At 70.2% G+C, this 57,289-nt stretch carries 53 protein-coding genes and 4 pseudogenes (2 of these 57 cut by a window edge); 20 read left to right on the top strand and 37 right to left on the bottom strand.

Annotation, left to right across the window (positions count from 1 at the left end; genetic code table 11):
• From OG928_RS44375 to OG928_RS44360, 4 genes and pseudogenes are all read right to left on the bottom strand, one after another.
• On the bottom strand, positions 1–578 hold the 5' portion of the coding sequence (locus OG928_RS44375; protein WP_331767697.1) for a YihY/virulence factor BrkB family protein. Its footprint begins 496 nt before the window's first position; only the first 578 of its 1,074 coding nucleotides appear in the window; it begins with the start codon at positions 576–578; its stop codon lies off the left edge, out of view.
• Between the two features lie 138 nt (positions 579–716).
• Positions 717–1,040, bottom strand: coding sequence for a plasmid stabilization protein (locus tag OG928_RS44370; protein WP_331767696.1), 324 nt, complete (start codon positions 1,038–1,040; stop codon positions 717–719).
• A gap of 219 nt (positions 1,041–1,259) precedes the next feature.
• Complete coding sequence (locus OG928_RS44365; RefSeq protein WP_331768361.1) at positions 1,260–1,433, bottom strand: hypothetical protein; 174 nt, start codon at positions 1,431–1,433, stop codon at positions 1,260–1,262.
• A gap of 229 nt (positions 1,434–1,662) precedes the next feature.
• Positions 1,663–1,830: pseudogene (locus OG928_RS44360) on the bottom strand (AsnC family protein); the annotation flags it as partial.
• A gap of 150 nt (positions 1,831–1,980) precedes the next feature.
• Here OG928_RS44360 and OG928_RS44355 point away from each other — a divergent pair.
• The 3 genes from OG928_RS44355 to OG928_RS44345 all read left to right on the top strand — a co-directional run bounded on the left by OG928_RS44355 (position 1,981) and on the right by OG928_RS44345 (position 6,355).
• Positions 1,981–3,150 (top strand): aminotransferase class I/II-fold pyridoxal phosphate-dependent enzyme, encoded by a 1,170-nt coding sequence (locus OG928_RS44355; protein WP_331767695.1) that lies wholly within the window; start codon positions 1,981–1,983, stop codon positions 3,148–3,150.
• A gap of 990 nt (positions 3,151–4,140) precedes the next feature.
• On the top strand, positions 4,141–4,887 hold the full coding sequence (locus OG928_RS44350; protein ID WP_331767694.1) for an IPT/TIG domain-containing protein: 747 nt from the start codon (positions 4,141–4,143) through the stop codon (positions 4,885–4,887).
• 166 nt (positions 4,888–5,053) lie between these two features.
• The gene (locus OG928_RS44345) at positions 5,054–6,355 is read left to right on the top strand and encodes an IPT/TIG domain-containing protein (protein ID WP_331767693.1); all 1,302 of its coding nucleotides are present in this window, start codon (positions 5,054–5,056) and stop codon (positions 6,353–6,355) included.
• 448 nt (positions 6,356–6,803) lie between these two features.
• Here the strand turns inward: OG928_RS44345 and OG928_RS44340 are convergent, their stop codons facing one another.
• From OG928_RS44340 to OG928_RS44330, 3 genes are all read right to left on the bottom strand, one after another.
• A complete protein-coding gene (locus OG928_RS44340) occupies positions 6,804–8,120 on the bottom strand; it encodes an ice-binding family protein (protein ID WP_331767692.1) in 1,317 nt (438 codons plus the stop codon).
• 481 nt (positions 8,121–8,601) lie between these two features.
• Entirely contained in the window at positions 8,602–8,979 is a 378-nt protein-coding gene (locus OG928_RS44335) for a TIGR03618 family F420-dependent PPOX class oxidoreductase (RefSeq protein WP_331767691.1), read from the bottom strand.
• Complete coding sequence (locus OG928_RS44330) at positions 8,976–9,698, bottom strand: NAD(P)H-binding protein (RefSeq protein ID WP_331767690.1); 723 nt, start codon at positions 9,696–9,698, stop codon at positions 8,976–8,978. The genes OG928_RS44335 and OG928_RS44330 overlap by 4 nt, the downstream gene beginning before the upstream one ends.
• A gap of 86 nt (positions 9,699–9,784) precedes the next feature.
• On the opposite strand from OG928_RS44330, the gene OG928_RS44325 reads away from it, so the two are divergent.
• Positions 9,785–10,381 carry a TetR family transcriptional regulator gene (locus tag OG928_RS44325; RefSeq protein WP_331767689.1) on the top strand — a complete coding sequence of 199 codons (597 nt, stop codon included), beginning with the start codon at positions 9,785–9,787 and terminating at the stop codon, positions 10,379–10,381.
• A gap of 78 nt (positions 10,382–10,459) precedes the next feature.
• Here OG928_RS44325 and OG928_RS44320 read toward each other — a convergent pair whose 3' ends face one another.
• Positions 10,460–11,311: an alpha/beta fold hydrolase gene (locus tag OG928_RS44320; RefSeq protein WP_331767688.1), complete on the bottom strand. Its 852-nt coding sequence runs from the start codon at positions 11,309–11,311 to the stop codon at positions 10,460–10,462.
• A gap of 497 nt (positions 11,312–11,808) precedes the next feature.
• Between OG928_RS44320 and OG928_RS44315 the strand changes: the two are divergent.
• Positions 11,809–12,035, top strand: a pseudogene (locus OG928_RS44315) (ABC transporter ATP-binding protein); the annotation flags it as partial.
• A gap of 199 nt (positions 12,036–12,234) precedes the next feature.
• Here the strand turns inward: OG928_RS44315 and OG928_RS44310 are convergent.
• The 10 genes and pseudogenes from OG928_RS44310 to OG928_RS44265 form a co-directional block, all read right to left on the bottom strand.
• Positions 12,235–13,113 carry an ABC transporter six-transmembrane domain-containing protein gene (locus tag OG928_RS44310; protein WP_331767687.1) on the bottom strand — a complete coding sequence of 293 codons (879 nt, stop codon included), beginning with the start codon at positions 13,111–13,113 and terminating at the stop codon, positions 12,235–12,237.
• Positions 13,110–13,727, bottom strand: a complete 618-nt coding sequence (locus OG928_RS44305; RefSeq protein WP_331767686.1) for a TetR/AcrR family transcriptional regulator — start codon at positions 13,725–13,727, stop codon at positions 13,110–13,112. The genes OG928_RS44310 and OG928_RS44305 overlap by 4 nt, the downstream gene beginning before the upstream one ends.
• A gap of 219 nt (positions 13,728–13,946) precedes the next feature.
• Positions 13,947–15,188, bottom strand: a complete 1,242-nt coding sequence (locus OG928_RS44300; RefSeq protein ID WP_331768333.1) for an SLC13 family permease — start codon at positions 15,186–15,188, stop codon at positions 13,947–13,949.
• A 334-nt stretch (positions 15,189–15,522) separates the two neighbouring features.
• Complete coding sequence (locus OG928_RS44295) at positions 15,523–16,974, bottom strand: cytosine permease (RefSeq protein ID WP_331767685.1); 1,452 nt, start codon at positions 16,972–16,974, stop codon at positions 15,523–15,525.
• Between the two features lie 239 nt (positions 16,975–17,213).
• The gene (locus OG928_RS44290) at positions 17,214–18,059 is read right to left on the bottom strand and encodes a hypothetical protein (protein WP_331767684.1); all 846 of its coding nucleotides are present in this window, start codon (positions 18,057–18,059) and stop codon (positions 17,214–17,216) included.
• 75 nt (positions 18,060–18,134) lie between these two features.
• A pseudogene (locus OG928_RS44285) lies at positions 18,135–19,138 on the bottom strand (IS5 family transposase).
• A 72-nt stretch (positions 19,139–19,210) separates the two neighbouring features.
• Positions 19,211–21,985 carry a hypothetical protein gene (locus OG928_RS44280; protein ID WP_331767683.1) on the bottom strand — a complete coding sequence of 925 codons (2,775 nt, stop codon included), beginning with the start codon at positions 21,983–21,985 and terminating at the stop codon, positions 19,211–19,213.
• Positions 21,982–22,194, bottom strand: a complete 213-nt coding sequence (locus tag OG928_RS44275) for a hypothetical protein (RefSeq protein WP_331767682.1) — start codon at positions 22,192–22,194, stop codon at positions 21,982–21,984. Before OG928_RS44275 ends, OG928_RS44280 begins: the two co-directional genes overlap by 4 nt.
• Positions 22,195–22,258: 64 nt before the next feature.
• The gene (locus tag OG928_RS44270; protein ID WP_331767681.1) at positions 22,259–22,636 is read right to left on the bottom strand and encodes a DUF4132 domain-containing protein; all 378 of its coding nucleotides are present in this window, start codon (positions 22,634–22,636) and stop codon (positions 22,259–22,261) included.
• Between the two features lie 381 nt (positions 22,637–23,017).
• A complete protein-coding gene (locus tag OG928_RS44265) occupies positions 23,018–23,503 on the bottom strand; it encodes a carboxymuconolactone decarboxylase family protein (protein WP_331767680.1) in 486 nt (161 codons plus the stop codon).
• Between the two features lie 200 nt (positions 23,504–23,703).
• Between OG928_RS44265 and OG928_RS44260 the strand changes: the two genes are divergently transcribed.
• Both OG928_RS44260 and OG928_RS44255 read left to right on the top strand, forming a co-directional pair.
• Positions 23,704–24,666, top strand: a complete 963-nt coding sequence (locus OG928_RS44260) for an RNA polymerase sigma-70 factor (protein WP_406291856.1) — start codon at positions 23,704–23,706, stop codon at positions 24,664–24,666.
• A 181-nt stretch (positions 24,667–24,847) separates the two neighbouring features.
• A pseudogene (locus OG928_RS44255) lies at positions 24,848–24,967 on the top strand (DUF4259 domain-containing protein); the annotation flags it as partial.
• A gap of 325 nt (positions 24,968–25,292) precedes the next feature.
• Here the strand turns inward: OG928_RS44255 and OG928_RS44250 are convergent.
• Positions 25,293–26,252, bottom strand: coding sequence for a nitronate monooxygenase (locus OG928_RS44250; protein ID WP_331767678.1), 960 nt, complete (start codon positions 26,250–26,252; stop codon positions 25,293–25,295).
• A 190-nt stretch (positions 26,253–26,442) separates the two neighbouring features.
• On the opposite strand from OG928_RS44250, the gene OG928_RS44245 reads away from it, so the two are divergent.
• Positions 26,443–26,565, top strand: a complete 123-nt coding sequence (locus OG928_RS44245; RefSeq protein ID WP_331767677.1) for a hypothetical protein — start codon at positions 26,443–26,445, stop codon at positions 26,563–26,565.
• Complete coding sequence (locus OG928_RS44240) at positions 26,562–27,692, top strand: protein-L-isoaspartate(D-aspartate) O-methyltransferase (RefSeq protein ID WP_331767676.1); 1,131 nt, start codon at positions 26,562–26,564, stop codon at positions 27,690–27,692. The genes OG928_RS44245 and OG928_RS44240 overlap by 4 nt, the downstream gene beginning before the upstream one ends.
• A gap of 260 nt (positions 27,693–27,952) precedes the next feature.
• On the opposite strand, the gene OG928_RS44235 is transcribed toward OG928_RS44240, so the two are convergent.
• From OG928_RS44235 to OG928_RS44225, 3 genes are all read right to left on the bottom strand, one after another.
• The gene (locus OG928_RS44235; RefSeq protein ID WP_331768332.1) at positions 27,953–28,459 is read right to left on the bottom strand and encodes an MFS transporter; all 507 of its coding nucleotides are present in this window, start codon (positions 28,457–28,459) and stop codon (positions 27,953–27,955) included.
• A 171-nt stretch (positions 28,460–28,630) separates the two neighbouring features.
• A complete protein-coding gene (locus OG928_RS44230; protein WP_331767675.1) occupies positions 28,631–29,851 on the bottom strand; it encodes an acyl-CoA dehydrogenase family protein in 1,221 nt (406 codons plus the stop codon).
• A gap of 38 nt (positions 29,852–29,889) precedes the next feature.
• A complete protein-coding gene (locus tag OG928_RS44225) occupies positions 29,890–31,446 on the bottom strand; it encodes a long-chain fatty acid--CoA ligase (RefSeq protein WP_331767674.1) in 1,557 nt (518 codons plus the stop codon).
• 174 nt (positions 31,447–31,620) lie between these two features.
• Between OG928_RS44225 and OG928_RS44220 the strand changes: the two genes are divergently transcribed.
• Positions 31,621–32,268 carry a TetR/AcrR family transcriptional regulator gene (locus OG928_RS44220; protein WP_331767673.1) on the top strand — a complete coding sequence of 216 codons (648 nt, stop codon included), beginning with the start codon at positions 31,621–31,623 and terminating at the stop codon, positions 32,266–32,268.
• Positions 32,269–32,358: 90 nt separating this feature from the next.
• Positions 32,359–32,964: a serine hydrolase gene (locus OG928_RS44215; protein WP_331768331.1), complete on the top strand. Its 606-nt coding sequence runs from the start codon at positions 32,359–32,361 to the stop codon at positions 32,962–32,964.
• A gap of 124 nt (positions 32,965–33,088) precedes the next feature.
• Here OG928_RS44215 and OG928_RS44210 read toward each other — a convergent pair whose 3' ends face one another.
• Together OG928_RS44210 and OG928_RS44205 are read right to left on the bottom strand one after the other, a co-directional pair.
• Positions 33,089–33,454, bottom strand: a complete 366-nt coding sequence (locus OG928_RS44210; RefSeq protein ID WP_331767672.1) for a hypothetical protein — start codon at positions 33,452–33,454, stop codon at positions 33,089–33,091.
• Between the two features lie 370 nt (positions 33,455–33,824).
• The gene (locus tag OG928_RS44205; protein WP_406291852.1) at positions 33,825–34,460 is read right to left on the bottom strand and encodes a TetR/AcrR family transcriptional regulator; all 636 of its coding nucleotides are present in this window, start codon (positions 34,458–34,460) and stop codon (positions 33,825–33,827) included.
• On the opposite strand from OG928_RS44205, the gene OG928_RS44200 reads away from it, so the two are divergent.
• Positions 34,461–34,688 carry a hypothetical protein gene (locus OG928_RS44200; RefSeq protein WP_331767670.1) on the top strand — a complete coding sequence of 76 codons (228 nt, stop codon included), beginning with the start codon at positions 34,461–34,463 and terminating at the stop codon, positions 34,686–34,688.
• 67 nt (positions 34,689–34,755) lie between these two features.
• The gene (locus OG928_RS44195; RefSeq protein ID WP_331767669.1) at positions 34,756–35,520 is read left to right on the top strand and encodes a LuxR family transcriptional regulator; all 765 of its coding nucleotides are present in this window, start codon (positions 34,756–34,758) and stop codon (positions 35,518–35,520) included.
• Positions 35,521–35,886: 366 nt separating this feature from the next.
• Here the strand turns inward: OG928_RS44195 and OG928_RS44190 are convergent, their stop codons facing one another.
• The 3 genes from OG928_RS44190 to OG928_RS44180 form a co-directional block, all read right to left on the bottom strand.
• Entirely contained in the window at positions 35,887–36,675 is a 789-nt protein-coding gene (locus tag OG928_RS44190) for a hypothetical protein (RefSeq protein WP_331767668.1), read from the bottom strand.
• Positions 36,676–37,164: 489 nt separating this feature from the next.
• The gene (locus OG928_RS44185) at positions 37,165–37,809 is read right to left on the bottom strand and encodes a response regulator transcription factor (RefSeq protein WP_331768330.1); all 645 of its coding nucleotides are present in this window, start codon (positions 37,807–37,809) and stop codon (positions 37,165–37,167) included.
• A 53-nt stretch (positions 37,810–37,862) separates the two neighbouring features.
• Positions 37,863–39,122 (bottom strand): sensor domain-containing protein, encoded by a 1,260-nt coding sequence (locus tag OG928_RS44180; RefSeq protein WP_406291849.1) that lies wholly within the window; start codon positions 39,120–39,122, stop codon positions 37,863–37,865.
• A gap of 439 nt (positions 39,123–39,561) precedes the next feature.
• Here OG928_RS44180 and OG928_RS44175 point away from each other — a divergent pair, with 439 nt between their 5' ends.
• Together OG928_RS44175 and OG928_RS44170 are read left to right on the top strand one after the other, a co-directional pair.
• A complete protein-coding gene (locus tag OG928_RS44175; RefSeq protein ID WP_331768329.1) occupies positions 39,562–39,969 on the top strand; it encodes a YciI family protein in 408 nt (135 codons plus the stop codon).
• Positions 39,970–39,974: 5 nt separating this feature from the next.
• Positions 39,975–41,150, top strand: a complete 1,176-nt coding sequence (locus tag OG928_RS44170; protein ID WP_331767666.1) for a DUF6596 domain-containing protein — start codon at positions 39,975–39,977, stop codon at positions 41,148–41,150.
• A 203-nt stretch (positions 41,151–41,353) separates the two neighbouring features.
• On the opposite strand, the gene OG928_RS44165 is transcribed toward OG928_RS44170, so the two are convergent.
• The 5 genes from OG928_RS44165 to OG928_RS44145 all read right to left on the bottom strand — a co-directional run bounded on the left by OG928_RS44165 (position 41,354) and on the right by OG928_RS44145 (position 45,616).
• Positions 41,354–41,830, bottom strand: a complete 477-nt coding sequence (locus OG928_RS44165; protein WP_331767665.1) for a hypothetical protein — start codon at positions 41,828–41,830, stop codon at positions 41,354–41,356.
• Positions 41,831–41,956: 126 nt separating this feature from the next.
• Positions 41,957–43,165, bottom strand: coding sequence for an ABC transporter permease (locus OG928_RS44160; RefSeq protein ID WP_331767664.1), 1,209 nt, complete (start codon positions 43,163–43,165; stop codon positions 41,957–41,959).
• Positions 43,162–43,890, bottom strand: a complete 729-nt coding sequence (locus OG928_RS44155) for an ABC transporter ATP-binding protein (RefSeq protein WP_331767663.1) — start codon at positions 43,888–43,890, stop codon at positions 43,162–43,164. Before OG928_RS44155 ends, OG928_RS44160 begins: the two co-directional genes overlap by 4 nt.
• Positions 43,887–45,047: an efflux RND transporter periplasmic adaptor subunit gene (locus OG928_RS44150; protein WP_331767662.1), complete on the bottom strand. Its 1,161-nt coding sequence runs from the start codon at positions 45,045–45,047 to the stop codon at positions 43,887–43,889. The genes OG928_RS44155 and OG928_RS44150 overlap by 4 nt, the downstream gene beginning before the upstream one ends.
• Positions 45,044–45,616 (bottom strand): hypothetical protein, encoded by a 573-nt coding sequence (locus OG928_RS44145; RefSeq protein ID WP_331767661.1) that lies wholly within the window; start codon positions 45,614–45,616, stop codon positions 45,044–45,046. The genes OG928_RS44150 and OG928_RS44145 overlap by 4 nt, the downstream gene beginning before the upstream one ends.
• A gap of 200 nt (positions 45,617–45,816) precedes the next feature.
• Between OG928_RS44145 and OG928_RS44140 the strand changes: the two genes are divergently transcribed.
• From OG928_RS44140 to OG928_RS44130, 3 genes are all read left to right on the top strand, one after another.
• Positions 45,817–46,476 (top strand): response regulator transcription factor, encoded by a 660-nt coding sequence (locus tag OG928_RS44140; protein WP_331767660.1) that lies wholly within the window; start codon positions 45,817–45,819, stop codon positions 46,474–46,476.
• Entirely contained in the window at positions 46,473–47,795 is a 1,323-nt protein-coding gene (locus OG928_RS44135; RefSeq protein WP_331767659.1) for an ATP-binding protein, read from the top strand. The genes OG928_RS44140 and OG928_RS44135 overlap by 4 nt, the downstream gene beginning before the upstream one ends.
• Positions 47,796–48,026: 231 nt before the next feature.
• Positions 48,027–48,617 (top strand): SMI1/KNR4 family protein, encoded by a 591-nt coding sequence (locus OG928_RS44130; protein ID WP_331767658.1) that lies wholly within the window; start codon positions 48,027–48,029, stop codon positions 48,615–48,617.
• 226 nt (positions 48,618–48,843) lie between these two features.
• Here OG928_RS44130 and OG928_RS44125 read toward each other — a convergent pair whose 3' ends face one another.
• The 3 genes from OG928_RS44125 to OG928_RS44115 all read right to left on the bottom strand — a co-directional run bounded on the left by OG928_RS44125 (position 48,844) and on the right by OG928_RS44115 (position 51,972).
• On the bottom strand, positions 48,844–49,254 hold the full coding sequence (locus OG928_RS44125; protein WP_406291845.1) for a hypothetical protein: 411 nt from the start codon (positions 49,252–49,254) through the stop codon (positions 48,844–48,846).
• Positions 49,255–49,459: 205 nt separating this feature from the next.
• Positions 49,460–51,094, bottom strand: a complete 1,635-nt coding sequence (locus tag OG928_RS44120) for an alpha/beta hydrolase (protein ID WP_331767656.1) — start codon at positions 51,092–51,094, stop codon at positions 49,460–49,462.
• Between the two features lie 158 nt (positions 51,095–51,252).
• The gene (locus tag OG928_RS44115) at positions 51,253–51,972 is read right to left on the bottom strand and encodes an NAD(P)H-binding protein (RefSeq protein WP_331767655.1); all 720 of its coding nucleotides are present in this window, start codon (positions 51,970–51,972) and stop codon (positions 51,253–51,255) included.
• A gap of 94 nt (positions 51,973–52,066) precedes the next feature.
• Here OG928_RS44115 and OG928_RS44110 point away from each other — a divergent pair, with 94 nt between their 5' ends.
• Complete coding sequence (locus tag OG928_RS44110) at positions 52,067–52,753, top strand: TetR/AcrR family transcriptional regulator (protein WP_331767654.1); 687 nt, start codon at positions 52,067–52,069, stop codon at positions 52,751–52,753.
• A 328-nt stretch (positions 52,754–53,081) separates the two neighbouring features.
• On the opposite strand, the gene OG928_RS44105 is transcribed toward OG928_RS44110, so the two are convergent.
• Entirely contained in the window at positions 53,082–53,861 is a 780-nt protein-coding gene (locus tag OG928_RS44105) for a class I SAM-dependent methyltransferase (RefSeq protein WP_331767653.1), read from the bottom strand.
• A gap of 105 nt (positions 53,862–53,966) precedes the next feature.
• Here OG928_RS44105 and OG928_RS44100 point away from each other — a divergent pair, with 105 nt between their 5' ends.
• Positions 53,967–56,114 (top strand): hypothetical protein, encoded by a 2,148-nt coding sequence (locus OG928_RS44100; RefSeq protein ID WP_331767652.1) that lies wholly within the window; start codon positions 53,967–53,969, stop codon positions 56,112–56,114.
• 88 nt (positions 56,115–56,202) lie between these two features.
• Here OG928_RS44100 and hypE read toward each other — a convergent pair whose 3' ends face one another.
• On the bottom strand, positions 56,203–57,289 hold the 3' portion of the coding sequence (hypE, locus tag OG928_RS44095; protein ID WP_406291841.1) for a hydrogenase expression/formation protein HypE. It continues 17 nt past the right edge of the window; only the last 1,087 of its 1,104 coding nucleotides appear in the window; its start codon lies off the right edge, out of view — the gene reads right to left on this strand; its stop codon occupies positions 56,203–56,205.

The raw sequence follows: 57,289 nt of genomic DNA, 5'->3' as shown, positions 1-57,289 counted from the left end.
CCTCCGGTGAACACGACGATCAGGGCGCTCGCGCAGGCCAGCACCATCAGCACCAGCGTCAGGGCCAGCCGCAGCGGCGTGGTCTTCCACACCGGTCGGCCCTCGGCGATGTCGTACACGATGTTGGACGCGCGGATGAACGCCGCGACGTACCCCGACGCCGACCACACCGCCGCCAGCAGACCGACGATGGCCAGCCACGACCCGGTCCCACCACTGGACTGCAACTCCCGTACCGCGTTGGTGATCACGTCACGCGCGGCGCCGGGGGCGAGCTGCTGAAGGTTGTCCAGGATCTCCCGGGTGGCCGACTCGCCGGCGATCCCGAGCAGCGAGACCAGCACCAGCAGGGCCGGGAACAGCGACAGCACCCCGTAATAGGTCAGCGCCGCGGCGCGGTCGGTGAGTTCGTCGTCCTTGAACTCGGTGACCGTCCGCTTCAGCACCGCCCACCACGACCGCCTCGACAGATCCGACGGCTCGTCCGGGACACTCGGCCCCGCGTCGGCGCCGGCACCGGAGTCGGGTCCGGCGTGGGCGGATCCGTCCGCTTGTCGCCTTTTCCACATCCGTGCCATGGTCAGCCTTCTCGCCTGATATCGGCCTCTCGTGCCCGCGAGAAACCGGGCCTCCCCGGGTCCTGTCCGCCCGGACGGTGTGTCCGGAAACGTTTCTTCACCGCCGCGTTCCGGGCTCGGCCGTCGCGGCGCGGGCGGTCAGTGGCTCAGGGCCTGCTGGAGCTGTTTCTTGTTCATCGAGGAGCGGCCCTTGACGCCGCGGCGCTGGGCATCCGCGTACAGCTGGTCGTAGGTGGGACCCTTCGCACCGCTGTGCGAACGTTCACCGCCCCGCTGCGTCGCCGGCTTGTCCTTGATCGACGTTCGGCTCGCGGTCCTGGACTCGCCGGCCTGCGCCCGCTCCTTGTTGACGGTGCGCGCCGCGATCTCCTCGGCGCGCACCGTGCTCTCGCCGCGCTTCTTGGCGCTCTCCTTGATGTGCTCGTACTGGCGTTCCCGCTTGGGGCTCGATCCGCGTGGCATGGCTCTCACCTCGATCATCACGAAGATCATCACGAACCTCGACCTCGGAGACCACTACCCGGCATATGGGTGGGCATGCGCGGTGCCACCGGACTCGCCGCGAAGACACGAGCCGCTCGTACACGCCGTCCCGGCCGTCGCGGAGACCGCCCGGCGACAGCTCCGTGCACGGGCGGCCACGCAAGGTGATCCTTCCGCGCGGATCCGTAACCTCGGAATCTACGAATGGCCCGAGGCACCCGGGTGCCCGGAGCCGGGGAGCGGAAGCTTGAGCCCCGGCTTGACCTCCTCGTAGGTCAGGAGGGTTTCGTACCTGCGCACCGTTTTGTCCTCGATGAAGAGCTTCCGGGACACCTCTCGGTACGCCGTGAGGTCGGCGGTGACCAGCACCACGACGTAGTCCCTGGCCGAGGACGGAGTGGCACTGCTGCGCCGTCGGCTCCGCCCGTAGCCGTGCGCAGAAGGCCGTGTGCTGTGCGTCGTCGTTTTCCACCAACTCCACGAGCGCCACCGTCGTCAGACCCAGTCCCACCGCCTGCCGGTCGAGGACGGCGACCTCGGCACGGATCACGCCCGTGCGGCGCAACCGGGTCAGCCTGCGCTGTACGGCACTCGGGGACAGGCCCACCTTCTCACCCAGTTCGTGCAGAGGCTGGGTCGCGTCGGTCTGCACAAGGTCGAGCAGCAGGTGATCTGTCTCGTCGAGAGAAGGAATCGAGGGCACGCAATAAAGTTGCACGAAGCCGCGAAAATCGTCAATCGCGTGGACCGGTGTTCGTCCTACGATCATCGACGCAAGCGCATTCCGCACCCGAGGACGGCCGGCGCGCGTCCACCGCCGCGATGCCCGCGGCCGACGACCTCGGATGCCCTTCATGGACGGGCGGCCGAGCGGCCGACGCCCGGTCTGCGGCTACCTTCAATGGATCGGAGCCCCTGCGTGTTCGACGATGTCTCCCTCGATTCCCTGCGGCAGCGGTCCGGTGTCAAGTGGGGCACGGTCAAGCCCGATGTCCTGCCCGCGTGGATCGCGGATCAGGACTTCCCCGTCGCGCCTCCGGTGCGTGACGCGCTCCTGCGCAATCTCGACGCCGACCTCGGCTACCCGGCCTGGGACGACCACCCCGAAGCAAACCCGCTCAACCAGGCCTTCGCCGAACGGATGAGACACCACCACGACTTCGTGCTCGACCCCCGACACGTGCGCCTGTTCACGGAGTTGATTCAGGCGCTCCAAGTCGTGCTCCATGTCGCGACCCGTCCCGGGGACACCATCGCGATGCACGTGCCGGCCTACCCGCCGTTCCTGCGGACCCTGACCGACATGAATCGTCGACTTCTGCCGATCCCCATGGTCGACGACGGCGACGGCTGGTCCTTCGACACGAAGCGACTGGCCGAGGACGTACGCCGCCACGGCTGCCGGGCACTCCTGCTGGTCAACCCGCACAACCCCACCGGCCGGGTCATGAACCGCCGGGAGCTCTCCGAGTTGGCGGAGATCGCCGCCCGTCACGATCTCCTGATCATCTCGGACGAGATCCATGCCGACCTCACCCACGCGCCGAACCGGCACATCCCGATCGGCTCCCTGAACCCTGAGACCGCCGACCGGACGATCACCCTGACCTCGGCCGGCAAGGCCTTCAACCTGGCCGGCCTGCGCTGTTCGGTCGCACATATCGGAGACCGCCGCGTCCGCAGGGCCCTGGAGAGTCAACCGCCCCTGCTGTTCGGTGAGGTCAGCTCGCTCAGTGTGCTGGCCACTCTGGCGGCGTGGCAGGAGGGCGACGCCTGGTTGGCCGAGGCGCGGGCGACACTCGCACGCAACCGCCGCATGGTCGCCGAATCCTTGCCCTCCGGAATTCGCCACCACCTTCCCGAGGCGACCTACCTGGCCTGGCTGGACTGCCGCGCACTCGGACTCGACGCCGATCCGACCGCGTTCTTTCTCGACCACGCCGGGGTCCGGCTCAGCCCCGGCCCCGATTTCGGACCCGGCGGAGACGGCTTCACCCGGCTCAATTTCGCCACCACCCGAGGAGTCCTCGAAGAGATCCTCGATCGCATGCGTACCGCCGTCGAACGACACGCACCCGGCCCGACGTAGACCCCGACACGCCCTCGGCCCGGGGGCGGTGCGCGGGCCCGCGACGTATCTCACCGACACGACACACCCGCGGGCTACTCGGCCGACAGGGCCGCCCGCATCGCCTTGTCGAAGGGAGTCGGGTCGTAGCCCTCGGGGACCGACGAGGAAGACGTTACGAGGGAACGCGGGCAGCGGAATCAGTCACGTATCGGTAGTCGGGCGCCACCGCCGGGCGCGCGGATCCGTAGTCGGCGATGCAGCGCGCTGCGCGAACTGCGGTACCTGCGACGGGAATCGTTGCCCCGGGATGCGGCGAGACGGTCCCGGCGCGTTGGATGTGGTGGTGAGCACCGGCCCGGTGGGCTCCATGTCCCGATGCGCGGGTGTCGGGTCGCGGTCGCCGCGACGCGGACGCTGTCGAGCGGCGGCGCAGCTGCCGCTCCGACGGTTCCTCCGGGGCGGAAAGGGGCGGCGGGCAGCGCGCGAAAAGCGTGGGAGCGGATCGCGAACCGCGAGATCGTGCGCCGACGCACCCCTGCTGCGCCCCGCCATCAGAGTGAGCGGATGGCGGAACCCTTGTGGCTGGATTCACACGTATGGGTTACTGGAAACATCCAACCGGTGGGCGCCCATCCTCTCGGGGGACACGGCATTCAGCGCAGCGCCGACACCCCTGAACCAAGGGTTGAGCGGCTTCCACGCCAGGTGCGGTGATGGGCACCCCTGTTGGGATCTTGGATAGGCCGGTCGGTGTCGAAGACTCGGCGCCGACCGGCCCGGTGACCCGTTTCAGGCCAGTAGAGACCGGCCGGGACACACCGTGATTCGTCTCTTTCTCCTTCAGCCCTTGCCCGGGGCGTCATCCAGGTCGCCGATTCCGGCGACCCGGTCGGGATCCGCTCGTGCCCGAAACCGTCGGTGCACGAGACCACCCCCAAGGATCGGCGCAACCGTTCGGACCAGCGCACAACCCAGTTCCGGATCGAGCAAGTCAACAAGGAGGAAATCGTGCCCATCTCACCGAACCAAGGATCCACCGGGGGCGGAACCCTGGTGACCGTAACCGGCACAAACCTCACCGGCACCACCGCGGTGAAGTTCGGAACCAAGCCGGCCACCAGTGTCACCAACGTGTCCCCCACAACGGTCACCGCCGTTTCCCCGTCCGGCAGCGGCACGGTCGGCGTGACCATCACCACCCCGGGCGGGACCAGCAACCCGATCCCGTTCTTCTACGTCGGCGCGCCGTTCAAGGCCTCGCTGAGCGCCACCTCCGGAGCCACCGCGGGCGGCGAGAGCGTCACCATCAACGGCACCGGGCTGTCGACCGCCACCAGCGTTTCGTTCGGCGCGAACAGTGCGGCCCCCACGGTCGTGTCCGACAGCGTGATCACCGTCATCGTGCCGGCCGGCGCGGCGGCCGGCCCGGTGGGCGTCACCGTCACCACCGCAGGAGGGACCAACAACGGTCTGACGTACACCTACATCGACGCCCCCACCGTCACCCTCGTCACCCCCGCCGAGGGCCCCACGTCCGGCGGTACGGCGGTGACCATCACCGGCACCAACCTGGGGAGCACCGAACAGGTCACGTTCGACGGCACGGTGGCGCCGTTCTCGGTCATCTCGAGCACCTCGGTATCCGCCGTCTCCCCGGTGGGCGCCGCAGGACCCGCCGACGTCGCCGTCACCAACCCGGCCGGAACCGCCACCGACACGGGTGCCTTCACCTACGTCGCCGGCCCCGGCATCTGATGCGCCCCCGGCGGTGGCCCGCCGCCGGGATCGCTCGGAACGTCCGATCGGACATCGCTTCGTCGTCCGTGTCCGACGAGGAACACCGGACACCCGCACCGAGCCACGGCGGACGGCCCGCTCTCGGCCGTGGCTCACCCTTGCGCGAGACAGAGGACTGAAGGCTGTGAATCATCCCGAGTTTCAACAAACCGTCGGCCAGGAAGCCGTACTCGCCGCGCCTGTCATTTCGGTGCTTTCCCCGGCGCAGGGGTCGGCTGCGGGCGGCAACACGGCGACGCTGAGCGGGAGCGGTTTCACCGGCACTACCGCGGTGAAGTTCGGTACCACGTCGGCGACATCGTTCACCGTGGTCTCCGCCACCCAGATCACCGCCGTCGTTCCCGCCGGAACTCCCGGCCCGGTCTCCGTAACCGTCACCACCCCAAGCGGCACGAGCAACGGCATCACCTACACCTACGTCCCGTTCGTTTCGGCGGTGTCCCCGGCGCAGGGGCCGGCCTCGGGCGGCAACACGGTCACGCTGAGCGGCACTGGTTTCACCGGCACCAGCGCGGTGAAGTTCGGCACCACGTCGGCGACATCGTTCACCGTGGTCTCCGCCGTACAAATCACCGCCGTCGTTCCGGCCGGAGCCCTCGGCCCGGTCGCCGTAACCGTCACCACCCCGAACGGCACCAGCAACGGCATCACCTACACCTATGCCGGCGCGCCTGTCGTCACGGTGCTTGCCCCGGCGCAGGGGCCGGCCTCGGGCGGCAACACGGTCACGCTGACCGGGACCGGGTTCGCCGGCACCAGCGCGGTGAAGTTCGGGACCACGTCGGCGACATCGTTCACCGTGGTCTCCGGCACCCAGATCACCGCCGTCGTCCCCGCCGGAACCCCCGGTCCGGTCGCCGTAACCGTCACCACCCTGAGTGGCACCAGCGCTCCGAACATTTTCTACTTCTATGTCTCCGCGCCGGTGGTCATCGGGGTCGACCCGGCTCAGGGGCCGATCTCGGGCGGCAACACGGTCACGCTGAGCGGGACCGGTTTCACCGGCACCAGCGCGGTGAAGTTCGGCACCACGTCGGCGACATCGTTCACCGTGGTCTCCGCCACCCAGATCACCGCCGTCGTCCCCGCCGGAACCGGCACGGTTCAAGTCACGGTCACCACGCCGGGCGGCACCGGCAACGACTTCCCGTACGTCTACGTTCTCGTGCCTGTGCTCTCAGCACTTTCCCCGGCCCAAGGACCGACCTCCGCCGGCAACATCGTCACCGTGACGGGTGCCAACCTCACTCTCGCCGGGGCGGTGCGTTTCGGCGTCACCCTCGCCGCCTTCACCGTCGTCTCCGACACCGGACTCGTCGCGATCGCTCCGGCGGGGCCGGCGGGATCGGTCAACGTCACCGTCGAGACACCCGGTGGAACCAGCACTGGCCAGACGTACACAAGAGTTCTGCCACCGAGTGTGTGAGATGCCCAACGCGTGTGAGACCCGCCCGACGGCAGTCGAGCCGCCGTAGTCCGTTCGCGGTCTCGCGACGAGCTCGACCACTGCTCGCGCGCCATCGCCTCGCGGATCCCAACGGCCGCCCGGGGGCGGCGATTTCGGGCTTGGCAGCGCCGGCGCCAAATGCCGACGAACCGTTCGGGGTCGTCCCTTCCACTGAGGGGACGACCCCGAACGGCGCGTCCGCACGAGAAGTCGGGCCCGGTGTTCTCGTCGCGGATCACGCTGCGCAGGCCGGTGCGGGTCGCGGTGCTCCCGGGGCCGGGTTGAACATCCAGCCTTCGGGCTCGGTTCGAGGCGGTCGTTCCGCGCGTCTTGGGCTTCACAGGGCCCGGTGCGGCGAAGACGCCTCGGCGCTTCCGGTGAGGCCGCGGGGCGTGGTTGTCGCGTCATCCGCAGCGTGTGGGTTTCTTCACCACGGTCGGGTGACGCTGTTGTTGTCCAGCGTCACGGAGCCGTCGCGGGCCAGCACTTGGCCGTTGACCGTCGTGCCGGCGTTCAGCGTGATCGATGTCTGCGCCAGAACCCTGCCGGCCAGGGCGGTGTCGGTGCCCAGAGTGGCCGAACTTCCGATCAGCCAGATGACGTTGCGGGCCGTGGCGCCGTTGGTGAGGAGCACACCGCTTGCGGTTGCCGTCGTCAGGGTCGATCCGATTTGAAAGATCCAGTCGGCGTTGCGGTCGCCCTCGGCGTCCAGCGTGAGCGTGCCGGTGAGCCCGATGGAAGACACGGCGTTGTAGACGCCGGGAGTCAGCGTCAGGCCGCCGAGGTCTCCGGAGATGCTTGCGTCCGGGATCCGGCCGACGGCGTCGTCGTACGTCGCGACCAGATCGGCGTGGGCCTGAACGGCGTCCGCATCCGAGATGTGGATGGTTCCGTTCACCTGGCCGGGCGGGAATCCGGTCACGGACACTCCCGGGCTCACGCCGAGGTCTCCGGTGACGGTGGTGAGGCCGGTGTTGGTGACCGACTGTCCGCCCAGTACCGCGAAGCGTCCCAGATAGGTATAGGCGTCCGAGGCGGATGTGGTGCCACCGAGGGTGGTGACGGAGACATCGGCCGAGCCGAGCGCCCCCGCTGGTACCACGGCGTCGATCTCCGTGTCGGATGCGATCCGGTAGGAGAGAGCGGGTATGCCCCCAAAGGTGACGCTGGTGGCGTACGAGAACGCGGTCCCGGTGATGACGACCAGATTGCCGCCGTCGACCGGACCCGAGTCGAGGGTGACGACGGTGATCGACGGCGAGTCGAGGTACGTGTACGCGACTCCGCCGCCGATGCCACCCCTGGTGCGCACGGTGACCGCAACCGGGCCCGCGGCTGCCGCCGCGGGGACCGTCACGGTGAGTCGGCCGTCGGAGTCGACGGTGAATTCGGCGACCTGCGTGCCGAATCGAACCTCGCTCGTCGTGTAGAGGCCGAGGCCGGTGAGAGTCACCGTATTGCCACCGGCCAGGGGGCCCGCGGGAGGCGGGGTGAGGCGAAAGGAGGGCGGCGGCAGGTAGTAGAAGGTGCCGACGATCCCCGTCCCTCCGGCGGTTGTCACGGAGACCGGAACAGGGCCTTGGCCGGAGGGGGTGACGGTGGCGGTGGTGGTGTCGCTGACGACCGTGAAGCTCGCGGCCTGGCGGGAGCCGTAGCGCACGCCGATGGTGCCGGTGAAGTGGCTGCCGGTGAGGGTCACCGCGTCGCCTCCGCCAGTGGATCCCTGGTCTGGTGAGACCGGCATAAGGTCGCTCCCTGAATCCATCGGTCGACGGACGGGACGTCTCTCGAGCCGACCCGCCCGTCGACGACCGCAACGGTTCCACTTCGTCACTCAAGTAGCCCACCGGCGAAGTGCCGCGGCAATGCCGAGAACCTCATGTCACCCGAAAGGCGGGGCGTGCTCGGTACTTCGCGTCGAGCGGCCGTCTCCAACGCACCACCGCCGCACCACCCATGCACCCCCCGCGAGCAACACAGCGTCCGAGTAGCCCGATCGACCACGTCACTTCCGAACACGTCACCTGGCGAGAGCCGCCATGTAGCGCGCTCAGTCACACCACCGTTGTCCTGTGCCGTCGAAGGTGACGAAGGGTTGTGAGGCAAGTCGGCCACGTCAGCCTCGGAACCGTGTCCGGCCATGCCGAAGTCCGGTCCGTCGGCGAGTGGTTGGCCGCCCGGCCGACCGCACCCGCCGCCGGGGTCGGCCCTCGCGCGTGCGGTCCTCAGTGGAGCCCCAACACGCGGTCCACCGCGATCTCGATGACCACGCGCCCCGGCGGATCGGGCGGCGGCGATCCGTACCGGTCGGCGTAGCGGCGGACACCTTCGTCGACTCGCCGCGGATCGGCGGACAGCGTCGCGGGGCCTTCCAAGGTGATCCACCGGAAGCCCTCCGGCTGGCAGATCGCGGCCCGGCTTCGCGGAGCGGCCAGCACGTTCCGTGCCTTGCGCGTCGTGTCGATCGTCAGAACGCGGACCAGTCCCGACGCGCCGTCCCAGGTGAAGCGGACGGTTACCACGTGCGGCGAGCCGTCGGGACGAAGTGTCGTCAGCGTCCCGACACTCGGCGACGCCAGCAGGGTTTCGGCGGACGGCTTCACTTGTCCGCCTTCTTCTGTGCCTTGGCCTTCTTCTCCGCCTTGACCTGGCGCCAGATCATCCTGGGGATGCTCATCGGGACGTCCCGGGTCGCCACTCCCATGGCCTTTCCGACGAACCGACCGTCTTCCAGTTGGCTCAACATGCCGGCGGCGAGATCGGTCCGCGCGGTGTAGAGCCCGTCGACGCTGTCCTCGCCGATTTCGTAGTTCGTCACCTCGTGGTGCTCGAACAGCCCGCCCGGACGCACGATCGTCCAGTCCAGATCGCTTGCCCGCATCAGGGCTTCCATACGGCGCATGTCGTCGTGTGCCGTCTTCGCCACCTTGCGATTGACCAGCGGATCCATGACGAGGTTGAAGAAGTGCTCGCCGGTCGGTCGCCAGGCGGGGTCTGTCACGCTGGAGCTGACCGCCAACAGGCGCTTCACGCCGTGGTGTTCCATGCCCGCGAGGATGTTCCGTACGCCGCCCGAGTAGACCGTGACCAGGTCCCGGGTCGGCGGCACTCCCAGCGCTGAGACCACCGCGTCGCTGCCCGCGACGACCGAGGCGACGGCATCCGCGTCGGCCACGTCCACACCGGCGACGGTGAGGCCCGCGCGGGGAGCCAGGGCGTCTGCTCGTCGGGAGACGGCGGTGACGAGGTGGCCGGCGGCAAGGGCCTGGTCGGTGAGCTGACGGCCGGTCGGTCCGGTGGCGCCGAAGACGGTGATGCGCATGTGTTCGCTCCTTGTTCCCGCCCCCGCTGTCCGGGGGCTCGACAGGCGTTGACTCTGCCGGGGCGAAGGCGTGGTATTCAAAGACGATGAATAAATCCCGGGGCCGTCCGCGGGGCAACCCGCCGACCAGAGCGCTCATCGCCGAAGCCGCACGTGGCCTGTTCCTCGAGCACGGATACCGTCGCACGACCCTGCGAGCCATCGCCGCGGCGGCCGGCGTCGACCAAGCGCTCATCAAGTACCACTTCGGGTCGAAGCAACGGCTGTTCGGCGAGGTCACGGAGCTGCACTGCGCCGAGTCGCTGGGGCTCGCCGAGGCGCTGCGCGGTGACCCGGCGGGCGTCGCCGACAGGATCCTGGAGGCTGTCACGGACCTGTGGGACGCCACGGTGGTCAACCGCGACGCACTCCAGGACGAGGACGTGATGGCAGTCCTGCGGGAGTACCTCGATGGCGAGGTACTCCCGCAGATTGCTGAATATCTCGGCGGGACGGACGCGACCGAGCGCGCGACCGCCGTCGTCACGGTGATCGGCGGTTTGATCTTCACGCGGTACCTGCAACCGCTGCCGGCCGCGGAGCGGTTGTCCCCGGCCGACGTGCGGCGGGTGCTGGGGCCGACGCTTCGGGCGGCGCTTCAGGGCGGACGGGTGCGAAGCGGGGCGCGCCGCATCGCGGCCTGACCGCTGCGGGCCGGCGACATCAACCACCCGCCTGCACGACTGGCTTGACGCGCCCTGGACCGGATCGGATCGTGCCGGTCAGGTGGTCGGGGCCACGTGGGTGGTGAGGAACTCGCCCGCGGGTGGCGCCAGCAGCCGGACGTTCGGGTTGTGGCTGAGCTTCGGGATCTCGGTGTGCCGGGCGTCGGGCAGCGCCGCGGTGGCGGCGCGGGCGGCGGTGCGCAGCAGGGCGTCGCTGCGACCGCCGGAGAGCACCAGCACCGGCACCTGTACGCCGGCCCAGTCGGCCGGGTCGAGTGGCTCCCCGCGCATGTGCTCGGCCATCACCGCCCAGTCGTGCGGGGTGGAGCCGGCCACCGCGGTGAGCTTGGACCACATCGGGGTGATCCGCATCAGGCTCACGAACGGAGCGGGAATGCCTATCGCCTTGGTCATGAAGTACCGCACGGTCTGGCTGCGCCGGTCGGCGGCGACCAAGCCGTGCAGCGTCGCGGCCAGGTCCGACGGCGGTACGTGGCGGGTGCGGTCGACGACGAAGGGCGGCTCGAAGGCCACCACCCGGCTGATCCCGGGGACCTGTCCGGAGCCGGCGGCGCGCAGCGCCAGCACCGCGCCGGAGGACCAGCCGAACAGCGCCGCCGAACCGCCCTCGGCGGCGACCAGTGCGGCCAGGTCGTCGACCTCCTGCGCGGGGTTGTATCGGCCCGGGGTGTCGCCGCTGTCGCCGCGGCCGCGGCGGTCGTAGTTGACGACGGTCAGCCCATACGAGCCGGCGAGCATCTCCGCCAGTTCCACCATCTTCGGGAACTTCCGGTAGCTGAAGGCGCCGCCGACGAGGACCACCGTCCCGCGGCTGTCGCCCGTCGGGGCGTGCCGGTCGTACGCAATCGTGGTGCCGTCGGCGGACGTGACCGTGTGCGTGATGCTCATGAAGACTCCTGTGTCCTTGTTCCGGTGGTGCCCGTTGCTGTCGTGCCGGCCTCAACGGCTTTGCTTTGTCAGACCCCATCCGGCGCGCGAACTCATCGCCCTGCCGGCGTCTTTCTTCCGCGGCGATCGGCCCGGCGGCGTGGGCGGCGTGGGTCGTCGAACACCGGGCCTGACCGACCGCCACGGCCTCGTTTCGTGCGCCTGTGGCGGGTTGCCCGTTTTGCCCTGTCGACAGCTTCACAGGTTTAACTTAGGCTCACCTAAGTTCCAGGCGGGCCGCCCCGTCGACGTGCCCACCTCTCGTATTTCCCCACGCCTGGCAGGCGACTGCCCTCGCACGATGGGAGTGGCATGTCACGGGTTCTTCCTGATCACGCAGCAGCTGTCCTCGACCGCACCGGCAGAGGACGCCTTCCGCGAGAAGGTCACCGCCGTGTCGTGGCGGGTGCGCGAACTCGGCGTCGAGGTGTTGGACGAGGCCGGGGCGCGGGCCCTGGCCGCCGATAGCGACCCCGGGGGTGGGGCGCCCGGCCGCAGGCGGCGACCTCGAGGTCGACTGCGTCCGATACGAGTCTCTGCGCAAGCTGAAGTTCCTGGTGCCGCTGGTGAGTTCGTGGCAATCGCCGCCTACCAGCCGCGCGCGGCGGCCGACCTCGCGTCGATCCTGGCCGTGAACGTCCCGCCCCACGCGTACGAGGGCGCGGTACGGGTCGGCGGCCAGGACTGCCTGGCCGTGGCCCGGTGACCTGCCGAGCGCATGTGCCGAACCGCCGCGCGCCGTTGGCCGAGCATCGGCGGGCCCGGGCGGCTTCGACCGGTTGAAGCGCATCGCGAGTCCGGCCGCGCGGGCCCCGGCGCCCTCGGTGACCTTCGTCGCTCCACCCGGGAGTGGTGCACAGGGGTGGAGCGCGCGTTCCGAGAACTCACAGGGCTTTGCGCGGTTGGGGCTGGTCGTCCTCGGAGCTCAGTCGGGCGGCGATGTCGTATGCCTGGATGGTGCGTTCGACCGCGTTGGGAACCGCGTCGAGTCCGTAGATGAAGGCGAAGAGGTAGGTCATGGCCGCGAAGATGTGACCGGGGCTGGTGGGTGTCGGTGTGGTGAGCAGGAACAGTGCGCCGATCGCGGTGGCGACCGAGAACAGTTCGGTGATGCCCCAGGTGCGGGCCTCGGCGTCGGACAGTCGCACCCTGAGTCGGGCGAGGTGCCGGAAGTGTTCGACGACGGCGGGGCGATGACCGGACGCGATGATGTCGACCTCTTCCTCGGCGGCGTCGTTGATCGCCTCGTTGAGGACGACGGCTCGTCGGCTGTAGTGCCAGTTGAGGAGGGCGACCGGGACGAGCATCAGCAGCGCGACCCCGCCGGCGCGCGCGTCGTAGGCGGTCAGCAGGGCCAACGACCCCACACAGCCCAGGATCGCCGTGAGCAGGGCGGGCACGTCCCGCTCGAAGAAGTCGACGAGCTCGCGGGCCAATGCGGAGCGACCCGCCAACACGGCGGTCGAGGTGCCCGAGCGGCCCTGGCGGTCGATCATCTCGGTGACCGCCTCGGCGTAGAGGCGGGTGAACAGCCGCGTGTCGTACGCCTGGCGAGCCACACCGACCGCCGCGTGGAGCACCCAGATCGCGACCAGCGGCACCATGGCGCGGGGGCGGTCGGCGAGCAGCCCGTCGATGGCCACGCCCACGGCCCAGGGGTAGGAGGTTTCACAGGCCAGTTCGACCACGGCCAAGGCGTAGGTCGCCGCGATGCGTCGGCGGGATCGCACGATCACCGCGGGCCAGTGGGCGGACGCGGTCATCGGATGCCGGGCCCGGTCTCGCGGGACCGTGCGATGGTGTCCTCGATGGCGGCCAGGATGCTCTCGCGGGCCTGGTCCGCATCGATCATCCCGAGGACCCACCAGCTGTGGAAGCCCTCGACCGCTGCGATCAGCCGCATGCCGGCGGGACGGAGCGTCTCGGCCGGGCGCCGCACGCAATCGGCGAGGAGACCCGTGATCTCGTCGATCCAAGCCAGGTTCACGTCGTGCAGCCGCCGACGAAGTCCGTCGTCGAACAACGACTCGGCATACAGTTCGCTCCACACGCGCGCGAGTCGTATCGCGTCGGGTTCGTCCGCGATTTCGTCGGTCAGTGCGAGCGTCAACGCCGTTTCCGGGGAGTCTTGTCCGCAGTCGTCGGGTTCGAGCGCCTCCTTGCGCCGATACCTCGCGTCACCGGACGCGACGTACGACAGCACGCCGACCAGTAATTCGGCACGACCCGCGAAGTACCGATAGGGCAAGCCGACCGACACCCCCGCCTCGCGCGCCAGATCCTCCATCCGCAAGCGCCGGACCCCGCTGCGGGCGATCAGCCGACACGCCGCGTCCAGCAGCTGTACCTGCCGTGATCCCACTTCATGAATGAACATTCATTCACTCTATCGAACGGCGTGGTGCTCGGCGACGACATTTCCGTGCCGCCGCCCGGCACTCCGCGACGCAGGCGATCACGAGCCGGGGCGGCTGTCGACGGCCTGCCGGGAGTGCGCTGATCCCGATTGTCCTCCCCCGCCGAGACAACACCGGGTGTCACGGGGATCACTGTACGGATACGGGCACGGGAGAGTCGGAGCATGAGCCTTTTGAGGCTAGAGCACGGCCCACAGGGCCGTCGTCGACGCGAGCAGGCCCAGTGGGACGGTCAGCAACCCGAGTCGGGTGAACACGGCCAGGTTCGCGTCGGCGTCGTGCTCGCGCAGCACGCGACGCCACAGCAGGGTCGCGAGCGAGCCGACGTAGGTGAGGTTCGGGCCCAGGTTCACGCCGATCAGCACGGCGAGGACCGGGCCCGGACCGCCGCTCACGGTCAGCGGGAGCAGCGCGAGGACCGCGGGCAGATTGTTGATCAGGTTCGCCAGCGCCGCGGCCACCGCGGCGGTCGCCAGCAGCGCGGGCCACGACGACCCGGCCGGCAGTACCCGCGCCAGCGCGGACCCGAGTCCGTTGTCGACCACGGCGGTCACCACGACCCCGAGCGCGAGCACGAACAGGCAAAACAGCGGATCGGTCGCGCCGAGCAGGCCGCGCACGCTCGCTCGCCCGCGATACAGCGCCCGCGCGCCGAGCACCAGCACGCCCGCGAGCGCGGCCCACACCGGCTCGACGCCGGCGAACGAGGTCACCGCGAACCCGGCGAGCGTGCCGCCCAACACGACCAGGACGAACACCGGCACCTCGACCGGCAGCGCCTCCTCGACCGGTTCGAGCGGCGCGGCCAGATCGGCCCGGAAGAACCACCGGAAGACCCCGTACTCGACCGCCATCGCCGCCACCCACGGCAACGCCATCAGCGCCGCGAACCGCCCGAACGACAGCCCACTCACCGTGAACGCGAGCAGGTTGGTCAGATTCGACACCGGCAGCAGCAACGACGCCGAATTGGCCAGATGCGCGCACGCGTACGCGTGCGGCCGGGTCCGCGCCCCCACCCGCGCCGCCGTCGCGAAGACCACCGGCGTCAGCAGTACGACCGTCGCGTCCAGGCTCAGCACGGCCGTCACCACCGCGGCGACCGCGAACACCCCCGGCAACAACCGCCCCGGCCGCTTGCCACACCATCGCGCCACCGCCTGCCCGGCGGCGACGAACAGCCCCTCGTCCGCGCACAGTTTGGCCAACACCAGCACGGCCGCCAGGAACGCGACCACCGGCGACAGCGTTCGCACCTGCGCCCAGGCGTCGTCGAACGGCACCGCCCCGAGCGCGATCACCAGCCCCGCCGCGGGGACCGCCGCCACCGCCTCCGGCAACCCGCGCGGTCGCCCGACCGCGAACGCGAGCACGGCCACCAGCAGGGCGACCGACAACGACTCGGCGACGGCGGTGCTCAAGGTGTTCTCCCCCGCAGATGTCGAACGGCGCCGACCCGAAACCGGATGCGCGTACGGAGTTCGTACGCGGTCGCCCAGAATGCCGGCCACCGCGCGGGCGACCGGCTCCGGGGTGCGCCCGGGGATCAGTTCGTCCGCGACCGCTCGGCGAACTCCGGCGCCGCTCACAGGAAATCGGCCGTCGCCGAGCCCTCCGCCTTTGACCAGCTCGGCCGAAGTGCCCTCGAACACAACCGTGCCGCCTCCGTGCGGTCCCGGTGCGAGGGACCGCTCGGAGGCGGCGTGTTCTTGTGCGGCGGCAGGAGATCGACCCGTCTGTGCGGGGTCTGCGGCGTCAGCCGACCGGCGCCTCGGTGCGGGTGTCGTCGGCCTGCGGCTCGGCGGGGCGGATGGTCTCGGCGGGCGGGTTCGCGGTACGGCGCGCCCACAGGTAGTAGAGCGCCGACGTGACCACGAGGCCGACGATCCAGGAGATGTCCGCGCCTTCCAGCTTCTTGGTGATCGCGCCGGTGTACAGCTTGGTGGCCAGGAACGGGATCTGCACCACCACGCCGACGACGTAGCAGGTCAGGGCGGTGACGTTCCAGCGGCCGTAACGGCCGTTCGGGTCGTACAGCGCGGGGATGTCGACGCGCTCGCGCGAGATGAGGTAGTAGTCGACGAGGTTGATCGCGCTCCACGGCGTGAAGACCATCAGGAGCAGCAGCACGAAGTTCTTGAAGTTGGTCAGGAAGTCCGCGCTGGCCGCCATCGCGATGACCACCGAGACCGCGGTGAACCCGATGATGTACGCGGCGCGGGCGACCTGCGAGATCCGCGAACGCCCGTCGAACGCCGTCACGATCGTCAGGATCGACATGAAGCCGCCGTACGCGTTCAGGCAGTTGACGGTCAGCTTGCCGACCACGATCACCAGGTAGATGAGGAACGCCAGGAACGCGGGGCCCGCCAGATCGCCGAGGAAGCCGACCTGGTCCGGCAGGAACGCCTTGCCCGCGACGGCCGCGGTGAGCGCGCCCAGCGTCATGGCGATCTGCGATCCGACCACCGAGCCTGCGAACGTCGACCAGAACGTCGCGCTCTGGCTGGTGTGTCGCGGCAGGTAGCGCGAGTAGTCGGCGACGTAGGGGCCGAAGGTGAGCTGCCACCCGGCGCCGAGGCCGACGGCGAGCAGGAACGTCGCGACGTCGAAGCCCTTTTCGCCCACGTGCGCGCCGACGTCGTACTGCGTGAAGAGGCGAATCATCAGGTAGCCGAGGCCGAGCACGCCGACGACGGTCGCGATGCGGCCGGCGAGGTGGATCAGCCGGTAGCCGGTGACCGCCACCACCGCGGTCAGCGCGCCGAAGATCAGGATGCCGACCTTGGCGTTGTCGATGTGCAGCATCTCACAGACCGCCTGGCCGGCCAGGACGGTGCCGGTCGCGGCGAAGCCGAGGTACATCAGGATCACCAGCAGCAGCGGCAGGACCGCACCGAAGACGCCGAACTGCGCCCGGCTGGAGATCATCTGCGGGACCCCGAGCCGCGGCCCCTGCGCCGAGTGCAGCGCCATCACGGCGCCGCCCAGCACGTTGCCGATGAGCAGGGCGAATATCGCCCAGAGCGCGTCGGCGCCGAAGACCACCGCCAAGGCGCCGTCGACTATCGCGGTGATCTGCATGTTGGCGCCGAACCACAGGGTGAACTGGCTGAGCGGCGTACCGTGCCGCTCCGCGTCGGGGATCACCTCGATGGTGCGGCGTTCCATCGCGAGGCCCCCGTCGGAGGTTTGCTCGATCGGCATGTGCGTGACTCCCAAGGCGTAGCGGCGATCACGCCGAACTGTGTCTGTCCCGCCGAATCTGGCATGGAGATGAACAGAGTTCAAGATCCTGAATGAATAATTTCATGCGCTGGACGCCGCACGACACCACCATCCTCGCGCGCGCCACCCGCTTCACCGAGCTGCCGATCCAGGTGGAGGGAGCCACCGACCTCATATAATTCGAACATATGTTCGCCAAGCATCGAGATCCGCCTGGGTCAGAACCCGGCCCCCGCACCCTTCCACGCCGCCGCCAGCCGCTCCGCCATCGCGGCCTGGTCCCACAACTCGGCCGGGTCGTCGGGCATGGCGGCGTCGTACAGCTCCAGACGGGCAATCTCCGGTATGCGCCGGAGCCTGTCGCGGGCGGTCCGGGCGTCCGTCACCTTCAGGCCCAGGGCCTTACGGGTCTCCGGCGGCAGGAAGTTGTGCTCGGGGTCCGTGATGTGCGGTAGACCTGCCATCAGCAGGGCCGCCGCGGCGCGGTCGAGGTCGGTGGCTTCGGCGAGCCGGGCGGCCGCGGCGGGGTCGAAGGGGACCGGTCCGCCGCGCTCCAGTTCGTCGACCAGTCGGTGCAGCCGCTCGGGCGTGGCCCAGCCTTCGGGCACCGCTTGGATGTCGAGGAGACCAGCGGGGCGGGGCACGGTCCCCCGTTGCAGAAACGCCGCGATGTTCCGGGTGGCACCGGAATGGGACCGGCCCCAGTCGCCATGAAGCATGGTGATGTCCAACGGCATCAGTGTGCCGTTCTCGTCGGCCGGCGCGGCCCGCTCCTCGCTGTCCAACAGACCTCGCTGCAAACCCGGTTCGGCCGGCGGCGAGAGGCTCCAGAACCTCAGCAGTCGAGCCGGCGCCCGGCGGTGCGCGGTACTGGTGACGGCGCTGACCGCACGGACCGCAAGACCCCCGATCCGTCCGGGAAATTCGGTCCAGTCGAAGGCGCTGCCGTTGTCCAGCCATCGTTCCATCGCGGTCTCTGCGTCGATCGTGCCGGCGAAGAAAGCCGAGGTGAGCTCGATCTGGATCGCCGTGCCGCCGTAACCGCTGGTGTATTTGCTGACCAACCCCTCCAGCGCGCCGCCCAGGTTCCTCCTCCGACACCTTGATCCGCGCCCGCTAGAGCCTGTTCTGGGTTCGGATCATGTGGTGGGTCGGAGGCTGCGGAGCCAGAGGATTGCGCCGCGGAGGTGGAGTCCGGCGAGGTAGCTGTCGGGCGTCTTGTCGTATCGGGTGGCCAGGCCTCGCCATGCCTTGATCTTGTGGATGCAGCGCTCGACGGTGTTGCGGTCCTTGTAGAGCGTGGCGTCGTGGCCGATCGGTCGACCTCCGCGTGAGCCCTTCTTCTTGCGGTTGGCGGCCTGGTCGACCTTCTCGGGGATGACCGCCTTGATCCGGCGTCTGCGCAGGTAGAGGCGGGTGGCGCGACTGGAGTAGGCCTTGTCGGCGGCGACGGCGCCGGGTCGGGTGCGAGGTCGGCCGACGGGGCCCCGGACCCGGATCCCCTCGACGACGGCGACGAAGCGCGGGTTGTCGGCGGCTTGTCCGGGAGTGACCACGAAGGACAGCGGCCGGCAGCGGCGGTCGGCCGACAGGTGGATCTTCGCGGAGAGTCCGCCGCGCGAACGGCCCAATGCGGCCGTCCTCAGCCTGGCCCGGTGTCGGCGCCGCACCCGCCGACGCTCCGCGCGCGCCGCCTCGTCCCCCGCTGCGGGCACCCCCTCCGTCACCGGCCCCTTTTGCCCCTTTCGAGAATCCCCTTTTCCTCGTCGACGGCCTTCTCCACCTCCCGCAGGAGTTCGGCGTCGACGACCATCCCGGCCGCGTCCTGATGCGCACGAACGACGGTGGAGTCCACGCTCACCAGGCCGAGTTCGACCTGCCCGCGGGCGGCGGCCTCGGCGATCATCGCCTCCATCAGGGCCCGGAACGTCCCCGCCAGGGCCCACGCGTGGAACCGCTGGTAGACGGTCTGCCAGGGCCCGTACCGCTCGGGAACGTCCCGCCACGGACTGCCCGTGCGAAAACGCCACATCACCCCGTCGAAGCAGTCCCGCAACCGCCCCGGATACGGGCCGCGCTCCCCGATCGGGAGGAACGGCTCGACCAACTCCCACTCGCCATCGGCCAGATCACCACGCGTCATCCCGACCTTGTATCAAGCAACCGCCCTCCCGCGCAGGAAAACCAGTCCGAAGATTGGAACCCAGAACAGGCTCTAGGGCCGCTTCAGCCGGGTCAGGATCCGGTCCCGGTGGGACATCATCGCGGTGGCGGCCTGGACGCACCCGACGACGCCCCGTGCGAGCAGCGGATGGCCGACCTCGGGCAGCAGCTTCCCGACGGCGGTCCGCAGCGCTTCCTCAGAGGTGGCCGCGGCCTTCAGCAGACACCGCACGGTGTCCTCGGTGATCTCCCGCAGGGCCCGCGATCCGGCAGGGTCGCGCGGCGTGAGGAAGTGCCAGAAGGCGGGCGGCGGTATGAGCCGGGTCCCGGCGGCCACCGGGTCGGGCTCGTTGTCCACCCAGCCGTCGTTCTTCAGTTCCGCCTGCCAGTAGAGGTCACCCGTTTCGGCGTCACGGGCGAGCACCGGGCTGTAGAGGCCCACACCGCCGCTGAGCACCAGCCGCTTCTCGGCGCCCGGTAGGTCGAGCAGACCCCAAATGGCGGTGATTCCCGCCCCGTCGAGCGCGCCGTGGACCCCGTCGACGCGGTGATAACGGACCTGTCCGGTCGCCCTGTCCTCGGCGACCCGCAAGCCCACATGCGTGCCATCGCTGCCCAGCGGTGACCCCTTGACGCCGTACGGCAGTGGCGCCAGGGACGAGGATTCCAAGTCCCATCGCTCGTCCTCGCCGAGCAGGGACGGGTCGAAGAACTCCGGCAGGCCGGCCTCGGCGAGCTCGCCGGTCGCCGGGTCGACGCGGTGCACCTGCGATTCCCGACCGTCCCCGGTGTGCCACCAGAAGTCCCGGCCGTCATGGAACATATGGCCGTTCGGGCCGACCCGCTCCTCGCGGGGGCCGAGGACCCGGTGGCCCATGAACCGCCGGCCGCTCGGCGCCATGAAGGTGTATCCGGGCCGATCCGGTTCGTAGTGGAGCGAATCCCACATCCGGGGCCGCACGCCGAAGACCTCGTCCGGTGCGTCCGACCAGTAGTGCCGCTGCCTGCCGTTGACGTAGTGCAGGACAAGGAACTGCCCGTCGGAGAAGTAGACCTCGGGCCTGTAGTGGAATCGGGCGGCTTCGCTCGGCACCCGCAGCCGGTGCTCCGCGATGCGACCGCCGGGCCCTATCGCGATGGCCTTCCTGCGGTCGTGGACGGTCAGGACGGGCCAGCTCGCCCGGCCCCAGAAGTTTTCGCCCGTGAGCTCGGCGGCGGCCTCGTCCAGGGCGGGCCAGCCCAGCTCGTCCAGGATGCCCGCGCGCAGCGTGCGGGTCAGCGGCGTCACCATGTCGAGCCGCGCGATCCGGGCAGGCAGGTCGAGCGTCTGGTTCAGCATGTCCCCGCGGACGTTGTCCTCCATCCAGCGGAGCGCGAAGGTCGCGTCCGCCAGGCCGCCCGATCGTGCGCACCGGACCTTGGTGTCGACGATCGCGCGCAGGACGGGCCGGAGGGCCTTCTTCCCCCACAGCCCACGGAATTCGCCCCCGTCATGAGGAACGGACCGAACCAGCACCGGCCCGAACCGTTCGTCATCGATCAGCGCCGGCAGATCGACATCGGCCCCCTGCCAGTTCCTCAACGACGCCCCCGGGCCCGGATCCACCACCGGGATCCCCGCGTCCAGGCAGCGGACCAGCGCGACGGCGTCGATGCTGCAGTAGTCCTCGGGCGCGCCGGAGCCGAACCGTACCGGCGTCCCCACCTTCCGGATGCGGTCCGCCAGCAGGGGCGGCAGCCGCAGCAACCCGTCGGGAACCGAGGGCGATGAGGCCCCGACGTACCGGCCGAGCATCGCGGACAGCCACTCCCCCGCGTCACCGGCGAGTTCGTCCAGCGCCCCGGTCTCTTCGATCAGGCTGCACCACCAGGTGTCCATCTCAGAGGGCGGCACCTCGGTCAGCCGCCACAGCAGCCGCTTCCTCAACGCTACGGAGGCGGCGACCGCGGGCACCAGCAGCTTGCGCTGCGCCGTCCAGAACCCGTCCGCCGACCGCCACAGAGCCGGGGTATCCACCAGGCGCTCCAGCAGCAGCCGGTGCGCGGTGACGACGTCCAGCCCCGCGGCCTTGGCTAGTTCGCCGATCTGCTTGAGCATCGCGGGCCATGGCGCGAGCCCGCCCGTCGTCCGCCGTACGGCCAGCTCCCGCAGCTCGCGGTACGCCGCTACCGGGTCGGGCCCTTGGGACAGCTCGCCGACGTACGCCTTGATGTCCTTGGCCGACAGGGCTCCGGCCAGCGCGAACTCCAGGAACACCGCGCGCCGCCGGGCCGGATCGACGCCCATGGTGGCGTGCCGGTCGGCGGCCCGCGCCCTGCCGAACATCATCGCGCCCTGTTTGTCCCGCCCGGCAGCGATGAACATCCGGCCGACCTCCTCCCAGAACACCGGCAGGTGGTCGTCGGGAAGCGTCGCCGCGATCCGCTGGAACTCCTCCAACGCGGGACCCGGCCGGGGGCCGACCAGCCGCCCGGCCCGCGCCATCTCGACGCCCGCGGACAGCGCGACCTCGGCGTGTGCGAGGTCGTGGACCATCGCCCAGGCCGGATAACGGAGTTCCGGGTGGTGCCCGGCCGCCACGGGCTCCACCGCGACCGGCGCGGAGTACCCGACGTCGGCCAGGATCCGGTCCTCGACGGGCGCGACCGTCTGCCCCGTCAGCCGGACCATGGGCCGCGCGCCCAGCAACGGGTGGCTGTAGCGTCGGGCGGTGATGTCCTCCCCGCCCGACCTCCCGGCCGGTGCCAGCCCCGCCGTCAGCGCCGACGCCGTATCGGCAGCCGCCGCGGCGTCCGCGCCGAGGCTCGTATGCGGGTCATGTGTCATCGGTCTTCGGACCCCCGTGAATCGGTTTCGCCGTAAATCAGTTCCGCCATCCGCCGGCCTTCGGTCCAGGCCACCGGCCCCAACTCGCCGAGCGGGACCGCCCGTTCCGCTTCATCGACCCACTGGAGCCGCCCGGCCTCTCCGGACGATCCGGACTCGTCGCTCCCCAGCCGGCAGCGCGCCTCCACCGTAACGCCGCGCTCGGTCATCGCCAGAACAGCGAATCCGCCCCGCACAGCAAAGCCGTTCGCGATGGCGCGCAGCCGGGCGAAATCAATCTCCTCGGCGTACCCTTCCCCCTCTACCCCGTGCCTCGGGATCCCCCTCCCGCCGACGATGAACCCGACGATTCAACTGCTCGACCCTCTGGGTGGCCCCATGCTCCTCCAGAAGCCGCCGCCACGGCCCGAGATCGTCCAGCAGGACGGGGTGCACCAGCGTCACAGGCGACCCGATCGGCGGCCCACACAGCGCGCCGTCCGCCTCCCGTATGTGCACCCGCTCGTCCTCGGACACCTTCTCCAACAGCCCGACCCGCCCGTCGACGGACACCACCAGATGCCGCAGGCTGGTCCGCCAGACGGGATCCGGCCACACCCGTGCGAGGAGCTGGGCGGGGATCGGGATCCCGGCCGGCAACCACGACTCCACGGTGGCCCGGGCACTCCTTCTCGTGCCGAGCCAACTGCTCCTGCAGCGCCGCGAACTGCCTGCCGACCGGATGTCTCCGTACGGCACTTGGGATGGATTTCAAGACCTGGCCATCGGTCTTCCGGCATCTCAGGTCCGTCCCGTCCAACGCCGGCTCGTGGCCGGGAATCACGGGCACCCGCGCGAGGGGAGTCGTCATGCCGTCGACCGTGACAGCACCCACCGACAACCGACCGGGCCGCCCGATGGCGGGTCGGCCCGGAGGGCGGGCGCGGTCCGCGCCGAGCCCGCCGCGGTCGCGGTCGCGGTCGCCGCGAACGTTCATGTGCGGGCCCGGCCCGGATCGGATGATCCCGGGCCGGGCCGCGATTCGCGTGCCGGTCAGCTCTCGAGACCGGTGAACTTGCCGGGCTCGTAGGAACCCCCCGGGTTGCGCACGATCACGCCGAGCCGGTTGGCCGCGTTGATCATGGCGACCAGGTAGACCAGTGCGGCGGTCTGGTCGTCGTCGTAGTGCTTGCGCACCTGGGCCCAGGTCTCGTCGGACACACCGCGGTGGGCGTCGGCGAGCCGGGTGCCCTCATCGGCGAGCGCCAGCGCGGCCTGCTCGGCCTCGGTGAACACGGTGGACTCGCGCCAGGCGGCGACCAGGTGGAGCCGGGTCGAGGATTCCCCGGCGGCCGCGGCGTCCTTGGTGTGGTAATCGATGCAGAAACCGCAGCCGTTGATCTGGCTGGCGCGCAGCATCACCAGCTCCTGGGTGGCCTGGGGCAGCGGCGACTGCTGGATCGCCAGGCTGACGTTGTAGAAACGCTTGGCGATCTTGGCGCCGAGCTCGTTGGCCATCAAGTCGAAACGGGGTCCCATGACTTCGTCCTCACTCGGGGAGTTGCGTGCCGCGCGGATCGTTCGCGCGGCGTCCTGACGAACACGAGATGCCGGCGACCCGGTCCTTGTGACAGCGCGGGTGATGTGACGTGCGCCACCGGTCGTGGGTGTCACAAACCGGCCGGGGCCGGCGTCTTGTGCGTATGGCGCAGACGAGAGCGAACAGGCGGGAGCCGGCGATGAGCGAGCGCAGCGAGCGAGCAATGGCCCGGGCAGGGGACCGGGTAGGGGACCGGGCAAGGGACGCAGCCGAGCCGCTTGCTCGTGGCCGCCGCATGGATTCCGCCACCGAGGCGTTCGTCGCCCACCGCAGCCTGCTGTTCACCGTCGCCTACCAGATGCTCGGCTCGGGCGCCGACGCCGAAGACGTCCTGCAGGAGACCTGGCTGCGGTGGGTGGGCGTCGATCTCGATGAGGTGAGGGAGCCGCGTGCGTACCTGGTCCAAATCACCACTCGCCAGGCGCTGAGCCGGCTGCGTACGCTCGCCCGGCGCAAGGAGTCCTACGTCGGCCCCTGGCTGCCCGAGCCGCTGCTGACCGCGCCCGATGTGGCCGAGGACATCGAGTTGGCCGACAGCGTCTCGATGGCGATGCTGCTGGTGATGGAGACGCTCGCGCCGACCGAGCGGGCGGTGTTCGTGCTGCGCGAGGTGTTCGACCTGGGCTACGACGAGATTGCGGAAGCCGTCGACAAGAGCCCGGCCGCGGTCCGCCAGATTGCCCACCGGGCACGGGCCCACGTCGCCGCGCGCCGACCACGCGGGATTGTTTCCCCGGCCGAGACCCACAACGCTCTCGAGGCGTTCCAACGGGCGATCGAAACGGGCGATCTGCAACGCCTGCTCGACATCCTCGCGCCGGACGTCGTCGCCTTGACCGACGGTGGCGGAGTCGTACAGGCCGCGTCGGCGCCCGTCGTGGGGGCCGACCAGGTGGCCCACGTGCTGGGCAGAATCTCCGCCGCGGCATCGCTGCAGCCGGCGCAGGTCAACGGCTACCCGGCGCTGATTCTCCGGCTCGACGGCGAGATCGACACCGTCATGGCGGTGCGCATCGACGACGGCCTCATCACCGGGCTCTACGCCGTGCGCAATCCCGCGAAGCTGTCACATATGGAGCGGGAGACCCCCTTGCACCGCTGAGCCCGGGAACGCCTCCGTCGTGTCATCGCAAGCGCTGCTTGCCGCGGGCAACAGCCGCCGCGCGATCGAGAGAGAACCGCGGGGTTCCAACTCCTCAGGAAACGCGTCCTCCTCGCTTCGTGACCACCCCTGTCGGGAGCAACTGCGAGGATCCTCCCGCCGGAACGACGCGAGGAGACACGTGGGGACCTGGGATACGGGCCCGTTCGACAACGACACGGCCGCGGACTTCTCCAACACACTGGACGATGCCGGGCCCGAAGAGCGCGAGACCCTGATTCGAGGCGTCCTCCAGCGCACCACCTTATCGGTGGCGGCCTGATGTACCGGGGACTCGAGACCCTGCTTCGGATACGGCTGACCAAAGAAGCCGCGAACGTGTCGGCGGTTGTCACAACCGTGGCAGCCCTGGCGGCGTACGCGGCGTACGTAACGTAGGAGTCCCCTACCGGCGCGAACGCCGGCCGACCACGACCCCCGACCGCCATCCCCCGCGCAGCGAAACTGGAAGACTGCCGCATCGACCGCAAGGTTCCTGGGGCTCTTGGTCAGCCGGCCTGGGCTTCGGCTCGGGCACGGTTTTGACGTCTCGGCCGGGACCTACCGCTCCTGGCAGACCGCTTCGGTCAGCGTCTGCCCGCTTGGGCCAGTGCGTCCTCGGCCTGGGCTGCCAGGGCTCCGACGAGGTCGGCGGCGGAGGGCAGGTCGGTGATGAGGTCGACGGCCTCGCCGGCCCAGACCGGCAGCGGGGGGACCGCGCCGCGTGCCACGTCGTCCTGGTAGTCCTGAAGGGCTTGGGGATCGGCGGCGAGTTCGGCCTCCCGGCCGCGCCATCGGTCGACGTAGGGGTGGCCGAGGGTGCGGGCGGGGTACTGCGACGGCCACCGGGAGCCGCGGGCGATGTCCAGCACGGTGCTGCGCTCGGTGTCCTGTCCGTGCCCTTCGAGGATCGCCTTGGTGATCGAGGGATCGACCAGGGCCTCGGTGGTGGCCTGGAAGCGGGTGCCGATGAGGGCTCCGGAGGCACCCAGCACGAGAGCCGCGGCCACCCCGCGGCCATCCGCGATCCCGCCGGCTGCCAGCACCGGCACCGGAGCTGCGAGATCCACCACCGCGGGCACGAACGGCAGGGTGGACCGCCCTCGCCGGGCGCCGTGCCCACCGCTCTCGGTTCCCTGGGCCACGATCACGTCGGCGCCCAGGTCCACGGCCCGCTCGGCCTCCTGCAGATCGGTGACCTGGAGGATCAACAGGGCCCCGGCCCGGCGTACTTGCTCCACGTACGGGCTCGGATCGCCGAAGGACAGCATCACCGCCCTGGGGCCGTAGCTCAGCGCCAGCTCCACCGCGGCGGCATCGATCCCCCAGGTCAGGAAGCCGACACCCCACGGCCTTTCGGTGCCCGCGACGATCGGCACCTCACGTGCCAGCCACTCCGGGTCCCCGTACGCGGCGCCCAGCATCCCCAACCCGCCACTGCGGGAGACGGCCGCGGCCAGCGCGCCACCGGCCGAACCGCCCATCGGCGCCAGGGCGATCGGGTGCCGCACACCGAACAACCTTGTGAAGTCTGTAGACAACGTCATGACAACAATCATCACCCTTCACCGGCAGACGAGTTCGTGAGCCGGATGACTTGGTCCAGGACACACGCCCGCCACTGACCCGACACAACCCGAACGACTGCCGGCACGGGCCATGTTGTCGGTGAGGGTGTTGCTTCGGAGGGTTCGGCGCGCCATGCTCGGATTACTGTCGGTATCCGAGAGGGTCGTCATGGGTGAGCACGAGAAGCCGAACGACGGGAAGCCGGACGACAAGCCGCAGCCGACCCGGGACCAGGACGGGCAGAACCCGGACGTGCAAAAGCCCGGCGGCGGCAAGCACAAGAAGCCGTGACCGGCCACGCGGACGCGATGCGCCGGCTCGACGCGGCGGGCGCGTTCTCCGGCGCCCCGTGGGTGCGGGAAGCGATGAACGCCGTCCGGCGCGAGGCGTTCGTGCCCGACGTGATCTGGCGCGACGACGGTGACCTCTACACCCGTGTGGACCGGCGCACCGATCCCGCCGGTTGGGCCGCGGTCGTGGGTGGGCGCGGGCCGGTGGTCACCCAGGTCGACGACGGCGCGGACGCCGAACACGGTGAGGTGGCGACCAGTTCGGTCAGCGACCGACTCGCCGTCGTCAACTTCCTGACCGCGCTGGACGTACACCCGGGGCAGCGGGTGTGGGAGGTGGGCACCGGTTCCGGGTGGACCGCCGCGCTGCTGGCCTACCGCGTCGGCCCGACGGGGCGTGTGGTGACGGTCGAGATCGACCGGGCCCTCGCCGACGCCGCCCGCGCGCGTCTGGGCGCCTTCGCGAACACCGTCGAGGTGGTCACGGGCGACGGCGAGGACGGCGCCCCCGCCACCGGCGCGGGCGGGCGCTGGGATCGTGTCCACATCACCGCCGCCGTCACCCGACGCCTCCCCCACACCTGGGTCGAACACGCCAAGTCCGGTGCGGTCCTGGTGCTGCCCTTCTCGCCGCCGTTCGGGTCCGGGAGCCTGCTGCGCCTGGTCGTCGGCGACGACGGGACGGCGAGCGGTCGGTTCGTCAAGAGCGTGGCGTTCATGCCGCTGCGCGGGCAACGCGGCTCGGGGCACGATGTGTTCGAGGAGATCCGAACCGCGCACCCGGACCACGACACCCATCCCGTGGACTGGCACCTCGCCGGAGTGTCCGCGGACGGCAACCACATCCAGGCGCTCGCACTCAAGCTCCCCGACGTCCACCGCGCCATCGGCAAGGGCGGCGCGAAGTGGTGGCTGCACGACGGCAAGGACTCCTGGGCCCTGGTCGACGACACCCCCGACGCCGGGCACGCCGTCCAGGGTGGTCCCAGAAGGCTGTGGGACGAGGTCACCGCGATCCTCGCCTGGCAGGACGACGCCGAGATCCACGCCTACGACTTCGGCGTCACCGTCGAACCCGACGCCCAATGGGCCTGGGCCGGCGCCCCGGGAAGACGCTGGCGGATGTGAAGAGGCGTGCGCTGCGCTCCGGTGTCGGCGCGGCGGCAGGACGCCTGCGGGTCGGTCGAGGCCCTTCGTCCTGAGTACTCCCGTGGTTCGCAAGTTCGCAAGTTCGCGGAAGTCCGAGACCACGTGACGCGCCCGGACCTCGTCGAACCCCGACCCGAACCCCACCAGCCGCCCGGCCCGCCGGCCAATCAGCGGCTGACGATCCGGGACCCACCACTGCCCCAACGGCGCCTTCGGCCCGGGTCGCCCCGGCCGGACGGCTACGCCGTACCGGCAGCTTTGCCCTGTGCGGTGGACGCGGAAGCGGTGTGGGGGCGCGCCGCGGTCGGGGCAGGAATGACGAGAGCGGCCGCGGCTGCGGCTGCGACGAGGACGGCGATGGCGGTGCAGATCCACCACACCGTCTCGTAGGCGGTTTCGGTGGGGAAGCGGCCGCCTTTGAAGGTCATGGCGGTGAGGATGGCGGCGAACACCGCTCCGGAGACACTGCCGCCGAGGGTTTTGGCGGTGCTGTAGATCCCGGTGTCCACGCCGGTGCGGTCGGCGCTGCCGGCGTCGAGGACGAGCACCGGCAGCACGCTCAGACCGAGGCCGAGGCCGAAGCCGAGGAGGACGTCCGAGACGATGAACTGCCACGGCTCGGTGTGGGCGAGGGCCAACAGGAGGAATCCCGCGGCCATGGAGGCGCCGCTGAGCACCAGGACCGTGCGCGCGCTGGTATTGCGGGCGATGCGTGGGGCGAGCGCGGATCCGACGAACGCGCAGATGGCGGCGGGCCACCGCCGGGGGAAACGGTGCGCGACGTGCTGGGACCGCCGCGCGGGAGGGCGGGGAGCCGGGCGGGTTGCTCCCCGACCCGCGCGGTGGTGATCCGTCAGGACGGTGACGCGTCGGGAAGAAGACGTGTCAGGAAGGTGACGCCTCAGGAAGGTGACGCGTCAGGAATGCGTGTCGCCGAGGAGGAGGCGCCCGGCGATGGCGTTCTTCTGGATCTCCGAGGAGCCGGTCAGGACGCGGAACATGCGCAGGCGGCGGAACAGTGACTCGGGTTCGGAGCCGCGGACGAGGCCCGCTTTGCCATGGATCTGGACGGCTTCGTCGGCGATCCGGAAGGCGTTTTCGGCGACGAAGAGCTTGCACATGAACGCCTCGGTACTCGGGCGTCCCCCGGCGTCCAGGGCGGCGAGCGCGTCGTACGTCATGGCGCGTGCCGCGTAGTACGCCGTGGCCATGTCGGCGAGCTTGTGCTGGATCGACTGCAGCGCGCCCAGGGGGGCGCCGCCGACCTGGCGTGTGCGGGTGAAGTCCAGGGTCAGCTCGAGCGCGCGGCGGGTCATGCCGAGCACGGTCGGGCAGTGCAGCAGCCGGTTGACGGTGACACGGCCCAGTCCGATGCGCAGGCCGTCGCCGACCCGGCCGAGGAGTTGCTCGGGGCCGATGTAGCAGTCTTCGAGGAGGATGTCGGCTTCGATGTGCTCGCCGGACATCGGGGTCTGGCCGTCCAGAACGGTGACCCCGGGAGCGTCGAGGTCGATCAGGAATGCGGAGAAGACCGGCTTCGCGCCCGCGTTGTCGGTGGCGGCGTCGGGCGCAGAGTCGGCCATCCGGGCGATCAGGACGCAGAAGTCGGCGAACGGTCCGGCGGAGGAGAACACCTTGTGGCCGGTGACGCGCCAGCCTTCGCCATCGGGGGTGGCCGTGGTGCGCATGGCCCGTACGTCCGACCCGGCGTCGGTCTCGGTGAGCGAGAAGCAGCATGCTCGTTCGCCGCGGATCACCGGCAGCAGGTAGCGGTGCAGCTGTTCCTCGGTGGCGTGTTGGAGGATGGAGCCGGCGCGCAGTGGCCCGCCCATGTCGCCCAGCACGCTGTGCTGGAGGACCCGGCCGGAGGCGCCGACCTCCTCCTTCAAGGCGGCGAGTTCGGTGTAGGTGAGTCCTTGGCCACCGTGCTCCGCAGGCAAGTGGACGCCGTAGAAGCCGAGTTCGCGACTGCGCCGCCACACGGGTTCAAGGGTCGCGCGGGTGTAGCGGGATTCTTGGGTCAGCCCCAAGTCGCGTTCGTAGTCGGCGAGTTCGCCGTTCAGGTAGTCGCGGAGCCGCGTCACGAGGTCGCGCAGGCGAGGGTTGTCGTCGTAGTCGGGGTGCAGGGTGAAGGGCATGGCGGTACTCCTGGCCGGTGGCGTGGGGGGTCGGCCGGTCAGTGGACGCGGCGCGTGGCGCCGGCCCAGAAGCGGTCGCGGATCGTGCGGCGGTCGATCTTGCCGTTGGGGTTGTGCGGCAGGGCGTCGACGAATTCCACAGAGCGCGGTTTCTTCATACGGGCGAGTCGGGACGCGCAGAACTCGATCAGATCCGCCTCGGTCAGCGCGGCGCCGTCGCGCAGGGCCACGACCGCCTTGACGGCTTCGCCCCAGTCGGGGTCGGGTACGCCGACCACGGCCGCCTCGAACACATCCGGGTGCTGGTGCAGCACCGCCTCGACCTCGACGGCGTAGATGTTGAACGCGCCGGAGATGATCATGTCCTTCTTGCGGTCGATGATGAAGACGTAGCCGTCCGCGCGTCGGCGGGCCAGGTCCCCGGTGCGGAACCATCCGTCGGGGAAGGACTCCGCGGTCAGTTCGGGCTCGTTGTAGTAGCCGGCGACGACGTCGGGGCCGCGGACGGTGATTTCACCGATCTCGCCGTCGGGCACCTGGGCGCCGGTGTCGTCGACGATCCTGACCTCGGCCTCGCCCAGCGCCCGTCCACACGACAGCAGCAGTTCCTCGTCCTCGCCGTCGATCGCGCGTCGATGGTCGTCGGTCGACAGGAACAACACGCCCGAGGTGGTCTCGCCGCAGCCGTACCCCTGGGACAGCACGGGACCGAAACGGTTCCAGGCGGCGCGGATGCGGGCGGCGGACATGGGCGCGGCGCCGTAGACGAGCTGCCGCAGGCTGGACACGTCGTACCGGTCCGCGTTCGGCAGCGCCAGCACTGTATTGATCATCGTCGGCACCACGAACGCGTGCGTCGCGCGCTCGCGTTCGATCGTGGCCAGGAACGCCTCGGCGTCCCAGCGCGGCATGACCACCGCGCAACCGCCGGCGAAGAAGATCCCCATCAGCGGCATGCCGGACGCGTGGGTCACCGGTCCGGCGAGGATCTGCCGCGCTCCGGGGCCGATCCGGGTCTCCGGGTTCATGACCGTCTTGCGCAGCAACGCGAGCCTGTTGCCGTAGGTCTGGACCGCGGCCTTGAGCTTGCCCGTGGAGCCCGACGTGAAGTGCAGCACGGCGATGTCGTCCGCGGCGCAGTCGACGTCGACGGGTTCGCGGGCGGCTGCCCCGAGCGCTTCCCCGTAGCCCTCGCCGAGGTCGCTCGGGCCGTCATAGCCGAACACGGTGGTCACCTCGGTCCCGGGCAGCGCCTCGCGTGCCGTATCCAGGTGCGCCGCATCGGTCAGCAGCACGCGCGCGCCGGACTCGCGCAGCAGGTGCGCGACTTCGCCGACGCCCAGCCGGGCGTTGACGGGCACTCGCGCCAGGCCGGACTTGTACAAGGCGACTTCGGTGACCACGAGCTCGGCGCGGTTCGCGGCGAGGGTCGCCACCCGGTCGCCGCGCCGCAGACCCGATGCGCGCAACGCGACGGCCAGCCGGTCGCTGTTTTCGTCGAGCTCCGCGTAACTCATCCGCGTGCCGCCGCAGACGACGGCTTCCGCATCGGGCTGGTGGCAGCTCGTCCGGCGCACGTACCGGCCAAGATTCATCGGGACTCCATTGCCGCGTGATGACGGCCGCCCTGCGGCCGTCATCGTTCCTGGTCAGCGCTTCCAAATTCCCGTCAATGAACATGGAGTCTGGAAACGTCTTTGGTGTCCGGCAACGTAATATGGCGAAGCCCCCACGTCAACGGTTCGCGAACGAAAGAGATGAGCCCGGCCATGAAGCCCGCCCAGGACCGCCGCGTCCGCCGTTCCCGACGCGCACTGCGCTCAGCCCTCGTCGACCTGGTCCTCGAGAAGGGCTTCCAGGCGATCACGGTCGAGGAGATCACCGCGCGGGCGGACGTCGCCCGCGCGACGTTCTACGCGCACTACCGAGACAAGGACGACCTGCTCGTCGGCATCGTCCGCGACCTGGCCGAGGACCGCGAACAGCTGCTGCCGGCGGTCGCGCAGGCCCAGGCCCGGGGCTTCACCGGCCTGCCGGTGCGGTACATCTTCGAACACGCCGAACAGGAACGGGACGTCTACCGCGTCATCCTCCGCGGCGAAGGCGACGGCCGCGCGCTGCGGGAGTTCACCGCGATCCTGTGCAACCGGGTCGAACAGGTCTTCCGCGAACGCGCCGCCCAGCACGGCGTCACCCCCCGCGTGCCCCTCGACATCGTGGCCCGGACCTGGACCGGCGAACTGATCGGCGTGCTGACCTGGTGGGTCGAGAACGACACCGGCTACAGCGCCGCGGAGATCACCGCCCACCTGCGGGACCTGTCGGTGTACGGCCGCGTCTGGGCCTCGGGCCTGGCCCCCTCGGATGCGCCGGGCGCGTTCGACTCGTCCGGCACGGCGCCCGCGGCGGACGCCTGATCGCGACTGGTCACCGCCGGATCGTCTGCCACGGTTTCCAGACATCGTGTAAGGTAACGTCACTCGTACGGCTACACCGGCCCGACCACCATCCGCGAACATCTGTCGACGGCACGGGCCACCGGCACACCGGGAACCGCGTTCCGGTACGAGAACGGCAACGTCGAAGCCCTTGCCGAGGTACTGCGCGCCATCACCGGCACCAGCACCTCCAACCTGCTCAGCGACCTGCCGTGGTCCCGGCTCGGCATGGACGAGGACGCGTATTACACCCTCGACTCCCAAGGCGTCGAGGCCGCCTGCGGCGGGTTCAGCGCAACACTGCGCGACATCGCCCGCCTCGGCGAGATGATCCGCTGCGGCGGCGCTGTCGGTGACCGACAGATCATCCCCAGCGCCATCGCATCAACGATCGCAACCGGCGTGCCCGACGGATATCCGAAGCGCGTCCGCTTCCCGGCCGCACCCGCCACCACGCCCGCGACGCTCTCGTACCACGACCTGTGGTGGGTCCTGAACGACCCTTACCAGTCCTTCATGGCCGGCGGCATCCACGGCCAACGGCTGTTCGTCTCCCCATCCCTCGAACTCGTCATCGCCCACTACGCATCGCAGGTGATGTCACCCGCCGTCCCGCCCGCGCCCCTCGTCCAGGCATTCATCCGGATCGGCGAACACCTCAACGCCGCGGCTTGACGCGACGGCCTCCACAGGCCGGCGTTCGGCGCTTGTCTTTCAACCTCGGCGCGGGGTGGAGTCGGTGCGCGTCAGGTGCTCGGATGCGGTCACCTGCACCCGGTGGATCGCAACTGCCCTCCCCCTACTGGCTTTCTCGGGCTTCCCGCGCCGCGGCTTCGACGGAGGTGAGCGCACCGCGCCCGTCCTCGGCCACCTCGGCCGACTCGATCCAGGCGCACATGACTTCGAGGGGGCGTTGGTGCCCGCAGTGCACCTCGGCTCCCGATCCGTCGTAAACCGTGGCCTGGTAGGCGAGGTTCACGTGGACGCTGACGCCCTGCTCGTGGAAGACCACATCGAAGGGCACGTCGCCGGCCGGCGGATCCTGGGGATCGTCGGCCACGACCGTGAAAATCTCTTGAGGCTTCATCCAGTGGTCGGTGCCCCACGGCTCGATCCAGATCCCGAGCGGCGCGGCGGTGTCGTTGTTCAGTCTGATCGACGCCATAACCGCAGGCTAACGGGCCGACCGCTCACCATTGGCCTCGAATCCGCAGCCCTTAGCCGCACAAAGCGTGTGCGTCCGGCTTTCTGTGGTGATCGGCGAGGCCGGCAACCTGCGTCGGATCCTGTACTTCCCGCCCAGCGGGAAGTGTTTCGCCGCTCGTCGAGGGATGAAGACACGCCCGAATGCCTAGTAGCTGAGTGCTGCGTGCCAGTCGTCTCGGCCTTTGCGAGTGAGGTCGAGGATGTGCCATACCGGGCTGCGCTTGGATCAAGCGGACTGCGCCGATCTTGGGGGTTGGCGGCGTCGATGGTGAAGGACCGGCGATTTTCGGCCGGCGTCGGTCGGTCGGCGCGTCGTGGCCTCGCGTGCGTTACAGCGCTTCGAGTACGGCCCGCGCCGCCGATCGGGCGTCCCGTGCCGCGTCCGCGTTCCCCGTGAACGTGGCCACCGCCATCGCCCCGTCGAACAACACCGCCAACTGCGCCGCGACCTTGGCCGGATCGGCGACGCCGAACTGCTCCACCAAGCCGGTGAACAACTCCAACAGCCCCCGCTTGTGATCCTGGACCACATCCACCACCACGGGCGCCGCGGCCCCCACCTCCCCGAACGCCCCCGCGAAGACACACCCGTGAAAACCCGGCCGACGAAACCAGTCGTCGAGGAAATCGAAGATCGCCAACACACGTTCGACCGGATCGGCACTCCGGTCCACAAAGGCGTGGACGGCCTCGCGCGCAATCCCGTCCCGCCGCCTCAGACAGGCCGCCAACAGATCGTTCTTCGACGGGAACATCCGATACAGGTTCTTGAGCGGCACCCCCGACGCGTCCCGAATGCGTTGCATCGTCACCGCATGCACACCGTGGTCGTAGAACAACTCGTCGGCAACCTCGACCACCAGTGAGAACTCGTCTTCTCGCATGGCTGGTTCTCCCCTCCCAGAACGCTCGATCCACGCCCTAACCTCGATGAGAACCGCAATTCTCACAAGGAAGGAAACCACGTGACCATCAAGCGCACCACCACCGGGCTCACGGCCACCGCCGCACTCGCCACAACCCTACTCATCGCCACACCCACCCCAGCCACGGCGGGGGACGACGAAGGCGGCCCGGGCAGCGGCGGCTTCGCCGCGCCGGTCCAGGCCGGGGCCGACACCCGGGCCAAGGACCTCGACCTCTCCGCTCGATCGAGATCGCGCGGCGGATCCTCGCGGACCACCCACCCGTGACCGGATGAACCGCTCCGGGGCCGATGCCCGGGCGGCGTGACTTGGGAATGCCGGAACGAGCGGGACAATGATCATCGAACAGGGGGCTGACGGCATGGGATCGACGGCAGCGAGCGAGGCCATCACAGTGCTCAAGGGGCCCCACATCGGTGCGGCGCTGAACGCGGCGATCGCCGAATGCACGACCGAGATGCTCGCCCTTCAGTCGGGCGGAACACCCGCGGCAGCGGCCCCACGAAGGCCCGTACACACGCCGCTCGCCGGCGCCCTCTCACACGCGTTCGACCTGCACCGCCGCGGTGCCCGGGCACGCGTTCTCTACGCGCGCAGGCCCCGGGCCGATCTCCACGACTTCGTCCGTCAGGTGGACGACACCGTGACGGTTCGCAGCCTCGACGCGCTCGGCACCGAGGTCCCGGAGATGTTGGTCTTCGACCACACCGTCGCCTTCGTCCCGGCCGCCGCCAAGGGTGGGCGCGTCCTGGTGCTGAGGCAGCCCGCGCCGATCGACTACCTGCACGCCGTCTTCGAGTCCTTCTGGCGCCTGGGAACGCCCTTGGCCGACCCCCACCCGACCACGTTCCGCGGAGACGGCCCGACCCGGGAGGAACACCTTGTCGCCGCCCTGTTGGCGGAGGGCCACAGCGACGAGGCGATCGCGAAACGACTCGGTGTCAGTATGCGCGTCTGCGACGACCGCATCCGGAAACTGACCCGGACGCTCGGCGGCACCAGCCGCACCCATCTTGGCGTCCTCATCGTCCGGGCGGGTCTGGACACTCCGCCCCCGGGCAATGACACCCACACGGCGGACGGTTCGAACGACGTGTGATCGAACCGGCGCGACGGATGTCGTGGACACGGCCTCGGGCCGCCCGGGACCGCGTCGGGTCGCCGTCACATCTTGCTGTGGCACCAATCCCGACGGCTCGATGATCTCGTCGGGGTAGGAGTACCGCGGCTCGCGCGCGGGCTCCTCCGGTCCGGAGGCGATGCACCGCGCACACCCCGGCACGTGGTGATCTGTGCACGACGCATGGTCGGACCGATTTGTGCCGGAGGTGCGGTTGCTTCTCGTTGCGGAGAACTCGGCTCGCTGTGCGATCAGGCGCAGCCGATTCGTTGATCGAACGGTAATCCGCCGATCTTCAGAGGTGTCCTCGCCGGCAAGCGTGCTGCCGATCGCCCACGAGGTGCGTCACCATCCGCCATCGAGCAAGGCCGAGAGCGCCGGCCTCGAGTCTGCCGCGGTGGCGGTGTTCACCACCACGACGACGATCACGACCAGCGACGACACCACCGAGAGAGCACCGAACGACCCCAACACGCGCCTCGTTCGCCGGTCGGACGACTCCGTTCGCGCAAACTTCCTCCACAACACCACGCTCATGCCGATGAGGACGACCGCCACGATCGCGGCAATCACGGCCATCGCCAGGTGATACCGAGCAAAGTCGCTGATCATCACGTCGAGGGCAGGCGGGCTCTGGTCACCCGCGTTCGAGGGGGCCGCCAGTCGCTGCCTGATTTGACCGATCGTGACGGCGAGTTCCCCATCGGCTGCGCCGGTCGGCAGCATCGACAACAGCGAGGCGAAGGGCGCTACGGCACCCTGGACGTTGGCCGCCATCGTCACCAACGCGAACAGCGCGAGCATCGTGACGAGAACGCCCGCCGACCCGAGGGCGGCCCGACTTCCCGCCCCGAGACCGCAAGCCCTCAGGAACGCCCTCCAGAGAAGAACGCCGAGCGCAACGAGCACGATCAGCAGGATCGCCGCGATCACGGCCTTGACCACGTGGAAACGGAACCAGTAATCGACGACCCTCTCCAAGCCCGGGGAGAAGTCCCGGTCGCCGGAACTCCAATACTCGACGAACGCCTCGCGGAAGGCTTTGCCGAGGTTGCCCTGATCGACGGAGCCGCCGGCCGACCCACTCTCCGCCAGCGTGGGCGGGACGACGAAGAGAGCGGCGACGAGGGCCACAGCGAGGGCGGCGAGGATGGCGAGTGCGCGACCGGGGATACCTGCGGATCGCGACGGGGCTGCGGGACTGCGCAAGGAGGTTCCTTCGGCTCGATCGAGTGTGTGGACGGCGCGCCGACCTGCCGGTTCGCCGGTTGAGGGGTTCGGCGCGGCGTGCTGGACCGGCTCAGCCACGCGACCCGCTCCCGGCTGGAGGACCCGATCGCCGGCGAAGGGAGGGACGGGGCCGACGGCGAGGGGGCGGTGTCCCGGCCGCGGGCAGGAAGGCCGCCGTCACGATGAAGCGGGCACTGCGGCGTGTCCGGGCCTGCTGCCGCGGACCCGTGATGTGTGGTGCTGCTGTCATGCCGACCACCGTTCCGCACCAGCGCCGCACGGTCACCGGAGCAGGCCGGACACCCGGAGGTGTGGCTGTCCACACCCCCGGGAAGGACAAGCAGGCCCCCAGGCAACGCTCCGAGGGTCACATGCGGTGGAAGCGGGCCGTCGTCAGCCTCTGAGGTAGGTCAGGACGGCGAGTACCCGGCGGTGCCGGGCGTCGTCGGGCAGCAGGCCGAGCTTGGCGAAGATGTTGCCGATGTGCTTCTCCACCGCGCTGGCGGAGACCGTCAACTGCCGGGCGACGGCCGTATTGGAGCAGCCCTCGGCCATCAGCGCCAGGATCTGCCGTTCCCGTACGGTCAGTGTGCTCACAGCGCTGTCCCGGCGCCGCTCCGCCAGCAGTTGGGCGATGACCTGGGGGTCGAGTACCGTCGCGCCGTGGGCGACCCGGTCCAGCGCGTCCAGGAACTCCTCGATCCTGGCGACCCGGTCCTTGAGGAGGTACCCGACCGCGCCGGAGCCGTCCGCGAGCAGGTCGCCGGCGTAGGACGCCTCCACGTACTGGCTGAGGATCAGCATGGGGGCTCCGGGCAGGTGCGATCGGGCGGTGGTCGCCGCGCGCAGGCCCTCGTCCGTGTGGGTCGGCGGCATCCGCACATCGACGATCGACACGTCCGGACGGTGTTCGAGGACCGCCTCGACCAGGGAGGGGCCGTCACCGACCGCGTCCACCACCTGGTGGCCGTCCTCGACGAGCAGGCGGACCAGGCCCTCGCGCAGCAGCACCGAGTCGTCGGCCACGACGATCCGCAGCGAACCGCGGACTGCGGGGTCCGGTGACGGTTCGGGCGCTCCTTCGTGCGGGGTCAGCAGCACGGCAGCACGGCGGTGATCGTCGTCGGGCCTCCGGAGGGACTGCTGACCCGCAGGTGACCGCCGACAGCGTGCAACCGCTCGTCCAGACCCCGCAGTCCGTGTCCCTTGGCCGGCGCCGCGCCGCCCACCCCGTCGTCCGTCACCCAAACCCTCAAGGTTCCCTCACTGTGGCGTAGTCCGATCGAACACCGGTGCGCGTGGCTGTGCTTGGCCACGTTGGTCAGGGTCTCCGCGATCACGAAGTACGCGGCTGTCTCGACGCCGGCGTCCAGCCGACGGCTCAGGGGAACGGTATCGAGTTCGGCGGGGACGGTGGAGCGCGCGGCCAGGGCGGTGAGCGCCTCGTGCAGACCGCGGTCGACGAGGATCGGCGGGGCGATGCCGCGCGACAGCGCCCGCAATTCGTCCAGCGCCTCCTGGGCCTGGACCATCGCGTCGGCGAGGGCCGCCCGGACGGTCTCCGGCCTGCTGTCGAGGTAGTGCTGGGCCCGCCCCAGTTCCATCGCCAGGCGGACCAGTCGTTGTTGGGGGCCGTCGTGGATGTCGCGCTCGAGTCGGCGCAGTGCGGTCGCCTCGGCCGTCACCGCGGCGACGGTCTGCGCACGGGCGGTGTCCCGCTCCTGCTCCAGCCCGCTGATCCTGCGGTGCAACGCGGACGCGTCGGAGAGCAGCGCCTGCCCCAGCCCGGCCTGGGCCGTAGCGCACGCCCGGGTCACCAGCGGCAGGGTGAACAGCAGCAGCAGGCCGACTGTGGTCCCGAAGGCGACCCGATCGGTCGGCGACAACAGCCCGAGGCTCACGGTGACGTGCGATTCGGCACTGCCCGCGTTCAGGGACAGGGGCCGCAGCGACTCGGGCGGCGCGTACGGGTAGCGCAGGGCGCACGTGGCGCACGCGAGACCGACGAACCACCAGAGCGCGGTCACCGCTGACGTGACCAGGACGACAGGCAGCACCACCACTGCGTGGGCCGCGTCGAGCCACGGCCCGGGAGCCGGCGCGGCGGCTCGCCCTTTCAGCCTCGGCCACAGGTCAACGCGTTCGACCCCGGGGGCCGGGGGAAGCACCTTGGCGATCCGCCACCGTTCCAGGTCGGCGCACCACCGCGCCGGTGCCAGAGCGCAGGCCACGACCGGCGAACCTCCGGGCAGCAGCAGCAATCCGACCGTTGCGGCAAACACTCCGCCGAGTACCGCCAGGACCCCAGCCGCAGCGGTCACCGGCGCGGTGAGCAAGTAGAGCGACCGCACGAGCGTTTGACGCCCTGTGCGGGAGAGACCCCCCGTGCCCGGCCACCACCGACCCCGGACCGCGGAGGAGAGCGACTTGGTCATGGCCCAAAGCTATTACGGCTGCGGAACAGCTTCCGATGGCCGTTCCAGTGGCATTCGAAGCCGCCTGGGCGCTCGACCACCGCCGCCACGCTGCCGATGCCCGGAGCGAGGTGCCGCCCGAAACTCCGGGCGTGAGCACGCCACTTGAGCCAGAGGCCGGTTCCGGCTCACCACCGTGCCCTTCGCGCCTCGGACGCGAGGCGGCTCCCCGTGCCCGTCCCTGGCGCCTCGGAGCGCGCGGAGTCTTCGAAAGTCCGCCAAAAATTATCGCGGTGGGATGTCGAGAACCCGCGCGCGGCTTCGTCCCCGCAGTGAACACGGCCACAATGGGCCGCACCGCACCAAGGAGGACATGATGGCCAAGTACCTGCTGCTCAAGCACTACCGGGGCGCGCCGGCATCGGTCAACGACGTGCCGATGGACCAGTGGACGCCGGAGGAGCATTCGACCCACGTGCGGTACATGGAGGATTTCGCCGCTCGGCTCGAGGGCACCGGCGAGTTCGTCGACGGTCAGGCGCTCTCCCCCGAGGGCACGTTCGTCCGCTACGACGGCGAGGGCCGGCCGCCGGTCACCGACGGCCCGTTCGCGGAGACCAAGGACGTGATCGCCGGCTGGATGGTGATCGACGTCGAGACCTACGAGCGCGCACTCGAGCTGGCCGGCGAGTTGTCCGCGGCTCCGGGTGCGGGTGGGAAGCCGATCCACGAGTGGCTCGAGGTACGCCCGTTCCTGGGCGCGCCCTCGACCATCACGGAGTGACGCACGTGGACGAGGCCCTGCTGCGGACCCTCACCCCCACCGTGATCGGGATCCTCGTCCGTCGCGGAGCCGACTTCGCGGCGGCCGAGAATGCCGTACAGGACGCCCTGATCGAGGCCGTGCGCGTATGGCCGGACGACTCTTCCCCAAGCTCTTCGAGCGGGGAATGGCCCATCCGCGACCCCAAGGGCTGGCTGGTCACCGTGGCCTGGCGCAAGTTCCTCGACGCCGCCCGCGCCGGCACCTCCCGACGGCACCGCGAGGTACGCGTCGAGGTCGAGCCGGCGCCCGGCCCGGTCGAGGGGGTGGACGACACGCTCCAGCTGTACTTCCTGTGCGCGCACCCGTCCCTGACACCGGCTTCGGCCGTCGCGCTCACGCTGCGCGCGGTCGGCGGCCTGACCACGCGTCAGATCGCGCGGGCCTACCTCGTGCCGGAGGCGACCATGGCCCAGCGGATCAGCCGGGCCAAGCGGACCGTCTCGGGCGTCCGGTTCAACCAACCCGGTGACGTCGCCACGGTGTTGCGTGTGCTCTACCTGGTCTTCAACGAGGGCTACTCCGGCGACGTCGACCTCGCCGGCGAGGCGATCCGGCTCACTCGCCAACTGGCGGTCAAGACCAACCACGAGGAGGTCGCGGGCCTGCTCGCACTCATGCTGCTCCACCACGCACGGCGCCCGGCACGGACCGGCCCCGACGGCAGGCTCGTGCCTCTTGCCGAGCAGGACCGCGGCCTGTGGAACACCCGCCTGATCGCCGAGGGCGTCGACGTGCTCCAAGCCGCCCTCACCCGCGACCGCCTGGGCGAGTTCCAGGCCCAGGCCGCCATCGCCGCGCTCCACGCCGACGCCCGGACGGCCGAGGAGACCGACTGGGTGCAGATCGTCGAGTGGTACGACGAACTGGTGCGCCTCACCGACAGCCCGGTGGCCCGCCTCAACCGGGCCGTCGCGGTCGGCGAGGCCGACGGCCCGCGGGCCGGCCTGGCCGCCCTGGCCGAGCTCGACCCCACCCTGCCCCGCCACACCGCCGTCGCGGCGTACCTACACGAGCATGACGGTGACCCGGTGACCGCGGCACGGCTCTACGCCGAAGCCGCCCGATCGGCGCCCAGCCTCCCCGAACGCGACCACCTCACGCGACAGGCCGCACGACTCAACGCACAGCTGCGCAGTTGAGCGGCGGGCGACAGGCGTCCACCGACGCGCGGGCAACTCTCAGCCAGGACGCCCGCGACGCCCGTTCCCGCTGGCTCCGACGCATCCTCACACAGCCCGACACGAGCAGCGAACCTGCCCACTGAGCACGCCCACGGCGGCCGGACGGCGGACCTGTTGCCGAACGCAACACGGTCGCGCGGTGCGTGCGGTGGGTGCGGCGGTCACGGGCCGGTCGTGGTTGCCGCGCGGATCTGTGGTGGGAGGGGGGCGGCGACCAGCTCGTACGCCGGGCAGTCCTGGGCGGTCACCGTGCGCTCCAGGAGCTTGTAGCCGCGGGTGCCCTCGACCGGATCGCGGAACCTCACCCCCACGAAGGGGCCCATGCCCCGGACGACGGTGACCGGGTTGACCCAGTAGCGGGTCACGGCAGGCGGCCCGTCGGACAGGGACAGCGTCCGCCACCCCGCCGGTTCCTCGCCGCGCCACACACCCTCCGCGCTCCACTTCTCGCGCATCACCAGCGTGTTGGGCTCAGGACAGGACCAGCGGAACGCGGCGACCGACTGGCCGCCCGCCGCGTTGTGCCACAGCGTCCAACCGTCGCCGTCCGCCAGGAACGCGACCTGGCTGTTCTCCATGGAACCCAGGTCGTACGGGCCGCTGTCCCAGAGGCCGAGGAGTTCGGGATCGAATGCCACGGCCGCATCCTGCCCCAAACACCTCGCGACGGCACCCGATTTCCCCCCGCGACCGGGGCCGGCACGTCGCCGGCCGATCCGGACCGGCTCACGCCGCGGCGTGAGCCGGTCCGGGTGGGTGCTCGGTCATACGGCGCGCAGGGCCTCCGTCGGGGACATTCGGGCCGCGCGGACGGCCGGGTAGATGCCCGCGACGATGCCGGCGACCAGGCCGGCCACCAGGCTGCCCGTGACGGCGGCTCCGGGAACGACCACCGGCCAGGCCCGGTACGCCGCGTAGCCCGCCGTGGAGGCGGCACCGAGCACGGCTCCCGCGCAACCTCCCGCGAGAGACACGAGCACCGATTCGGTCAGGAACTGGGTGCGCACATGGCGGCGCGTGGCTCCCAGGGACCGGCGCAGGCCGATTTCACCGCGCCGTTCCAGCACTCCGATCACCATCACGTTGGCGATGCCCACGCTGCCCACGATCAGGGCCACCGCGCCCAGCCCGATGAACAGGCTCGTGTGCACGCTCTGCGCGGCGGCTCGGGCCACCAGGGCGTCGGAGGGCCGGCTGACGGTGACCGCGCTCGGCTCGGCGGGGTCGGCCGTCGGCGGCAGTTGCCGGACAAGCGTGGTGACCGCGTCGTCGTCCGAGCGCTCGTAGATTTTGGTCGGCCGCCCCTCCGAGCCCAACCGTTCGACGGCCACCGGGAACCCGACCAGTGCCGAGGCGTCCAGCGCGGGGTCCAAGGCGGACGGGGCGAGCACTCCGACCACGGTGAACCACTGGCCGGCCAGGTACACCTGCGGGCCGTCGCGGGCCTCGGTGACACCGAGTCGGCGGGCGGCGACCGCGCCCAGCACCGCGGTCGAGTATCGCTCTGTGGCCGGGTTGAGCCACGTACCCGAGACCACGGTCAGTTGCAGTGTGTCGGGGAGGTTGAGGCTGGAGGCGCGGATGGTCAGGCCGCCGGTGGCCGCCGCGGCGATGTGGTCGTTGCGGTAGACGGCCCCGTCGACCGCGCCGATGTACGCCACCTCGCGCACGCCGGGCAGGCGTCCGATCATCGCGGGCGCGGTGACCGGGAGGCCGACCCGGTCGCCGGTCACGGTCGGACCGGGCTGCACGGTGAGCAGGTTGGTGCCCAGCGCGTCGATCCGGGCGAGCAGGCGCGCCTGGCTGGACGCCGAGATCCCCAACACCGCCACCACACAGGCGATGCCCAGTGCGATGCCCAGGCCGGAGAGTACCGCCCGCACGGGTCTGCCGCGCATGCCGATCAGGCCCAGCGGCAGGATGTCGGCGGTTCGTACGCGGGCCTTCGGAAGGCGCGTCGCGGTCCGTGTCACGGGCGCACTCCCCCGCTGGGTCGGTCGCGTTCGTCCGCCTCGATCGCTCCGTCGCGGATCCGCAGCCGACGCGGCAGCCGGGCGGCGAGGTCCGCGTCGTGGGTGATCACGGCGATGGTGACGCCTTCGCCGTGCAACGTGTGCAGCAGCGCGACGATGTCCGAGCCGGCCCTGCTGTCGAGGTTGCCGGTCGGCTCGTCGGCGAGCAGCAGGGCGGGACGGCCCACCAGGGCACGGGCGACGGCGACACGTTGGCATTCGCCGCCGGAGAGTTGGCCGGGTCGGTGCCCGGCCCGGTGGCTCAGTCCGACCCGTTCCAGGGCCTCGGCGGCGCGTGCGCGGCGCTGCCGTGCGGGCAGGCCGGTGTACAGCAGACCGGTCGCGACGTTGTCCAGGGCGGTGAAGGCCTGGGTGAGGAAGAACTGTTGGAAGACGAAGCCGATTCGGTGGGCCCGCAGGGCCGACAGTTCCCGGTCGTTCATGCGGGTGACGTCGCGGCCGTCCACGTGCACGGAGCCCGAGGTGGGTCGGTCGAGCGTGCCCATGATCTGGAGCATCGTGGTCTTGCCGGAGCCCGAGGGGCCGACGATGGCGACGAGTTCGCCGGCGTGCAGGGTCAGATCCACCGCGTGCAGGATCTCCAGGTCGCCGTGCCGGCGGGTGACGCCGACCAGTTCGAGCACGGGTCCGGGTGCGGGCGCGGGCGCGGGTGCGGATGTGTTCACGGTGTCGGCACCTGCACTCGAATCCCGACGTCGATGCCCGGGCCCGACACCTCCACCCGTCCGGAGGCGAACAGCCCTGTCTGTACCGGGACGGATCGCTGTCCGCTCGCATCCACGACGGTTACGGCGAAGCCGCCTTCGGGGCTCGCGGTCAGCGCCTCCACCGGAACACTGAGTACGTCGCGTCGGGTGTCGGCGGCGAAGGTGACCGACGCCGATCCCTCGGTGAGGCCGCCCAGTTCGGACTCGCTCGCGGTCACCGCGATCTCGACGGCGACCTGTCCGCCGCACGCCGCGCCCTGGCACCCGGGCGTGGCGGCCCGGTTCGCGGACGGAGCACCGTCGCCGGTGCCGGCGGACACCGGATCGGCGGCGGTACCGACGAAGTCGACGCGTCCTCGCACCGTACGGCTGCCGGGCAGCAGGATCGACACCGACTGCCCCTCGCGCACGAAGGAGCGCCGCTCCACGGGGACGTCGACCCGGACGCTGTGCCCGGTACCGGTGCCGGCGACCACGGCCTGACCCCGCTGCGTGCTTTGGCCCACGAGCGGTTCGACCGCGCCCACCCGGAGCGCGCCGGGAGCGACCACCGCGTCGCCCGCGGCGAGCGACCCCGTCTCGTCGACGCCCAACGCGTGCTGCCAGCGTTCGACGACCCGGGCGGTGGTCGTCGTGTACGCCTCGTCCACCCGCAGTTCGTCCGCCGTCGTGAACCCCAAGGCGAGAAGGTTCTCCTCCAACTGGCGCACGTCGGCGCCCTCGGATCCCGGGCTCAGGTCCCGATAGAAGGGCACGCCGCCGAACATCAGCGGCACCGGGCGCTGGTCGAGGGCGTACACGGAGTGCCCGCGCTCGATCACCTGCCCCGGGCGGGGCACCCACGTCACGGTTCCGGCCCGACCGCCCACGATCCGGTAGGTGCCGGCGTAGCCGAGTCGACCGTTGGTCCGGAACGTGGCGACCAGGTCCCCTCGCGTGACCGTCTTCGTGGGCGATGTCCGCGCAACGCGCGCGGGGCGGTCGTCGGTGCCGCGTTCGGGTCCGAGGATCAGGAACCACGCGATGCCGCCGACGGCGGACGCCGCGATCGCGACCGCGCACACCCGAGCGGCGCGACGCCGGTGGCGACGGATCGAGACGCCGTCGGAGGTCACTTGGCCCCCAGGTTGTCGAACATGCCCGCGTAGGCGGGCGGGAGTTGGCCTCGGCACGTGTCCAGGGAGACCTTCCACGCGGGGGAACTCATGGTCTGCTTGTCCAGACGCAGGGCATTTCCCTGCTCCGGGCTCGGGTCGGGGATGTCGACGCCGTGCTCGCGCATGCAGCGGGTGAACGGCAGGAGATCCGCGGAGTTCTTGCCTTGGACACCTTGGGCCTGCACGGCGGCGTCCAGCGGCTTGCGGCACTCCTGCCGCGCCTTCTCGTATTGCGGCTCGCCGCGTTTGCCCTGCTCATCGATCCGCGGCAGCCCCTGGTCGTCGAACTCCGGGTCCTTGAGGTCGTAACCGCGCTCGCGCATGCAAGTGCTGAAGTACACCGCGGCGGAGCGAACGTCGCGCGGGCCGGCGGACGCGCTCTGCCCGGACTTCGCGCGCGACCCGTCGCCGCTTTCGCCGACGCAACCGGTCGCCATCGCCGCGATCACCGCGAACACCGCTGCGGCGAAAGCCCGTTGGGGACGCCCTCGCCCACCGGTGTGCTCGAAGCTTTTCGATCGTCGCATGTCGTCTCCTCGTGTCGCTGAACGTGGACCGTTCGCCGGCGGCCCGGCGGCCGATGCCCGGGACCGATAGCGGGCACCGATGCCGGGGGGGCGGCTGCCGGGGCCGGTGAACGTCGAGGAGCCTGCACGGCGGGGCGTCAACAGAAGATGTGCGTAGATGTTGAAGTCCCGTTTATGTCCCGGTGACTATGGTGCGCCGCATGCGTGTTCTGGTGGTCGAGGATGACGACGTGTTGGCCCACGCGCTCGCGCGCGGATTGCGCCGTCACGCGTTCAGCGTCGACGTCGCGTTGGACGGAGCCCAGGCGCTGCTGCGCGCCGCGGTGACCCGCTACGACGTGGTCGTACTCGACCGCGACCTGCCGGAGGTACACGGGGACGAGGTGTGCCGCGAACTCGTGGCCGGCGGCGCCGGCAGTACCCGCATTCTCATGCTGACCGGCGCGGCCACCCTGCGCGATCGGGTCGACGGGCTCAACCGGGGCGCGGACGACTACCTGGCCAAGCCGTTCGCCTTCGAGGAGTTGGTCGCCCGGGTACACGCGCTCCTGCGGCGGTCGACACCCGCGCGCCCGCCAGTGCTGGAACGAGCCGGGATCAGCCTGGATCCGGCGCAGCGTGTGGTCCTGCGCGACGGGCGCTTCGTCCGGTTGTCACCGAAGGAGTTCATGGTGCTGCATGTCCTGCTCGGCGCGGACGGCGCGGTGGTCAGCGCCGAGGAACTGCTCGACCGTGCGTGGGACGAGCACGCCGACCCGTTCAGCAACAGTATGCGGACGACCATGGCGACCCTTCGCCGCAAACTCGGTCCGCCGCCGGTGATCGTCACCGTCGTCGGCGCCGGATATCGCGTGGCATGACCGACACCAATACCAATACCAACACCGATACCGATACCGATACCGACGGCGGACGCGGACCTCGGGTGACCGCGCGCACCAGGCTGAGCCTGATGTACGCGACGCTGTTCGCGCTCTCCGGAGCGATACTCAGCGCCATCGTGATCACCACGGCCTTCGCCCCGGGCGACACGGCCACAGCCGGCTCCCGGCAGAGTGTGTCGTACGTGCCGAAGCCGGTGGACCCCGCCCGGCTGGCGGTCCGGGCCAAACAGGAGGCCAGGCGCGAGTTGCGCGAGCGGCTCCTGATCACGGCGGGGGTCGGCGTAGCCGGCATGACGCTCGTGTCGACCGGCCTGGGGTGGCTGATGGCCGGTCGCGTGCTTCGGCCGGTGCGCGCCGTGTCCGGGGCCGCCCGGCGGCTGTCCCGGCACGAGTTGCACCAACGCATACCCGTGGCGGGTCCGCACGACGAGATGCGGGAATTGGCCGAGACGTTCAACGCCATGCTGGCTCGGCTGGAGCAGTCCTTCGCCGCCCAACATCGCTTCGCCGCCAACGCCTCCCACGAGTTGCGCGGGCCGATCACCACCATGCGCACCCTCGTCGACGTGGCCGCCCCCGCCGAAACATCGGCGACCGGACCCTGCGGTCACGACGAACTGGCGTACCTGGCCGACGAATTGCGAGGACAACTCGACCGGCAGCAGCGCCTGGTCGACGGGCTCCTCGACCTCGCCCAGAGCGAGAACGGCACCACCACGATCACGCCTGTACACCTGGACGCGCTCGCCCGCGAGGCCCTCGTCCGATCAGCCGCCGCGATCGGCAAGCGCGGCGTCACGGTGTACCAAGCCCTGGAACCGGACCTCGTCCACGGCGACCCGGTTCTGCTCGAACTCCTGGTGGACAACTTGATCCGCAACGCCGTCGACCACAACCAGGGCGGATACCTGCGGGTCGCCGGCTCGGCCGGTCGCCTCGTCGTCGAGAACAGCGGCGCCGAGATCACCGCGGCCCGCCTGACCGAACTCCGCGAACCCTTCCGGCGCGGCCGCCGCGACCGACTGCACGGCGGCGGAACGGGCCTGGGCCTGGCGATCGCCGACGCCGTCGCCGACGCCCACGACGCCGCCCTGACCCTGACCCCGCGACCGGGCGGCGGGATACGGGCCGAGTTCACCATGCCGCCGCACACCGCTTACAACCCCGGCGAACACGGACACGGCCCGACGAGTCCCCGTCGCAGGGTCCGTTCGCAACCGGCGGTCACCGGTCCGCCCGCCGCGGTTCCGGCCCGCGCCGGCGAAACCGGATCGGGTGATCAGGCAGACGAGTAAGCGGGCGTACCGGAACCGGAAAAGCAGCGAGTTCGTGGATTCCTGCGGCTGTTTCGAGGCAAACCCGCTGGTGGTGGCGGCTATCTGTGTGGAAGACAGGCCGGTTCGGTCGTTACGGCAGTGCCCGCAATGGTTCGCCGGATTGAGATGCAACCGGACCACGGCCACTTCCTTCCGTGAGGAACGTGATCGCGTATGTTGTGGCTTCTCGAAGATGCGCGGAGGGGTGGCATGGGCGGGGACTCGCGGATATCGGCGCTCGAGGGGATCGTGTCGGCGACGCAGGGCGTGGACGAGCGGATCGACTGGACCGCGGTCGAGGAGATCTGGGAGACCCGGTTTCCGGCCGACTACGTCACCTTCATGCAGACGTACGGGGCGGGGCAACTCAGCGGGAACATCGGAATACTGCTGCCGGTTCCGCGGCCCGACACGTACTCGGACGGCTCCGGTCTGCGGCAGGAGACGGCGAACGCCCGCGGTGGCTGGGAGATGTGCGGCGGCAGAACGGTCCTGGACGTGGACCCGGGTTCCATCCTGGCTTGGGGCGTCACCACCGGCTCGGACATCTATTGCTGGCTGACCACGGGCGACGATCCCGACCGGTGGCCCGTCCTCGTGTGCGGGCGACACACGGATCCCCAGTACCAGGTCCACCCTTTCGGAATGGCCGAATTCCTGGTCAGGCTGCTCACCGACGAGGTGTTCCAGGAGGAGACGATCAGTGTCGTCCTTCCGAGAGAGCCTTCCTTCGTCAACTGGCGTGAGCAGAAACGGCGTTGGGACACGGGCCTCGACCCCTCCACAGGTGAGCCCTGGTAGTGGCGGCCACTTTGGAGCGGCTGTGTGGCACCCTGACCGATCCTGGGTCAAAATTCGCAAAGATCACCTCCGGAGGTGCCGGCGCCCCACGACAGGGAGCGAACAGCAACCGCTGGTCTTGACCGGTCACGACCCTATGCTTGTGTCGGATCGATGGTGAAGTGCTCGGGATGGGCGGCGTGGACGTAGTGGATCGCGGTTGCGGCCGTGATCCCGAACAACCGCATCAGCCGGACGGGGTCCGCGGTCTCGCGGGCTTCATCCAGGAATCGATCCGTTCGTGCGGCGCGTGGAAGTTGGAGATGTCCACAGCGCGACGGTCGACGTGCATCGCGCTCGTGGGGCTGACGAACAGGTGGGGGTTGGTGCTCAACGGCCATCGGCGATGGCGTTCTGCCATCCAGTTCTTGACGAGCAGGAGCGCGAACTCGTCAAGGTGGACCTCGTGGTCGAGACGTCCCGGTCGGCGGATCCGCAGACGTCCTGCGGATCGGTCGAGGTCTTCCAGCAGGAGCCCCGCGACCTGCTTGGGGCGGACGGCATAGACGGCCACCAGCACGAGGGCCAGTTTGTCCTTTGTCCCCGGTGCCTGGTCCAGAAGGCGTTTGAGGCGGTCGGACGGGATCTGGCGAGGCACCCGGACGGGGGTGGTGAGATGCACGTTGCTTGCCGGGTCGCGGACCTCATTTGCGCTGTTCCACTCTTCAAGTCCTCTGAGGAACCCGCTGGAACTCCACTTGTCGGCGCCGCCGGGTCGGACTCGCCGCGGGCGGCGATGCGGAACCGGCCGTGGCCGGAGATGCCTTGGTCACGGCCGGTCCGGTGGGGCTGGGCGGCTTCGGCTATTTGCCGTCGGTGCACTGCGTGCCGGCGGCCGGGAGGGTGCCCTCGACGATGTAGGCGGTGACCACGGCGTCGACACACTTGCTGCGGCCGAACGCGCCGTGGCCTTCGCCCTTGAGGGTCAGCAGGGTCGCGTGCGAAAGGTTCTGGGCCAGCTTCTCGGAGGCGGCGTAGGGCGTGGCCGGGTCACCGGTCGTGCCGATGACCAGGATGGGTGCGGCGCCCTCGGCCCGGATCACGTGCGGCTTCTCGGGTGTCTTGTAGGGCCAGAACTCGCAGCCGGGGCCCTCGATGTCCGACGCGACGGTGTCCTTGGAGAACAACGGAGCCTCGGCCTTGAGCTTCGCCAGGACCTGCTGGATCCGTTCGGGAGAGGGGGCGGGAGCGGCGCCGTCGGCACAACGGATCGCCGAGCGTGCGTCCCCGCTGTTGTCGTAGTGGCCCTTGGGGTCCCGGCCCATGTAGTTGTCGGCGTAGAACAACAGGTGGCTGCCGTCCTTGCCGTTCATGGCCAGGGTGAGCGACTCGCGCAAGTACTTCCACGCGGTTTCCTTGTCTCCGTACAGCAGGCTGGTGGTGCCCGTCCAGCCGAGGCTGGAGGTCAGCTTGCGTCCGTCGTAAGCGGTGCGCAGCGGCTTTTCCTGTAGCCCGTCGAGGAAGTTCGCGGCGACCTCGGCGGCCTTGCCCGGGTCGCCACCCAGCGGGCAGCCCGTACGTGCGGCGCAGTCGGCCGCGAACGCGCGGAAGGAGCGCTCGAAGCCGATGGTCTGGTCGATGCTCGCGTCGAGTTTGTCGGCCGCCGGGTCCACCACGGCGTCCAGGACGAGTCGGCCCGCGCGGTCGGGGAACTCCTCCGCGTACAGCGAGCCGAGGTAGGTTCCGTACGAGACGCCGAGGTAGTTGAGCTTGTCGTCACCGACCGCGCCGCGCAGGACGTCCATGTCCCGAGCCGCGTTGCGGGTGCCCACGAACGACAGCAGGTCGCCGGACTTGTCCTGACACGCGGCGGAGAACTCCTTGCTGCTCTGCTCGCCGTACGCCTTGCGCTCGCCCGGATCGCGGGGCGAGTCCCGCGCGTTGCGCTCGTCGCGGGTCTTGTCGTCGAAGCAGCGCACGGGCGCGCTGTCGGCCACACCGCGCGGGTCGAAGCCGAGGACGTCGTATCGGTCGTGCAGGATGCCGTCGAAGTCGTCGAACCCGTACTTGACGAAATCCTGGCCGGAGCTGCCGGGTCCGCCGGGGTTCAACACGAGCGAGCCGATCCGCTGGTCGGGCTTGGCAGCCGGGTATTGCATGACGGCGATGTCCAGGGACTTGCCGTCGGGAGCGGCGTAGTCCAGGGGGACCTTCAAGGTCCCACACCGGAATTCGCGCTCGTCCTTCTTTTTCGTCGCGGGGTCGTCCTTGCACGCCTTCCACGAAATCTTCTGTTCGTAGAAGGAGCGCAGCGCGGGGTCGGCCGCTCCCTTGGGTTTCGGCGCGGCCGGTGCGGTCGTCACCTGCGTGGGGACCGGCTTGGCGGCGGCGTTGGACGCGGGACCGCCGGAGCCCCCGGTACACCCCGCGGCCAACAGCAGGGCCATGGCCGCGGGTATGGAGCGGCGGAAGGACGCCGCCTGGAAAGGAGTGATCACGCGCCAAGGAATACCACTCGGCGATCCGGTGTCGCACACCCGTATCCGGCGCCGGGAACGGCCTGGTCACAACGGGCAATCCACCGGCCGTTCCGCTTGATCGGCGCATTTCGCAAGCACCGCACGGACCACCGAACGGTCCGCCGGCCGTGTAGGCCCTAGCCGTGATCGTGGGGGTTGCCGGTGTTGTGGGCGAGGGCGCTGGGGGTGCGGCAGCCGACGATCGCCGGCGCCTCGTGGATGAGCGCGTCGTCGGTGAGCGCCTGCACCATGAACAGCGCGAAGTCCACACGACGTGTCAGGTTGCCCGCCAGAACCGGATCGCCCACGTGCCGGCTCCACACGGGCAGGCCCTGGCTGTCGCCCTCTTCCAGGGTGCTGCCGCGCACCACGGTCCACCGGGTGTCGCCGGCGAACACCCGGCGGCACGCCTCCACCTGGTCGTCGATCTCGACGGCGCGGACGAGCTTGCCCAGCAGGGCGGCGATCCGAACGCCCATGGTGAACGTCCGCGAGTACCGGTCCTTGCCGTCGCGCGTGATGTGCCAGCCGCAGGAGAAGACCAGGCGCGCGCCAGGCCGCGCGTGGTCGAGCACCGCCTGTGCCGTGCCCGACGCGTACTGCTTCACGCCCCAGGGCACCAGTACCGTCAGCACCCCGTCGCACCCGGCGACCGCCCGCCGGATCACCTCCGGGTCGTTCGTGGGCCCGGGGACGATGGTCATCCGGCCGTCGAACGCGGCCAGCTTCGGCACGCTGCGCTCCCGGCACACGCCGACCACCTCGTAGCCGCGGTCCAGCGCGTGCCTGACCATGTACTGCCCGAGCTTCCCCGAAGCTCCGACGATGCAGACCTTCTTCATACGCTCCGTGCCCATGGCGCAGCCCCTTCGTCGGAATGCCGACCTTATGCTGTAAGGTACGCTAGCCTTATGCTGTAAGGCGGTCAACAGCAGCGAACAGGAGAGGCGGATGGGCGAGGGGGCCAAGCGCCGACGCGGGGCGTCGGAGCGCACGCCGCTCAGTCGCGAGCGCGTGATCCGCACGGCGGTGGCAGTGGCGGACGAGAAGGGCTCGGCCGCGCTCACCATGCGGGCCATCGCCGAACCACTGGGCGTCGAGGCGATGTCGCTCTACCACCACGTCGCAGGCCGGGAGGACGTCCTCGACGGCATGGTGGACGCGGTGTTCGGCGAGATCGATCTGCCGCCGCGCGACACGGACTGGAAGAGCGCCATGCGCCACCGAGCGACGTCCGCCCGTGCCGTGCTCCGGCGCCATCCGTGGGCCGTCCCCCTGCTGGACTCCCGCACCCGGCCCGGCCCCGCGACCCTGCGCCACCACGACGCCGTCATCGGAGCACTGCGCGCCGGAGGTTTCTCCGTCCCGATGGCCGCGCACGCCGTCTCGCTGATCGACAGCTACCTGTACGGCTTCGTGATCCAGGAGTTGAGCCTGCCGTTCAGCGGCTCGGCGGAGTTGGACGAGGTCGCCGGCGCCATCCTGCGGGAAATGCCCGCCGACACCTACCCCCACCTCACCGAACTCGTCACCCGGCACGCCCTCGAGCCCGGCTACGACTACGCCGACGAGTTCACCTTCGGCCTCACCCTCATCCTCGACGCCCTGCGCCCGGATGAGATCGCGAGCGCCTCGTGATGGTGGCGTGGTCCTGAGATGCGCGGTCCCATGCAGGCATGACAGGGAGGGCGAGACTCCCGCTCGTGGTCACGAGGAGGAGCGGGCGGACGCTTCAGGGGTGGGCGAGCCGGCGCAGGACGGCGCAGGGCTCGGCTCGGCAGGCGCGCATCGCGCTGGTGTGTGCGCGGATGGCGGGAACAACACGGTGGTGGCCGCCGGTTGGGCATCGACCGCAAGACGGTCGGGCTGTGGCGCAGCCGGTTCGCCGAACACCGGTTCGCCGCGCACTGGTTCGCCGAGCACCGCCGGCGTGCGGCGTGTCACCGATGGTTGTCGACGAGATGCTTCACAGCCGCCGGACGCGCAGCACGCCGGTCAGCATCGGGAGGGTGAACTCGCCGCGGGCAGTCTCCGGTCCACTCGCGAGGAAAGCGCGGATCCGGCCCAGCGTGGCCTCTTGTTCCTGTTCCGGCATGACCAGCATCCCCGCGCGCGTCGCGATGATCGCGACGAGAGAGTCGGCGGTGCGACGCTGCCCGTGCGGGAACTCGGCCTGCTCCGGCGAGCCGAACCGGGCGGCCACGCCCGTCTTTGGAAGGTGCATGTCGGCCGTCTCGGCGCGCCAACTGGTGGGCGTGTCACGCGGGCCGACGGCCGCGCTCCCGCCGACCCGCGCGAGCCCGGCAACCCACTCGACCCGGTCGTCCATCACGTTCCACAAGCCGGCCAGGATCCCGCCGGGTGCGAGGACCCTGGCGATCTCGGGTCCCGCGACGGCCATGTCGAACCAATGCATGGCGTTGCCGGCCAGCACGGCATCGACGGACGCGTCCGGCAGCGGGATCGCCTCGGCACTACCCGACAGGGCACGAACAGCCGGCAGCGAGCGGCGCAGCTCGGTCAGCATTGCCAAGTCCGGCTCGACCGCGATGACTTCGGCACCCAGCGCGACCAGCGTGGCGCTCAGCTTGCCGGTTCCGGCGCCGAGGTCGAGCACGCGCGGGCCGGGCGCGGGCTCCAGCGCCCAACGCACCGCGGCCTGCGCGTAGTCCGGACGGTGCTCGGCGTATGCAACCGCCGCCGCGCCGAACGACGAGGCGTGAAGCAGCCGTTCATCCTTGTCCACGCGGCTACGCTATCGGCGCTGCCGGCTGTCGGCTACCCCTCATAACTTCGGCGACGGCCATCCGATAGCGCGCCACCAGCTCGCGTTCATTAGGAAAGAGGTTTCGTGAGCGACGACGAGAAGTCCCGCCTCGGCGAGTTCAGCGCACGGCTGGAGAGCGACGACATCGATGTCGTCCGGGGGGCTCTGGACGACTACCAGTCGGCACAGGCGGACACCAGGTGGGGCGTGGACAACCCCTACTGGCCGCTGGACAACGAAGTGCTCTTCGCCGCCCGAGACCTCCTCGGGCAACCTCCGTCCGGCTACAGCCACGCGAGCGCTCTCACCGTGATGTGGCATCTCGCCGAGGAGGAGGACGCGGACTTGATCGCCGACGCCCTCGAAGGCGCCCCGGACGCCGGGGTGCGGGAGATGGCGCTTGCGGCGGCCGGCACCGCCCTCGCGGAAGGCGAGGAACCGAACCGGCGGCTGCTGGCCCTGATCACCGCCATGGTGCTGGACGAGGGCCTCGATGTGCAGGATCGCAAGGACGCCATGCGCGCCTTGGACGATCTCGATCTCCCGGAGGTCGAGGACCTCCTCGTCCGTGTCAGTGAGTCGTCCGAACTGGAACTCCAGGTGTACGCGGCGGGTTGTCTCGCGACGCCCCTACGGCTCCGCGTCCACCGCGACCGCGTCAGGCAGCTCGCAAAGTCCTGGCCGGAGGACGCCGGTTGGGAGGCCGAGCACATTCGTCGCGAAGCGCTCGAGGGCTTCCACAGCACCTACTGGAAAGACACCGAGCCGGACCATCCGGTACTCCGGAAGGCCCATGACGAGTTGAGGTTCCCGCTCGGCGACGAGGGATGCCTGCAAGCATTCGCCACCCTGCTCCGTAGCGAGGACCCGGTCGCCGTGGGCATCGCGCTCGACCATTACGAGTCCTCGGAGGGGCTGCGTCACGTCCTTGAGGACGAGGAACGTGTCGATGCCTACCTGCCCGAGGTGCTGGCCCGCGCTCGTGAGGTGCTCCGGCGGCCGATGTCCCCCGCCGAGGTGAGCGCCCTGAACATGATCGGGAAGCGGCACGCCGAGCCCGGCGACGCCGAACTCCTGCTGGACGTTCTCGCCCGCACGGACTCGGACGCGGTGCGCAGCAAGGCCATCTGGATGGCCTACGGCGTGCTCGACGAGGCCGAGGTGAAGGACGAGAGGCTTGTCGCCGCCCTGGGGGACCTGATCTTCGACCCGTCCGTCGGCTTCTACATCACGAAGGAGACGGCGATCCGCGTCCTGGCCGACAGCCTCGGCGCCGACGCGGACGACGTTCTGCTCCGGGCGCTCCGCGAGGGTGAGCCGAAGGTGCAGGCCCACGTGTCCTATTACCTGGTCCGGACGGGAGGCCTGGATCGGCACCGCGCCGTCCTGGAGGAGGTCGCCGAGAGCTGGGACGACCGGCCGCCCCAGCACCCCTGGGGCCGGAACCCCATCGAGCTGATCTTCGGCAAGCCGCACAGCGTCCACTGGGAAGGACACCGACTGGCGGACCCGGACCTGTATCGCGCCCACAAAAGGCTGAGGGCTCCCACGGTGGACGAGTCGTATCATCAGGCGCTTCGCACGCTGCTCGAAAGCGACGACCAGGCGGCCGTGGGCATCGCCCTCGACCACTGGTGGAGCCCCGACGGCGCCGTGAAGCGGGGCGGCGAGGAAGCACGTGAACCGGAGAGGGCACTCGTCCTGGACCACATCCGGGAGATGCTGCGGCAGCCTCCCTCACCGGCCGAGCTCAGCCCCACGTACGGGCCCGAGGCCAAGCACCTCACCGCACTGTCGGCGCTGGACGTCGTGGCAGCGGAGGAACCGTCCCTGGTGGCCGAGGTCGTGGAGGCCGCCGCGAGCGATCACGTTCGCGAGCGGGCCCTCGATGCGGTGGCAGCGGTGTTCGGGGACGCGGAGGAGGCCGACCGACGGCTCGTCGAGGCGCTTGGGAATGTCGCCTGTGACGAGAACGTGCCGTTGAACGACCGCCTCAGGGCACTGGAACTGCTGGACGAGTCTCCGGGGACCAACTCCGTGGACGCGCTCGTCCGGGCGACGCGCTGCCCCGAGGTGGAGGTTCAAGCCGCTGCGGCATGGGGGCTGATGTGGGAAGAGATCATCGAGGACCATCGCGCCATGCTTGCGGAACTGAGCGCGAACTGGCCCGTGGAGGACGCCCCGTGGGAGGTCACGCGGGCGCGGAACACGCTCGACGCCGCCAAGGAGTGAGGCGGGCCGCGCGCGGTGCGGGTGACGCCGACATGTTCGGCGCCGCCGTCACCCGCCGGCGAAGCGGGGCATCCGAACGGACACCGGCTCAACAGATGCGCGGCAACTGCTCCCCCATCGGCAGGTCCACGACTCGCGTACCGCCCAGACCGGTGCGGGCCACCACCATGCCCGGATGGGCCTCCACGCACTGCCCGATCACGGCGGCCCCGGCGCCCAGCGGGTGTGCGCGCATCGCGGCCAGGACCGCGTCGGCATGCTCTTTGCCGACGAAGGCCACCAACTTGCCCTCGTTCGCGACATACATCGGGTCCAGACCGAGGATCGCGCACGCGTTGGCCACCTGGTCGGGGATCGGAACGGCGCGCTCCTCGACGACCACGCCGACACCGGCCGCCACGGCGATCTCGTTGAGCGCCGCCGCGAGTCCGCCCCGGGTGGGGTCGCGCAGTACGTGCAGGTCGGGCGTCACCGCGAGCATCGCCTCGACGAGCCCGCCCAGCGCGGCGCAGTCGCTCTCGATCTCGACACCGAACTCGAGGCCCTCGCGCATGCTCATGACGGCCACGCCGTGCACTCCGATATCGCCGCTGACGATCACCACGTCGCCCGGCGTCGCCCGCTGCGGTCGCAGATCCACACCGGCCGGGATCAGACCGATTCCGGCCGTATTGATGTAGATGCCGTCCCCGTGGCCGGTCTCGACGACCTTCGTGTCGCCGGTCACCACCTCGACACCCGCAGCGCGAGCCGCGTCCCCGAGTGCCTGGGCCACCCGAGCGACCACGGACATCTCCACGCCTTCTTCGAGGATGAACCCGCAGGACAGGTATGCCGCCCGCGCACCGCTCATGGCGAGGTCGTTGACGGTGCCGTTGACCGCGAGGTCCCCGATGCTGCCGCCGGGGAAGAACAGCGGGCGGACGACGAACGAATCGGTCGAGAAGGCCAGCCGGGCGCCACCGAGCGTGACGGCGGCCGAGTCGCCGAGCGTGGCCAGGGTTCGGCCGCCGAAAGCCGGGGCGAAGATGTGCTCCACGAGCTCGGCCGACATCGCCCCACCGCCGCCGTGCCCGAGCACGATCCTCCGGTGATCGCGCAGCGGGACGGGGCAACTCCAGTCGGCGAAGTCCGGCGTGGGACGCGAATCGGGCACTGCGTCGCGGACCGGGTCG

It is taken from the genome of Embleya sp. NBC_00896, assembly GCF_045207785.1.
Classification (GTDB): Bacteria; Actinomycetota; Actinomycetes; order Streptomycetales; family Streptomycetaceae; genus Embleya.
The sequence above is the reverse complement of the archived record's forward strand: the minus strand, read 5'-3'. Positions and strand labels throughout refer to the sequence as shown.

Bases quoted from the DNA above. Each gene is read 5' to 3' on its own strand.
- OG928_RS44280 (WP_331767683.1), bottom strand. From the start codon at position 21,985: ATGACACATGACCCGCATACGAGCCTCGGCGCGGACGCCGCGGCGGCT.
- OG928_RS44325 (WP_331767689.1), top strand. From the start codon at position 9,785: ATGAATAAATCCCGGGGCCGTCCGCGGGGCAACCCGCCGACCAGAGCG.
- OG928_RS44295 (WP_331767685.1), bottom strand. From the start codon at position 16,974: ATGCCGATCGAGCAAACCTCCGACGGGGGCCTCGCGATGGAACGCCGC.
- OG928_RS44275 (WP_331767682.1), bottom strand. From the start codon at position 22,194: ATGACCGAGCGCGGCGTTACGGTGGAGGCGCGCTGCCGGCTGGGGAGC.
- OG928_RS44130 (WP_331767658.1), top strand. From the start codon at position 48,027: ATGGGCGGGGACTCGCGGATATCGGCGCTCGAGGGGATCGTGTCGGCG.
- OG928_RS44135 (WP_331767659.1), top strand. From the start codon at position 46,473: ATGACCGACACCAATACCAATACCAACACCGATACCGATACCGATACC.
- OG928_RS44250 (WP_331767678.1), bottom strand. From the start codon at position 26,252: ATGACGTTGTCTACAGACTTCACAAGGTTGTTCGGTGTGCGGCACCCG.
- OG928_RS44145 (WP_331767661.1), bottom strand. From the start codon at position 45,616: ATGCGACGATCGAAAAGCTTCGAGCACACCGGTGGGCGAGGGCGTCCC.
- OG928_RS44330 (WP_331767690.1), bottom strand. From the start codon at position 9,698: ATGCGCATCACCGTCTTCGGCGCCACCGGACCGACCGGCCGTCAGCTC.
- OG928_RS44370 (WP_331767696.1), bottom strand. From the start codon at position 1,040: ATGCCACGCGGATCGAGCCCCAAGCGGGAACGCCAGTACGAGCACATC.
- OG928_RS44115 (WP_331767655.1), bottom strand. From the start codon at position 51,972: ATGGGCACGGAGCGTATGAAGAAGGTCTGCATCGTCGGAGCTTCGGGG.
- OG928_RS44225 (WP_331767674.1), bottom strand. From the start codon at position 31,446: ATGAATCTTGGCCGGTACGTGCGCCGGACGAGCTGCCACCAGCCCGAT.
- OG928_RS44220 (WP_331767673.1), top strand. From the start codon at position 31,621: ATGAAGCCCGCCCAGGACCGCCGCGTCCGCCGTTCCCGACGCGCACTG.
- OG928_RS44210 (WP_331767672.1), bottom strand. From the start codon at position 33,454: ATGGCGTCGATCAGACTGAACAACGACACCGCCGCGCCGCTCGGGATC.
- OG928_RS44230 (WP_331767675.1), bottom strand. From the start codon at position 29,851: ATGCCCTTCACCCTGCACCCCGACTACGACGACAACCCTCGCCTGCGC.
- OG928_RS44110 (WP_331767654.1), top strand. From the start codon at position 52,067: ATGGGCGAGGGGGCCAAGCGCCGACGCGGGGCGTCGGAGCGCACGCCG.
- OG928_RS44245 (WP_331767677.1), top strand. From the start codon at position 26,443: ATGGGTGAGCACGAGAAGCCGAACGACGGGAAGCCGGACGACAAGCCG.
- OG928_RS44305 (WP_331767686.1), bottom strand. From the start codon at position 13,727: ATGTTCATTCATGAAGTGGGATCACGGCAGGTACAGCTGCTGGACGCG.
- OG928_RS44265 (WP_331767680.1), bottom strand. From the start codon at position 23,503: ATGGGACCCCGTTTCGACTTGATGGCCAACGAGCTCGGCGCCAAGATC.
- OG928_RS44195 (WP_331767669.1), top strand. From the start codon at position 34,756: ATGATCATCGAACAGGGGGCTGACGGCATGGGATCGACGGCAGCGAGC.
- OG928_RS44140 (WP_331767660.1), top strand. From the start codon at position 45,817: ATGCGTGTTCTGGTGGTCGAGGATGACGACGTGTTGGCCCACGCGCTC.
- OG928_RS44175 (WP_331768329.1), top strand. From the start codon at position 39,562: ATGGCCAAGTACCTGCTGCTCAAGCACTACCGGGGCGCGCCGGCATCG.
- OG928_RS44310 (WP_331767687.1), bottom strand. From the start codon at position 13,113: ATGACCGCGTCCGCCCACTGGCCCGCGGTGATCGTGCGATCCCGCCGA.
- OG928_RS44260 (WP_406291856.1), top strand. From the start codon at position 23,704: ATGAGCGAGCGCAGCGAGCGAGCAATGGCCCGGGCAGGGGACCGGGTA.
- OG928_RS44320 (WP_331767688.1), bottom strand. From the start codon at position 11,311: ATGAGCATCACGCACACGGTCACGTCCGCCGACGGCACCACGATTGCG.
- OG928_RS44340 (WP_331767692.1), bottom strand. From the start codon at position 8,120: ATGCCGGTCTCACCAGACCAGGGATCCACTGGCGGAGGCGACGCGGTG.